This window comes from Caballeronia sp. AZ1_KS37 (genome assembly GCF_023631165.1).
GTDB classification, from domain to species: domain Bacteria; phylum Pseudomonadota; class Gammaproteobacteria; order Burkholderiales; family Burkholderiaceae; genus Caballeronia; species Caballeronia zhejiangensis.
On sequence record NZ_JALQDP010000026.1, the window covers coordinates 1 to 56,414 of the forward strand.

The 56,414-nt window shown below is 64.2% G+C and carries 54 protein-coding genes (1 of these 54 running past the window's edge); 45 read left to right on the forward strand and 9 right to left on the reverse strand.

Going from position 1 to position 56,414, the window contains the following annotated elements; genetic code table 11:
• Positions 1 to 138 precede the first annotated feature (138 nt).
• Genes cdhC through NCS00_RS14320 form a run of 3 tightly spaced genes read left to right on the forward strand, consistent with a single transcriptional unit; the run spans position 139 to position 2,539 of the window.
• Positions 139 to 1,068, forward strand: coding sequence for a 3-dehydrocarnitine:acetyl-CoA trimethylamine transferase CdhC (gene cdhC / locus NCS00_RS14310; protein WP_250440333.1), 930 nt, complete (start codon positions 139 to 141; stop codon positions 1,066 to 1,068).
• A gap of 20 nt (positions 1,069 to 1,088) precedes the next feature.
• Entirely contained in the window at positions 1,089 to 2,036 is a 948-nt protein-coding gene (locus NCS00_RS14315) for an L-carnitine dehydrogenase (protein ID WP_250440336.1), read from the forward strand.
• A gap of 20 nt (positions 2,037 to 2,056) precedes the next feature.
• On the forward strand, positions 2,057 to 2,539 hold the full coding sequence (locus tag NCS00_RS14320) for a thioesterase family protein (RefSeq protein WP_175982930.1): 483 nt from the start codon (positions 2,057 to 2,059) through the stop codon (positions 2,537 to 2,539).
• Here the strand turns inward: NCS00_RS14320 and NCS00_RS14325 are convergent.
• Positions 2,479 to 4,722, reverse strand: a complete 2,244-nt coding sequence (locus NCS00_RS14325; RefSeq protein WP_250440337.1) for a heavy metal translocating P-type ATPase — start codon at positions 4,720 to 4,722, stop codon at positions 2,479 to 2,481. The two genes, NCS00_RS14320 and NCS00_RS14325, sit on opposite strands and share 61 nt — an antisense overlap.
• A gap of 412 nt (positions 4,723 to 5,134) precedes the next feature.
• Between NCS00_RS14325 and NCS00_RS14330 the strand changes: the two genes are divergently transcribed.
• The 3 genes from NCS00_RS14330 (at position 5,135) to NCS00_RS14340 (ending at position 10,973) form a co-directional block, all read left to right on the forward strand.
• Positions 5,135 to 6,598, forward strand: coding sequence for a DUF1254 domain-containing protein (locus NCS00_RS14330; RefSeq protein ID WP_250436328.1), 1,464 nt, complete (start codon positions 5,135 to 5,137; stop codon positions 6,596 to 6,598).
• Between the two features lie 157 nt (positions 6,599 to 6,755).
• Positions 6,756 to 10,442, forward strand: a complete 3,687-nt coding sequence (locus NCS00_RS14335; RefSeq protein WP_250440338.1) for a DUF748 domain-containing protein — start codon at positions 6,756 to 6,758, stop codon at positions 10,440 to 10,442.
• Positions 10,443 to 10,535: 93 nt separating this feature from the next.
• Positions 10,536 to 10,973 carry a DUF29 domain-containing protein gene (locus NCS00_RS14340; protein ID WP_175982964.1) on the forward strand — a complete coding sequence of 146 codons (438 nt, stop codon included), beginning with the start codon at positions 10,536 to 10,538 and terminating at the stop codon, positions 10,971 to 10,973.
• A gap of 21 nt (positions 10,974 to 10,994) precedes the next feature.
• Here the strand turns inward: NCS00_RS14340 and NCS00_RS14345 are convergent, their stop codons facing one another.
• The 3 genes from NCS00_RS14345 to NCS00_RS14355 form a co-directional block, all read right to left on the reverse strand.
• Positions 10,995 to 12,584, reverse strand: a complete 1,590-nt coding sequence (locus NCS00_RS14345) for a DHA2 family efflux MFS transporter permease subunit (RefSeq protein WP_008354125.1) — start codon at positions 12,582 to 12,584, stop codon at positions 10,995 to 10,997.
• A gap of 94 nt (positions 12,585 to 12,678) precedes the next feature.
• A complete protein-coding gene (locus tag NCS00_RS14350) occupies positions 12,679 to 13,461 on the reverse strand; it encodes an ABC transporter substrate-binding protein (RefSeq protein WP_008354124.1) in 783 nt (260 codons plus the stop codon).
• Positions 13,462 to 13,483: 22 nt separating this feature from the next.
• On the reverse strand, positions 13,484 to 14,638 hold the full coding sequence (locus NCS00_RS14355; protein WP_250440339.1) for a methionine aminotransferase: 1,155 nt from the start codon (positions 14,636 to 14,638) through the stop codon (positions 13,484 to 13,486).
• A gap of 130 nt (positions 14,639 to 14,768) precedes the next feature.
• Between NCS00_RS14355 and NCS00_RS14360 the strand changes: the two genes are divergently transcribed.
• From NCS00_RS14360 to NCS00_RS14380, 5 genes are all read left to right on the forward strand, one after another.
• Entirely contained in the window at positions 14,769 to 15,680 is a 912-nt protein-coding gene (locus NCS00_RS14360) for a LysR substrate-binding domain-containing protein (RefSeq protein WP_034473137.1), read from the forward strand.
• Positions 15,681 to 16,045: 365 nt separating this feature from the next.
• On the forward strand, positions 16,046 to 17,419 hold the full coding sequence (locus NCS00_RS14365; RefSeq protein WP_250440340.1) for a sensor histidine kinase: 1,374 nt from the start codon (positions 16,046 to 16,048) through the stop codon (positions 17,417 to 17,419).
• The gene (locus tag NCS00_RS14370) at positions 17,416 to 18,087 is read left to right on the forward strand and encodes a response regulator (protein ID WP_008354119.1); all 672 of its coding nucleotides are present in this window, start codon (positions 17,416 to 17,418) and stop codon (positions 18,085 to 18,087) included. Before NCS00_RS14365 ends, NCS00_RS14370 begins: the two co-directional genes overlap by 4 nt.
• A gap of 215 nt (positions 18,088 to 18,302) precedes the next feature.
• Positions 18,303 to 18,518 (forward strand): hypothetical protein, encoded by a 216-nt coding sequence (locus NCS00_RS14375; protein ID WP_008354118.1) that lies wholly within the window; start codon positions 18,303 to 18,305, stop codon positions 18,516 to 18,518.
• A gap of 21 nt (positions 18,519 to 18,539) precedes the next feature.
• Positions 18,540 to 18,998 carry a hypothetical protein gene (locus tag NCS00_RS14380; RefSeq protein WP_051079078.1) on the forward strand — a complete coding sequence of 153 codons (459 nt, stop codon included), beginning with the start codon at positions 18,540 to 18,542 and terminating at the stop codon, positions 18,996 to 18,998.
• A gap of 36 nt (positions 18,999 to 19,034) precedes the next feature.
• On the opposite strand, the gene NCS00_RS14385 is transcribed toward NCS00_RS14380, so the two are convergent.
• Entirely contained in the window at positions 19,035 to 20,189 is a 1,155-nt protein-coding gene (locus NCS00_RS14385; RefSeq protein WP_008354116.1) for a branched-chain amino acid ABC transporter substrate-binding protein, read from the reverse strand.
• Here NCS00_RS14385 and NCS00_RS14390 point away from each other — a divergent pair.
• The 4 genes from NCS00_RS14390 (at position 20,162) to NCS00_RS14405 (ending at position 22,903) form a co-directional block, all read left to right on the forward strand.
• Positions 20,162 to 20,446: a hypothetical protein gene (locus NCS00_RS14390; protein WP_175982935.1), complete on the forward strand. Its 285-nt coding sequence runs from the start codon at positions 20,162 to 20,164 to the stop codon at positions 20,444 to 20,446. The two genes, NCS00_RS14385 and NCS00_RS14390, sit on opposite strands and share 28 nt — an antisense overlap.
• Positions 20,447 to 20,478: 32 nt before the next feature.
• On the forward strand, positions 20,479 to 20,907 hold the full coding sequence (locus NCS00_RS14395; protein WP_033536665.1) for a MarR family winged helix-turn-helix transcriptional regulator: 429 nt from the start codon (positions 20,479 to 20,481) through the stop codon (positions 20,905 to 20,907).
• Between the two features lie 81 nt (positions 20,908 to 20,988).
• Positions 20,989 to 21,696: an SDR family oxidoreductase gene (locus tag NCS00_RS14400; RefSeq protein ID WP_033536683.1), complete on the forward strand. Its 708-nt coding sequence runs from the start codon at positions 20,989 to 20,991 to the stop codon at positions 21,694 to 21,696.
• Between the two features lie 13 nt (positions 21,697 to 21,709).
• A complete protein-coding gene (locus NCS00_RS14405) occupies positions 21,710 to 22,903 on the forward strand; it encodes a thiolase family protein (RefSeq protein ID WP_250440341.1) in 1,194 nt (397 codons plus the stop codon).
• A 9-nt stretch (positions 22,904 to 22,912) separates the two neighbouring features.
• Here NCS00_RS14405 and NCS00_RS14410 read toward each other — a convergent pair whose 3' ends face one another.
• Positions 22,913 to 23,329, reverse strand: a complete 417-nt coding sequence (locus NCS00_RS14410) for a YciI family protein (protein WP_250440342.1) — start codon at positions 23,327 to 23,329, stop codon at positions 22,913 to 22,915.
• A 193-nt stretch (positions 23,330 to 23,522) separates the two neighbouring features.
• On the opposite strand from NCS00_RS14410, the gene NCS00_RS14415 reads away from it, so the two are divergent.
• From NCS00_RS14415 to NCS00_RS14440, 6 genes are read left to right on the forward strand one after another with little or no spacing between them, the layout of a single operon-like run.
• Positions 23,523 to 24,542, forward strand: coding sequence for a LacI family DNA-binding transcriptional regulator (locus NCS00_RS14415; RefSeq protein WP_175982938.1), 1,020 nt, complete (start codon positions 23,523 to 23,525; stop codon positions 24,540 to 24,542).
• 2 nt (positions 24,543 to 24,544) lie between these two features.
• Complete coding sequence (locus tag NCS00_RS14420; protein WP_250436332.1) at positions 24,545 to 26,032, forward strand: sugar ABC transporter ATP-binding protein; 1,488 nt, start codon at positions 24,545 to 24,547, stop codon at positions 26,030 to 26,032.
• Positions 26,013 to 27,029: an ABC transporter permease gene (locus NCS00_RS14425; protein WP_008354108.1), complete on the forward strand. Its 1,017-nt coding sequence runs from the start codon at positions 26,013 to 26,015 to the stop codon at positions 27,027 to 27,029. Before NCS00_RS14420 ends, NCS00_RS14425 begins: the two co-directional genes overlap by 20 nt.
• A 25-nt stretch (positions 27,030 to 27,054) precedes the next feature.
• Positions 27,055 to 28,020 (forward strand): substrate-binding domain-containing protein, encoded by a 966-nt coding sequence (locus tag NCS00_RS14430; RefSeq protein ID WP_008354107.1) that lies wholly within the window; start codon positions 27,055 to 27,057, stop codon positions 28,018 to 28,020.
• A gap of 45 nt (positions 28,021 to 28,065) precedes the next feature.
• Positions 28,066 to 29,133, forward strand: coding sequence for a sugar phosphate isomerase/epimerase family protein (locus NCS00_RS14435; protein ID WP_008354106.1), 1,068 nt, complete (start codon positions 28,066 to 28,068; stop codon positions 29,131 to 29,133).
• The gene (locus NCS00_RS14440) at positions 29,130 to 30,254 is read left to right on the forward strand and encodes a Gfo/Idh/MocA family protein (protein ID WP_250440343.1); all 1,125 of its coding nucleotides are present in this window, start codon (positions 29,130 to 29,132) and stop codon (positions 30,252 to 30,254) included. Before NCS00_RS14435 ends, NCS00_RS14440 begins: the two co-directional genes overlap by 4 nt.
• Positions 30,255 to 30,399: 145 nt before the next feature.
• On the opposite strand, the gene gnd is transcribed toward NCS00_RS14440, so the two are convergent.
• Positions 30,400 to 31,806: an NADP-dependent phosphogluconate dehydrogenase gene (gene gnd, locus NCS00_RS14445; RefSeq protein ID WP_008354103.1), complete on the reverse strand. Its 1,407-nt coding sequence runs from the start codon at positions 31,804 to 31,806 to the stop codon at positions 30,400 to 30,402.
• A 286-nt stretch (positions 31,807 to 32,092) separates the two neighbouring features.
• Between gnd and NCS00_RS14450 the strand changes: the two genes are divergently transcribed.
• The 21 genes from NCS00_RS14450 (at position 32,093) to NCS00_RS14550 (ending at position 52,504) form a co-directional block, all read left to right on the forward strand.
• On the forward strand, positions 32,093 to 32,434 hold the full coding sequence (locus NCS00_RS14450; RefSeq protein WP_033536684.1) for a hypothetical protein: 342 nt from the start codon (positions 32,093 to 32,095) through the stop codon (positions 32,432 to 32,434).
• Between the two features lie 29 nt (positions 32,435 to 32,463).
• The gene (gene panE / locus NCS00_RS14455; RefSeq protein ID WP_008354101.1) at positions 32,464 to 33,390 is read left to right on the forward strand and encodes a 2-dehydropantoate 2-reductase; all 927 of its coding nucleotides are present in this window, start codon (positions 32,464 to 32,466) and stop codon (positions 33,388 to 33,390) included.
• A gap of 5 nt (positions 33,391 to 33,395) precedes the next feature.
• On the forward strand, positions 33,396 to 33,947 hold the full coding sequence (locus tag NCS00_RS14460) for a chromate transporter (protein ID WP_250436372.1): 552 nt from the start codon (positions 33,396 to 33,398) through the stop codon (positions 33,945 to 33,947).
• On the forward strand, positions 33,944 to 34,471 hold the full coding sequence (locus NCS00_RS14465) for a chromate transporter (protein WP_175982943.1): 528 nt from the start codon (positions 33,944 to 33,946) through the stop codon (positions 34,469 to 34,471). The genes NCS00_RS14460 and NCS00_RS14465 overlap by 4 nt, the downstream gene beginning before the upstream one ends.
• Positions 34,472 to 34,526: 55 nt before the next feature.
• Positions 34,527 to 34,865, forward strand: coding sequence for a thioredoxin family protein (locus NCS00_RS14470; RefSeq protein ID WP_250440345.1), 339 nt, complete (start codon positions 34,527 to 34,529; stop codon positions 34,863 to 34,865).
• Between the two features lie 87 nt (positions 34,866 to 34,952).
• Positions 34,953 to 35,657, forward strand: coding sequence for a FadR/GntR family transcriptional regulator (locus NCS00_RS14475; RefSeq protein WP_008354096.1), 705 nt, complete (start codon positions 34,953 to 34,955; stop codon positions 35,655 to 35,657).
• A gap of 10 nt (positions 35,658 to 35,667) precedes the next feature.
• Positions 35,668 to 36,564: an L-threonate dehydrogenase gene (ltnD, locus tag NCS00_RS14480; protein ID WP_008354095.1), complete on the forward strand. Its 897-nt coding sequence runs from the start codon at positions 35,668 to 35,670 to the stop codon at positions 36,562 to 36,564.
• On the forward strand, positions 36,561 to 37,838 hold the full coding sequence (otnK, locus tag NCS00_RS14485) for a 3-oxo-tetronate kinase (protein WP_250440346.1): 1,278 nt from the start codon (positions 36,561 to 36,563) through the stop codon (positions 37,836 to 37,838). Before ltnD ends, otnK begins: the two co-directional genes overlap by 4 nt.
• On the forward strand, positions 37,838 to 38,479 hold the full coding sequence (gene otnC / locus NCS00_RS14490) for a 3-oxo-tetronate 4-phosphate decarboxylase (protein ID WP_175982946.1): 642 nt from the start codon (positions 37,838 to 37,840) through the stop codon (positions 38,477 to 38,479). The genes otnK and otnC overlap by 1 nt, the downstream gene beginning before the upstream one ends.
• A gap of 335 nt (positions 38,480 to 38,814) precedes the next feature.
• Positions 38,815 to 39,603, forward strand: coding sequence for a 2-oxo-tetronate isomerase (gene otnI / locus NCS00_RS14495; RefSeq protein WP_250440348.1), 789 nt, complete (start codon positions 38,815 to 38,817; stop codon positions 39,601 to 39,603).
• 16 nt (positions 39,604 to 39,619) lie between these two features.
• Positions 39,620 to 40,585 (forward strand): D-erythronate dehydrogenase, encoded by a 966-nt coding sequence (denD, locus tag NCS00_RS14500; protein WP_008354091.1) that lies wholly within the window; start codon positions 39,620 to 39,622, stop codon positions 40,583 to 40,585.
• A gap of 274 nt (positions 40,586 to 40,859) precedes the next feature.
• A complete protein-coding gene (locus NCS00_RS14505) occupies positions 40,860 to 41,972 on the forward strand; it encodes a DedA family protein/thiosulfate sulfurtransferase GlpE (protein WP_008354090.1) in 1,113 nt (370 codons plus the stop codon).
• Positions 41,969 to 43,771 carry an FAD-dependent oxidoreductase gene (locus tag NCS00_RS14510; RefSeq protein ID WP_008354089.1) on the forward strand — a complete coding sequence of 601 codons (1,803 nt, stop codon included), beginning with the start codon at positions 41,969 to 41,971 and terminating at the stop codon, positions 43,769 to 43,771. Before NCS00_RS14505 ends, NCS00_RS14510 begins: the two co-directional genes overlap by 4 nt.
• Positions 43,772 to 44,153: 382 nt before the next feature.
• Entirely contained in the window at positions 44,154 to 44,822 is a 669-nt protein-coding gene (locus tag NCS00_RS14515) for a cysteine hydrolase family protein (RefSeq protein ID WP_250440350.1), read from the forward strand.
• 18 nt (positions 44,823 to 44,840) lie between these two features.
• The gene (locus NCS00_RS14520) at positions 44,841 to 45,755 is read left to right on the forward strand and encodes an oxamate carbamoyltransferase subunit AllH family protein (RefSeq protein WP_250440352.1); all 915 of its coding nucleotides are present in this window, start codon (positions 44,841 to 44,843) and stop codon (positions 45,753 to 45,755) included.
• Between the two features lie 60 nt (positions 45,756 to 45,815).
• Positions 45,816 to 47,366, forward strand: a complete 1,551-nt coding sequence (gene fdrA, locus NCS00_RS14525; protein WP_250440354.1) for an acyl-CoA synthetase FdrA — start codon at positions 45,816 to 45,818, stop codon at positions 47,364 to 47,366.
• 15 nt (positions 47,367 to 47,381) lie between these two features.
• Positions 47,382 to 48,809 (forward strand): YlbE family protein, encoded by a 1,428-nt coding sequence (locus tag NCS00_RS14530; RefSeq protein WP_250440355.1) that lies wholly within the window; start codon positions 47,382 to 47,384, stop codon positions 48,807 to 48,809.
• The gene (gene arcC / locus NCS00_RS14535; protein ID WP_250440356.1) at positions 48,806 to 49,768 is read left to right on the forward strand and encodes a carbamate kinase; all 963 of its coding nucleotides are present in this window, start codon (positions 48,806 to 48,808) and stop codon (positions 49,766 to 49,768) included. The genes NCS00_RS14530 and arcC overlap by 4 nt, the downstream gene beginning before the upstream one ends.
• A 40-nt stretch (positions 49,769 to 49,808) precedes the next feature.
• The gene (locus NCS00_RS14540; protein ID WP_175982951.1) at positions 49,809 to 50,201 is read left to right on the forward strand and encodes an allophanate hydrolase-related protein; all 393 of its coding nucleotides are present in this window, start codon (positions 49,809 to 49,811) and stop codon (positions 50,199 to 50,201) included.
• Between the two features lie 29 nt (positions 50,202 to 50,230).
• Positions 50,231 to 51,493, forward strand: a complete 1,263-nt coding sequence (locus NCS00_RS14545; RefSeq protein ID WP_250440357.1) for a cytosine permease — start codon at positions 50,231 to 50,233, stop codon at positions 51,491 to 51,493.
• Between the two features lie 84 nt (positions 51,494 to 51,577).
• Positions 51,578 to 52,504, forward strand: a complete 927-nt coding sequence (locus tag NCS00_RS14550; protein WP_008354080.1) for a LysR substrate-binding domain-containing protein — start codon at positions 51,578 to 51,580, stop codon at positions 52,502 to 52,504.
• Here NCS00_RS14550 and NCS00_RS14555 read toward each other — a convergent pair.
• Complete coding sequence (locus tag NCS00_RS14555) at positions 52,455 to 53,876, reverse strand: heavy metal sensor histidine kinase (RefSeq protein WP_008354078.1); 1,422 nt, start codon at positions 53,874 to 53,876, stop codon at positions 52,455 to 52,457. The genes NCS00_RS14550 and NCS00_RS14555 overlap by 50 nt on opposite strands.
• Positions 53,873 to 54,544, reverse strand: coding sequence for a heavy metal response regulator transcription factor (locus tag NCS00_RS14560; protein ID WP_250440358.1), 672 nt, complete (start codon positions 54,542 to 54,544; stop codon positions 53,873 to 53,875). The genes NCS00_RS14555 and NCS00_RS14560 overlap by 4 nt, the downstream gene beginning before the upstream one ends.
• 115 nt (positions 54,545 to 54,659) lie before the next feature.
• Here NCS00_RS14560 and NCS00_RS14565 point away from each other — a divergent pair, with 115 nt between their 5' ends.
• The 3 genes in view from NCS00_RS14565 to NCS00_RS14575 are tightly spaced (at most 32 nt apart) and all read left to right on the forward strand, a layout consistent with a single transcriptional unit that may run on beyond the window.
• Positions 54,660 to 55,283: a cytochrome b/b6 domain-containing protein gene (locus tag NCS00_RS14565; RefSeq protein WP_250440359.1), complete on the forward strand. Its 624-nt coding sequence runs from the start codon at positions 54,660 to 54,662 to the stop codon at positions 55,281 to 55,283.
• Positions 55,284 to 55,286: 3 nt separating this feature from the next.
• A complete protein-coding gene (locus NCS00_RS14570; protein ID WP_250440360.1) occupies positions 55,287 to 56,060 on the forward strand; it encodes a molybdopterin-dependent oxidoreductase in 774 nt (257 codons plus the stop codon).
• Positions 56,061 to 56,092: 32 nt separating this feature from the next.
• Positions 56,093 to 56,414: the 5' portion of a hypothetical protein gene (locus NCS00_RS14575; RefSeq protein ID WP_008354074.1), read on the forward strand. The gene runs 290 nt beyond the window's last position; only the first 322 of its 612 coding nucleotides appear in the window; the start codon lies at positions 56,093 to 56,095; its stop codon lies off the right edge, out of view.

A 56,414-nucleotide genomic window follows, 5' to 3' on the forward strand; every position in this document is an offset into this window, starting at 1 on the left:
AATACGGGATCCGGCGAAGCGGCAGCAGCAAAGAAAGTGAGTGCCGCCCCGCACAGGGGCAGTGCTAATAGACCGACGCGAAATCAGGACTTAACGAAAGCCGAAGAAAAAATACAGGAACCCTAAAGGACATCGAAAATGAACTACGAAGTGATAGTGACCTGCGCAGTAACCGGCGCTGGCGACACGACCGGCAAGCACCCTTCCATCCCAGTCACGCCGAAGCAAATAGCCGAAGCAGCGATAGAAGCGGCCCGCGCGGGCGCCACCGTCGCCCACTGCCACGTTCGCGACCCGAAGACAGGAAGAGGCAGCCGCGACCCCTCGCTATACCGCGAAGTGGTAGACCGCATCCGCTCATCGGACACGGACGTGATCATCAACCTCACCGCAGGCATGGGCGGCGACCTGGAAATCGGCGCCGGCGAAGACCCGATGCGCTTCGGCAAAGGCACCGACCTCGTCGGCGGCCTCACGCGCCTCGCGCACGTCGAAGAACTGCTGCCCGAAATCTGCACGCTCGACTGCGGCACGCTCAATTTCGGCGACGGCGACTACATCTACGTATCGACGCCCGCGCAACTGCGCGCCGGCGCCAAACGCATCCAGGAACTCGGCGTGAAGCCCGAACTGGAAATTTTCGACACGGGCCATCTGTGGTTCGCCAATCAACTTCTGAAAGAAGGCCTGCTCGACAACCCGCCGCTCTTTCAACTGTGCATGGGTATTCCGTGGGGCGCACCGCCCAACACCGGCACGATGAAAGCCATGGTCGATAACCTCCCGCCCGGCGCGCATTGGGCCGGCTTCGGCATCGGCCGCATGCAGATGCCGATGGTCGCGCAAGCGATGCTCCTCGGCGGACACGTGCGCGTCGGTCTCGAAGACAACCTGTGGCTCGATCGCGGCGTGCACGCGACCAACGGCGCGCTCGTCCAGCGCGCGGTGGAAATCATCGAGCGGCTCGGCGCACGCGCGCTCACGCCCGCGGAAGGCCGCAAGAAGCTCGGCCTCCCGGCGCGCGGCGAACGCCTGCTGGAAAAACGCATCGCGGAACAATTCGCCTGAACCGACAAGGACACGAAGACATGCAAGTCAAGCAATTCGCCGCGCTCGGCGCGGGTGTGATCGGCAGCGGCTGGGTGGCGCGCGCCCTCGGAGCAGGACTCGACGTCGCCGCGTGGGATCCCGCGCCCGGCGCCGAAGCGCAACTGCGCGCGAACGTCGCGAACGCGTGGCCGGCGCTCGAGCGCGTCGGACTGGCGCCGGGCGCGTCGCAACAACGATTGCGCTTCGTCGATACCGTCGAGGAATGCGTCGCCCATGCCGACTTCATCCAGGAAAGCGCGCCCGAACGCGAGGAACTCAAGCGCGCGCTGCACGAACGCGCGAGCCGCGCGGCGAAGCCCGATGCGATCATCGCGTCGTCGACGTCCGGCCTTCTGCCGACCGACTTCTACGCGCGCGCCGTGAATCCGCAGCGCTGCGTCGTCGGGCATCCGTTCAATCCGGTGTATCTGCTGCCGCTCGTCGAAGTGCTCGGCGGCGAAGCGACATCCGGCGAAGCGATCGATGCCGCGATGCGCTTCTACGCGTCCATCGGCATGCGGCCCTTGCGCGTGAGGAAGGAAGTGCCCGGCTTCATCGCGGACCGGCTGCTCGAAGCGCTCTGGCGCGAGGCGCTGCATCTCGTCAACGACGGCGTCGCGACAACCGGCGAAATCGACGACGCCATCCGCTACGGCGCGGGCATCCGCTGGTCGTTCATGGGCACGTTCCTGACCTACACGCTGGCGGGCGGCGAAGCGGGCATGCGACACTTCATGCAGCAGTTCGGCCCCGCGCTCGAATTGCCGTGGACGAAACTCGTCGCGCCGACACTGACCGACGAACTCATCGACCGCGTCGTCGACGGTACGTCGAATCAGACGAACGGACGCGGCATCAAGGAACTGGAGCGTTATCGCGACGACTGCATCGCGAGCGTGATCGAGGCGATCGCGCAGGCGAAAGCGCGTCACGGGATCGAAGACTAACGGAACCGCAAGGCACCACGATGACCTATCGCGACACCGTCAAACCCGAATGGGTCGACTACAACGGCCATCTGCGCGACGCGTTCTACATGCTGATCTACAGCCTCGCGACCGATGCCTTCATGGACCGCATCGGTCTCGACGACGCGGGCCGCCGCGCACGCCAGCGCACGCTCTACACGCTCGAAGCGCATGTCACGTATCTGCGCGAGATCAAGGAGGGCGCGCCGGTGCGCGTCGAGTGGCGCGTGATCGCGCATGACAAAAAGCGCGTGCATCTCTATATGGAGATGTTCGAAGGCGACGCGACGGAGGCCGTTTGCGCGTGCGAGCAGATGCTGATGCACATCGATTCGAGCGGCGCGCCGAAATCCGCATCGTTCGATGATGACATCGCCGCGCGCATCGCCGCCGAACCTGCGGTCGCGCCGAAGGACGCGCGTTACGCGGGCCGCGTGATCGGCTTGCCGGCGCGCGCTTCGTCAGCGGCCGCGCCGGCCTGAGCGCGCCACGTCCGCAGCAAGAGCGCGTTCGTGACGACGCTCACGCTCGAAAACGCCATCGCCGCGCCCGCCAACATCGGATCGAGCAGGCCGAACGCCGCGAGCGGAATGCCGATCAGGTTGTAGACGAACGCCCAGAACAGATTCTGCTGAATCTTGCGATACGTGCGCCGCGAAATATCGATCGCGTCCGCGACGAGCGCCGGATCGCCGCGCATCAGCGTGATGGCGGCCGCCTCGATCGCGACGTCGGTGCCGCTCGCCATCGCGATGCCGATATCGGCGGCGGCGAGCGCGGGCGCATCGTTGATGCCGTCGCCGGCCATCGCCACGATGCCTTCGTTCGACGCCTTGAGTTGCGCGACGACGCGCGCCTTGTCGTCGGGCAAGGTCTGCGCGAACACGCGTTCCGGCGCGATACCCAACGCGCGCGCGACGGCTTGCGCGCTGCCTTCGTTGTCGCCGGTGACGAGCGCGCTCTTCACGCCCATGCGCGCAAGACGTTCGATTGCATCGCGCGCGGTCGGCTTGACGGTATCGCCGAACGCGAGCAGCGCGAGGACTTCTCCGTCGAGATCGATCAGCCACGAGATCGTGTTCCCTTGCGCTTCGAGTTCGCGAGCGCGCGCGGCGAGCGTCGGCGGCACGTCAAAACCCAGTTCCGCGACCCAGCGCGCACTGCCGATCGCGATCCGCCGCGCGCCGACGTTCGCCTCCACGCCCCGTCCGGCGACCGCGCGCGCCGCGCTCGCCTCGAAGCGCGGTGCGTGGCTCGCGGCGGCGGCGACGGCCTTCGCCAGCGGATGCTCGCTCATGCGCTGCACGGCGGCGGCGAGTCCGAGCGCTGCGCTCCGATCCTGCCCCGGCGCGGCATCGAACGCGACGAGGCCCGGCTTGCCGACCGTCAGCGTGCCGGTCTTGTCGAATGCGACGATCTTGATCGCGTGCGCCTGTTCGAGCGCCTGCGCGTCCTTGATGAGAATGCCCTGACGCGCCGCGACGCCGGTCCCGGCCATGATCGCGGTCGGCGTCGCGAGGCCGAGCGCGCACGGGCACGCGATCACGAGCACCGCGACCGCGTTCAGCAGCGCCGTTTCGGCATCGGCGCCGTGCAGCAGCCAGCCGATGAGCGTGACGAGCGCGATCGCGAGAATCGCCGGCACGAACACCGCCGATACGCGATCGACGAGCCGCTGGATCGGCGCCTTCTCCGCCTGCGCCGATTCGACCAGACGGATGATGCGCGCGAGCGTCGTTTCCGCGCCGATCGCCGTGGTTTCGATCGCGATCGCGCCTTCGCCGTTGATCGAGCCGCCGGTCGTGCGCGCGCCGGGGTCCTTCGCGACCGGCAGGCTTTCGCCAGTAATCAGCGATTCGTCGATGTGCGTGCGGCCCTCGCGCACGATGCCGTCCACCGGCACGCGCTCGCCCGGCCGCACGATGGCGATATCGCCGATACGCACGTGAGCGAGCGGCACTTCGCGTTCGCGCGCCGGATCGTCGCGGTCGCGCACGCGGGCCTTGTCGGGACGCAGCGCGTTGAGCGCGCGGATCGCGTCGGCGGTCTGGCGCTTGGCGCGCGCTTCCAGCCATTTGCCGAAGCGCACCAGCGTGATGACGACCGCCGACGCCTCGAAGAACAGATGCTCCGTCATGCCGCCGTGCCCGAACATTTGCCAGACGGACAAGCCCCACGCCGCCGACGTGCCGAGCGCGACGAGCAGATCCATGTTGCCCGCGAACGCCCGCACCGGGCGATAGCCGCCCGCATAGAAACGCGCGCCGAAGCCGAACTGCACGACGCTCGCGAGCGCGAGTTGCAGCCACGGGTCGAGCGTGAGGCCGAACATCGGCGCGAGCAGCGGCACGGTGAGCACGGCGGACGCGAGCACGGCCGCGAGCTCGCGATCGAATCCGGAGGAAACGGCGAGCTCCGGCGCGGCGTCGGGCAGGATCGGCGCGGCCTCGTAGCCGGCTTTGGCGACGGCGGCGACGAGCTGATCGTCGGTGACGGCGGCGCTCGCGTGCACGGTCGCCTTCTCGGTCGCGAGATTGACCGCGACGCTTTCGACGCCGGGCACGCGTTTAAGCACTTTCTCGACGCGCGCGACGCACGACGCGCACGTCATCCCGCTGACGGACAATTCCGCGGTCCGCGGATGGTCGGATGCTGCTGTGGACATATCGAAACGCTCCGTTCTGGCCGGGATCGCGAAGATCCCACATAAGGAACAGTATCGACCTTCCAATGACTGGAAGGTCAAGGCCTGAATGAAGCGCGTCGTGCAATATCGAGTCCCGCCGCGCGGGAGCGCGAAATGCTACGAGAAGACCGTATTCGAAGGACGAAAAGCGCGCCATTCAGTGCTTTTGACCGGCATCTGGTGCATTCTTCGGCATGCCGCAGCGCTTTTGCTGACTTAATCTTGCCTATCGTCAGCGGATAAGTTAAAACCCGAATTTCGAGATAACGCTCGTGGCGCGCCGCGCGGGGAGTGGCAGCGGCGCCGATACGCTTCCGAGCGTGCCGCGCATCGCTCCTACGAAGATGCGTGCGAGAACCCAAATCGAAAGAAGAACTGGATTTCCATTCGAATGAAGAACAAGCGACGCTGGACGTTTCCGCTCAACACCGCAATCTGGATGAGCGTGAGTCTCGCCGGCATGGCGGTCCTTTCGGGCTGTGCGACCAAGCAGCCCGAAGCCAAGGCGACCAGCACGGGCTGGGTGAAGAATCAGGTCGCCGATGCCTATACCTTCGGCTTTCCGCTCGTCGCGTCGGATATCGCGCGCGAACGCGCCAGCGGCCGCGCCGGGCAGCCCGGCCAGACGCCGCTCAACACCTTCCGTCACGCGAGCGCGCTGCCGCCCGCCGGCGCGCCGGGCTGGGCGAGCGTCGACACGCTCGAATCGTCGGCATGGCTCGATGTGTCCGCCGATCCGGTGATCGTCACGCTGCCCGCCGCGCCGCGCGGCCGCTATCTCGACGCCCGCGCGTTCGATGCGTGGACCAACGCGCTCTATTCCAGCGCCGACACGACGCCCTATCCGAAGATGCAGCTCATCGCGTTCGTGCCCGCTGGCTGGACCGGCACGCTGCCCGCGAACGCGACGCGCGTCGAAACGCGCACACGTTACGTGTGGCTTTCGGTGCGCGTGCGCGTGAACGGCGCGCGCGACGTGCGCGAAGCGCGCAAGCTGCAGACCGCGATGCGAATCGACACGCTGACGCCCGCGAAAGGCTCCGCCGCCGATCCGACGCCGGTCGTCTCCGGCGCGTGGCCCGCGAACGGCGCGAAGCAACCCGCGGTGCCGCCGCTGCCATCCGCGCTGGCGACGATCGCGCCGGGCGCGCAGGCCGAAGCGCTCGATGCGAACGCGTTCTTCGCGCGCCTCGCCCGCTCGCTCGACGACAATCCCGCCGCCACCGACGACAGTCACGCGATCAGCCAGCTCGCCGATCTCGGCGTGAAGCCGGGCGAGCCGGTGCAGTTCAAGAAGACCGACGCACCGCTGCTCGATTCCGGTCTCGCCGATGCACGCGAGCGGCTCGAGACGACGCCGCCCAACGCGATCACGAAGAACGGTTGGACCTGGTTCGGCGATGGCGTCGGCGTCTACGGTACGGATTACACGTTGCGCGCCTATCTTGCGCGCCGGCAGACCGCGACGAGCACGAAGGAAGGCGAAGTGAAGCCGGTGACGCACGTGGACAGCGAAGGCCACGCACTCGACGGCGCGAACGCGTACACGCTGCACTTCGAGCCCGAGCAACTGCCGCCGGTGCGCGGCTTCTGGACCCTGACCGCCTACACGAAGGACGGGGCGCTCTCGGATGCGAAACTGCCGCGGCTCTCGCTTTCCGATCGCGACCGGCTGAAGAAGAATCGCGATGGCTCCATCGACGTGATCGTGTCGGCGAAGTCGCCGGGCCGCGCGCAGACAGCGAATTGGCTGCCCGCGCCCGAAGGCCAGTTCCAGCTCACGATGCGTCTTTATGCGCCCAAGCCGCAGGCGAGCGACGGCTCGTGGGCGCCGCCGTCAGTCGAACGGCAGTGATTCCGCTGCGCGCAAACAGTTGAATCGAACATGAAGGCCGCGATTTTTTCGCGGCCTTCATGCGTTTGACGCACGCTTTGGCGAACGTTTGCGGGTCGCATCGTCGTATACTCGAACATCATCTTTCCGGGGACGGCGGCTCGTCGTCGCGCATCGAATGTCGAGCATCACGAAGTCTTCTCTCGCCTCCGCCGGGCAGACGCTGCGCGGCGTCGTTCACGCGCGGCGCACGCGGCGCTTTTTCATCGGCTTGCTGATCGCGATACTCGTTATCGGCGTGCTCGGGTTCTTCGTCGCGCCGCCGGTTATCCGACATATCGCCGAGCAACAGCTCGCAAAGCAGCTCGACCGGCCCGTCAGCATCAGGCGTATTTGGCTCAATCCGTACACGCTCGATTTGGAAGCCGATGACGTCCATATCGGCGAATCGCCCGCGAATCTCGCGAAGGCGCCGGGCGCGGCGGCCGGTTTTGTCGATGTGTCGAGGCTCGTCGTGCGTACGTCGTGGGCGTCGGTGTTCAAACTCGCGCCGGTCGTCAACGAACTGAAGATCGATTCGCCGCGTATCAGCGTCGTGCGTTTCGACGGCGAGCATTTCAATTTCTCCGATCTGATCGCGAAGTTCGCGAAGCCATCGTCGCCGCCTTCGGACAAGCCTGCGCGCTTCTCGGTATCGAACATTCAGCTCGAAAACGGCCAGATCACGTTCGATGACAGGCTTCTGAGAACGAAGCACGTCGTCGACCGTTTCGCGCTCGGCATTCCGTTCATCGCGACGCTGCCGTCCGCCACCGATATCTTCGTGACGCCGCTGTTGCAGGCCCGCATCGACGGCTCGCCGCTCGTCGTGAAGGGTCGCACGAAGCCGTTTGCGCAGTCGCGCGAATCGGAAATCGCGCTCACGCTCGACGGCCTCGACGTGCCGCAGATGGCGTCTTACGCGCCGGCGTCGGTGCCGGTCGCGGTGACGAGCGGCAAGCTCTCGACCGATCTCAACGTGCGCTTCGCGATCTCGGGCGATACCCCGACGATCCGCATCGACGGCACCGCCGAGCTCGCCGATCTCGCGGTGACGGACAAGGCGAGCGCGCCGCTCATCGCGGCCCGCGCGCTGCACGTGAAGATCGCGAATGCCGAGCCGCTGCGCGATGTCTATCACCTCGACGAAGTGACGCTGTCCAATCCGGATGTCCATCTCGCGCGCGATTCGACGGGTCAACTGAACGTGCAGAAGCTGGCCGGTCCCGCGCCGAAGCCTTCAGCGGAGGAAGTCAAGAAGGAAGCGCCGCCGCTCGATCTGGCGATTCGCCACCTCGCGATTCAAGACGGCCGGATCGCGCTCGACGACCAGTTGCTCAAACAGCGTGTTGAGGCCGCGTTGACCGGCTTCGCCGTGACGCTCGACGATTTCTCGACGCTTGCCAAAACGCCCGCGAAATACACGCTCAAGACGGCATTCGACAAGGGCGGCGCGCTCGATGCATCGGGCAACGTGACGCTCGCCACGAAAACGGCGGACGCAAAGCTCGCGCTGAGCGCGTTGGCGCTGCCGCCGTTGCAGCCGTATCTCGCGAACATGGTGGCCGCGCGCGTGACGAGCGGCACGCTCGGCGCGAATCTGCCGGTGTCGGTCGACTGGAGCAAGGCGGATGGCGGCGTGCAAATCGGCGCGGGCGATGTGAAGCTCGATGCGCTCACGCTCGCGCCCGACGCGGGCGGCGGCGCGCCGATCAAGCTGGCGTCGGCGACGGCGAAGATCGCCAAGGTCGATGTGTCCGCGCGCAACGCGACGCTCGACAGCGTGCAATTGAACGGCCTCGCGCTCGATGCGACGCGCCGCAAGGACGGCAGCATCGATCTGGCCGCGCTCGCCGCGCCGCACGAAGCCGCGCCCGAGCAGTCGGCGACGCGCAGGATCCAGAAGGCGCAGGCGGCGGGGCCGGCGTGGCGGTATCGGATCGGCGAGATCGCGCTCGCCGATGCATCGGCGAATATCACCGATGAAACCACGACGAAGCCGGTCAAGCTGCGCGTCGCGCCGCTCGCGCTCAACGTCAGGCAGTTCGGCGACGATTTGACGAAACCGCTCGCCGTCGACGGCAAGCTGACGCTGAACGGCAAGGGGGCGCTCGCGATTGGCGGCAACGTCACGGTGTCGCCGCTCAAGCTCGCGTTGCACGTCAAGGGCGATCAGGTCGACGCCTCCGCGTTCGAGCCGTATTTCGGCGACATGCTCAACATCGACGTGACGAGCGCGTTTCTGAACGCGAACGGCGACGTCGCGATGTCGGGCAGCGGCAAGACGCTCGCGGCGTCCTATAAGGGCGACGTGTCGCTGACGGACGTACGCATGCTCGACAAGGCGACCTCCGACCGCTTCGCCGGCTGGAAGCTGCTCTCGCTCTCGAACGTGAAGGCGGACTACAGCGAGCGCGGCACCGATGTCGAAGCGGCGCGCGTGACCTTCGCCAAGTTCTACGGTCGGGTGCTGCTCGACGCGCAGGGCAGGTTGAACCTCAAGAGCGTCGTGGCCGGCGACAACGGCCCGCAATCGGTGACGCGCGACCGTGCGAAGGAAGAGGGCGCGTCCGCGCCGGCCGCTGCGAGCGCGACGGTGCCGGTGAAGACGGCGGCGAAGCCGTCGGGGCCGCCGGTCAACATGCGCTTCGGCCAGCTCGTGCTGCAGGACGGCCGCGTCACTTACACCGATAACTTCATCAAGCCGAACTACACCGCGAATCTCGTTGCGATCAACGGGACGATCGGCGCGTTCGGCACGCATTCGACCACGTCCGCGCCCGTCGACGTGTCGGCGAAACTCGCGGCGAACGGGCCGGTGTCGATCAAGGGGCAGGTGAATCCGCTCATCGAGAAACCCGCGCTCGATCTGACCGCGAGCGCGCATGGCGTCGAGCTGACGAATCTGACGCCGTATTCGTCGAAGTACGCGGGTTATCCGATCACGAAGGGCAAGCTCAACGTCGATCTGCATTACATGCTCGCCGACAACAAGCTCACGGCGAACAATCACTTGTTCATCGATCAGTTGACGTTCGGCGATCACGTCGACAATCCGACGGCGACGAAGCTGCCGGTGCGGCTCGCGGTGTCGCTGCTGAAGAATTCGCGCGGCGAGATCGATGTCAATATTCCGATTTCCGGCTCGCTGGACAATCCCGAGTTTTCGATCGGTGGGCTCGTGTGGCAGGCTATCGTGAATCTGGTGCAGAAGGCGGTGACCGCGCCGTTCACGCTGCTCGCGCATGCGTTCGGCGGCGGCGGCGGCGAGGATCTCAACTACATCGAATTCGATGCGGGCTCGGCCACGCTGAACGATGCCGCGCAGAAGAAGCTCGATACGATCGCGAAGGCGCTGGCGGACAAGCCGTCGGTGCGCTTGGACGTGACGGGCCGCGTCGATCCGAAGACGGACGAGCCGGCGTTGCGTTCCGCGTGGCTCGATCAACAGGTGAAGCGCGCGAAGGTGCGCGACATGTCGAGCAATGGCGAGAACGTCGACTGGAACGCGATCAAGGTGACGGACGCGGACTACGACAAGTATCTGACGAAGGCGTACAAGTCGGCCGATTTCAAGAAGCCGACGAACTTCATCGGCATGACGAAGTCGGTGCCCGATGAGGACATGAAAGCCGCGCTCACGAAGAACGCACCGGTCGACGAAGGATCGTTGCGCGATCTGGCGCAGCGTCGCGCGCAGGCGGTGCAGGAATATTTCGACGGGAAAATCGACAGCAAACGGATTTTCGTCGTCGCGCCGAAGATGAGTGCGGACGACATCAAGGACAAGGGCGCGGGTTCGCGCGTCGAACTGGGGCTGAAGTGACGAGCGTTGGCCAAACGGACGATCTGGATGAACAAAGGAATGCAAACTAATATCGGCGACACCGGGAACGATGAAGAGAACGGGAGTCAGCCGATGGGAACGCCTTATGAGAAGGACGTGGTGGCGTGGGCCTGGGAACAGGCGGCGCTGCTGCGTGCGGGGAAATTTGCGTCCATCGATATCGAGCATATCGCTGAGGAAATCGAGGACGTGGGGAAGAGTGAACAGCGGGAATTTGCAAGCAGGATGGCGATCTTGCTGGCGCATTTGCTGAAGTGGCAGTTTCAGCCGGAGCGGCGTGGCGCAAGCTGGCAAACCACGATTCGGGTGCAGCGGGAGGCAATCGGACGTCGATTGAAGAGAACGCCGAGTCTCAAGCCCATGCTTACCGAGGAGGACTGGATCGCCGATATGTGGGGCGATGCGCGGGAACAGGCGGCGAATGAAACCCGTATCGAAGTCGATACGTTTCCCGCAAGCTGTCCATGGCCGATGTCGTCAGTGCTGGAGGAGGGCTTTCTGCCCGAATAGCACCCGGGGCGCGAGCATCATTCAATGCGCCCCCGACGCCGCCCCGCCACCCCCGCCCTTCGCCACCTTCGTAATCCAGATCAGCGGAATGATCAGAATGAAGATCACCGCCGAGATCAGAAAGATATCGTTGAGTCCCATCATCGCGGCTTGCGAGTTGACGGTGAAATTGAACATGCCGCGCGCCTGCGCTTCACTCACGTCGAGCGTCGATTGCGATAGCCCGAGCGACTGCAAAAACGCCGGATTGTAGACATTCGCCTGCTCGGTGAGCCGCTCGTGATGCAGCGCGATGCGGTTGTCCCACGCATTGCCCGCGAGCGACGTTCCTACCGCGCCGCAAAACACCCGCGCGAAATTCGACAGCCCCGCCGCCGCGGGAATCTTCGACGGCGGCAAGCCCGATAGCACGATCGCCGTGAGCGGCACGAAGAACATCGCCATCGGAATGCCTTGCAGCAGCGTCGGCAAGACGAGATGCCACGTATCGATCTCGATCACGTACTTCGAGCGCAGCCAGAACACGAACGCGAAGCCGACGAACGCCGCCGTCGCGATGATGCGCGCGTCGCTGCGCGGCAGCACCTTGCCCATGATCGGCGCGAGGATCACGGCGAAAATGCCGAGCGGCGCGGTGACGAGCCCGGCGTCGATCGACCGGTAATTCAGATACTGCTGCATCCATTGCGGCAGCAACACGAGATTGCCGAAGAACACGCCGTACGCGACCGAAATCGCCACCGTGCCGCCGAAGAAATTGCGCCCGGCAAAAAGCCGCAAATCGACGACGGGATTCTTGTCCGTCAGCTCCCACACGACGAAGAACGCGAACGCGATCACCGCGACGATCGCCAGCACGACGATCAGCGGCGACGAGAACCAGTCGAGATCGCGGCCCTTGTCGAGCATGATCTGCAGCGAAGCGACCCACGAGACGAGCAGCAGAAGACCGATCACGTCGATCGGCGCCTTGCGCGTCGGCGATTCGCGGTCGCGGTAGATGATCCACGTCACGCCCGCCGCGAAGATGCCCACCGGAATGTTGATATAGAAGATCCACGACCACGAATAGCTGTCCGTGATCCAGCCGCCGAGCGCGGGACCGGCGATCGGGCCGACGGTCGCGGTCATCGCCCACAGCGAGAGCGCCATCGACGCCTTCTCTTTCGGATACGAGCCGAGCAGGATCGCCTGCGACAGCGGAATCAGCGGCCCGGCGACCGCGCCCTGCAACACGCGCGCGAAGAGCAGCACCGGCAGATTCGGCGCGAGCCCGCACAGCCACGACGACAGCACGAACATCAGGATCGCGCCGACGAAAAGACGCACCTGCCCGAGCCGCTGCGTGAGCCAGCCGGTCAGCGGAATGGAGACGGCGTTCGACGCCGCGAACACGGTGATGACCCACGTGCCCTCGTTGACGGACACGCCGAGATTGCCGGAGATCGTCGGGATCGCGACATTGGCGATCGACGAATCCAGCACGTTCATGAACGTCGCGAGCGCCACCGCGAAGGTGGCGAGAACGAGCTTGCCGCCTTCGAGCGGCGGCGGCGCGGACGGTGAGGGTGACGGTGCGGCGGCGGGTTTGGGCGTCGTCGGCGTGCTCATGCGGCTTCCATGCTTGAGGCCGCCAGCTTGCAAGACGCGGCTGGCGGCCGGAAAAGATCAAGCCGCCAGTGTGCCTGCGCTCAAAAAAAGCTGCTTACTTCGCCGAAATATCGATATCGCCCAGATACTTCTTTGCGTACTTGTCGATGGTGCCGTCCGCCTTGACCTTCTCGATCGCCGCGTTGAGCTTGGTCTTGAGCGCATCGTCGCCCTTGCGGATGCCATAGGCGATGCCGCTGCCGAGAATTTTGTCGTCGCGCACGGGCGCACCGGCGAACGCGAAGCCTTCGCCGTCCGGCTTCGACAGGAAGCCGCTCTGTCCCGCGGGCGCGAGCACGAGCGTCGCGTCGAGACGGCCGGACTTCAGATCGGCGTAGACCTGGTTCTGATCCTGATACGGCACGACCTTCACGCCGTCGTTTTCCCAGTGCGCCTTCGCGAACGTCTCCTGAATCGAGCCTTGCAGCACGCCGACGCTCTTGCCCTTCAGCGATGCCGACGTCGGCTCGATGCCGCTGCCCTTCTTCGCGATGAGCTGCGTCGGCACGCGATACACGACCGTCGTGAAATCGATCGCCTGGCGGCGCTGCTCGGTCGCGTTCATCGCCGAGTTGATCGCGTCGAACTTGCGGCCCTGCAGCGCGGGGATCAGGCCGTCGAACGAGGTCTCGACCCATTTGCACTGCATTTTCGCGGCGGCGCACACGGCATTGCCGACGTCGATGTCGAGCCCTTGCAGCTCGCCCGTCGACGATTTCGATTCGAACGGCGGATATTGCGCTTCGAGGCCGAAGCGCAGCGTATCGGCGGCAAGCGCGGCGCCGCTCGTGAACGTGCATGCGAGGAACAGCGCGCTGGCGATGTGGTTCAGTTTCATCGTGTTGGTCTCCAGGAAATCGTCAGATCGAGCAAAGGCGGCGCGCGCCTTCGATGAGCGTGTCGTCGTCCTTCGCGAACGAAAGACGGATCACGCGGTTGTCGGTGCCGTCGGTATAGAACGCCGACAGCGGAATCGTCGCGACGCGCGCCTCGCGAATCAGGCGCAGCACGAAATCGCTGTCGCCTTGATCGGAAATCGCGTCGTAACGCGCCAGCATGAAGAAACTGCCCGCACTCGGCAACAACTCGAAGCGCGATGCTTTCAGCGATTCCGCGAGCAGATCGCGCTTGTGCTGATAGAACGGCCCGAGATTCAGATAGCTCGATTCATCCGCGAGCGCTTCGGCGAAGGCCATTTGCATCGGCGTATCGGCGGAGAAGGTCATGAACTGATGAATCTTGCGGATTTCCGCCGTCAGCGCGGCGGGCGCGAGACAGTAGCCGACCCGCCAGCCCGTTACGTGATACGACTTGCCGAACGACGACACGATGACGCTGCGCTCGGCCAGCGCCGGATAACGCGCCATGCCGTGATGCAGCGCGCCGTCGAATACGACGTGCTCGTAGACTTCGTCCGACAGCACGATGATCTTCGTGTCGCGCGTGAGCGCCGCGAGCCGCTCGACGTCGGCGGATGTGAACGCGCTGCCCGTCGGGTTGTGCGGCGTGTTGACGAGGATCATGCGCGTCTTCGGCGTGATCGCGGCGGCGACCTCGTCCCAGTCGATGCGGAAATCCTGCGGCGAGAGCTTGATCGCGACGGGCTTCGCGCCCTGCAACTGCACGATCGGCGCGTAACTGTCGAACGATGGTTCGAAGTAAATCACTTCGTCGCCGGGATGCACGAGCGCGCTGATCGTCGCGTACAGGCCTTCGCTCGCGCTCGCGACGACGGTGACTTCCGTGCCCGGATCGTAGGTTGCGCCGTAGAGCTTCTGCGTTTTCACGGCGATGGCTTCGCGAAGCGCGAACACGCCGGACATCGGCGAGTACTGGTTATGTCCTGCCCGCATGGCTCGCTCGACGCCTTCGATGAGCTTCGAATCGCACGCGAAGTTCGGCGCGCCTTGCGACAGGTTGAGCGCGTGATGCTCGTCGGCCAACTGGCCGATGACGGTAAAAATGGTCGTGCCGACGTTCGGCAGCTTCGACTCGGGAATGCAGGCGCTTTGCACGGCGGATGTCTCCGGAATTGCGGTTCGACGAAAATCTGCCGTCGATTCAACCGCAGCAATAAAGCGCGGACAATCGAAACTTTGTCATACTAGCCATGCTTGCAGATCATGGCTACATGTCAAAAACCCGATGAAACCCCTGCCTTCCCTCGACGTGCTCAAAACCTTTCTGGTGGTGGCGCAGAAACTGAATTTCACGCGCGCGGCCGAGGTGCTGAACGTGACGCAGGGCGCGGTCAGCCGTCAGATCGCCGGGCTGGAGGCGCATCTCGGTTATGCGCTTTTCACGCGGCAGGCGCGCGGGCTCGCGCTCACGCATCATGGCGCGTTGCTGGTCGCGCCGTTGCAGCAGGCGTTCGGACAGATCGACGATGCCCTCGCGAAAGGCGGCGCGCAATCCGGCATTCTGCGCGTGAAGTGCCCGACCTGCGCGATGCGCTGGGTGCTGCCGCGCGTGATCCGCCTGCAGAACGAGCGGCCCGAACTGGTCGTGGAAGTGACGGCGTCGGTGGCGCATGGCGTCGAATTCAGCGCGGAGCAGTTCGACGCAGCGATCGTCTTCGGCGCGGCGCCGTCGGGGAAGGGCGCGAGCGTGCATCATCTTTTCGATGAAGTGCTGACGCCGGTTTGCGCGCCTGAATTGTGGAAGCCTAAGAAGAACGCGTCGCCAACACCCGACGATCTCGCCGGGAAAACGCTGCTGCATCCAACGCGCGACCGCCGCGACTGGCTACTGTGGCTCGGCGCTTACGGTTACGCCGGCCTGCCGTCGACGAAAGCGCAGCATTTCGACACGCTCGATCTGGCGATTTCGTCGGCGATGCAGGGTTTGGGCGTGACGATCGGCGACCTCTCGCTGATCGAAGAAGACCTGCGCGCCAGGCGCGTCATCGCGCCGTTTTCACTGTGCGTGCCGAGCGGCGCGGCGTACTACCTCGTGTATCCGGAGCGGCCCGCGCCGTCGCCCGCGTTGCAGCAGTTCGCGCAATGGCTTGCCGATGAGGCGGCGCACACGCGTGAAAATCTTCGTCGCAATCTTTGATCCGCTGCGGGTTATGGGTTAAGCACATCCTGCAGAACGTAGAACTATTCCTAAACGGCCGATGTTTGAGTTTCTTCGACTCATGGAAACTCCGTATTAAGAATAGGAATCTGCGAAAGAACTGCGAAGGATTCGACCCACTACAATCCGCACACAAAAGATGACAGGCTGCGACAGCCGCCGCCTGCGAACAGACGGAGATGCCTGGGTGCGACTCAGATCCTTCGCTTCATACGGCCCGAGCGCGAGTGCCTATGCCCGGGCGTGACATCAACGGACACCGGCAATCCGGCGAAGCCACGTCTGCCGAAAATCTGAAACGTCCGCTGCGGCCGGCGTGCGCGCGGTTCGCGAGATGCGGACGGATGAGCCTGCGCATACGCCTGCTTCTTTGGCTGCTCGCGCCGCTCGCCCTTTTCGTGCTGATTACATCGATCGCTTCGTACGATTCCGCGTGCCGCACGGCGGACATGATGGAGGACGCGGCGCTCCTTGCCTCCGCACGGACCATCGGCGATGGCATCGAGTGGTCCGATCGCGAACTCACCGTCAAGATCGTGCCAGCGGCCCTCGAAATGTTCGAGTCGCCATATCGGGATCGCGTGTATTACAAGATCGTCGCCGAACGCGGCCGATTGCTCGGCGGCAGGCCGGAGCTTCCGATGCCCGAGCGCGAAAGCTCACATCCCGTTTATTTCGACGCCGAGTTCGAGGGTACGAAGGTTCGCGCCATCTCTTATCCGCGTTTTCTGTTCGATGACGGCAAGGTGGTGGCGGCGCGGGTCATCGTCGCCAAGACGCGGGCTTCGCGGCATGCCATGCGCGATCAGCTATGGCGCCCGCAGTTGCTGCGCGCATGCGTGATGCTCGCGCTGGTCGCCGCGCTCGTTCCGCTCGGTCTCGCGGCCGCGCTCCGTCCGCTGATGCGCCTCAAGGACGACCTCGCCGGGCGCTCGCCGCTGGAAATCGATCCGATGCGCGCGCAAGCTTTGCCACGCGAACTCCGGCCGATCGTCGACGCCCTCAATCAATGCATCGCGCAAGTCAGGCATCACGCGCGGACACAGCGCGATTTCGTGTCCGATGCGGCGCATCAGCTCAGCACGCCGCTCACGCTTCTCGACACTCAGATCCAATACGCTTGCCTGAACTGCGGCGGCGAGCGCGCATGCGAGATCGCGCTCAAGAGCGCGGGCCGGAGCATGAAAAAGATGAAAGCCGTAACGAAGCAACTGCTGATGCTCGCGCAGGCAGAGTCCACGCCCGAACCCATACGAACGATGACGGACATGACGGATGTCGTCGAGTCCGTGCTCGAAGAACTGATCGTGCTGGCGCAGCGGCGTGATATCGACCTTGGCGCAGAAACCGAACCGGGCACGATGGTGGCGGGCAACGCGGCGCTGCTGTCCGCGCTCGTGTCGAACCTCGTCGACAACGCCATTCGCTACACGCAGCCGGGCGGGCGCGTCACCGTGATCGTCAGGCGTTCGCACGAGCAGGTTCTGTTGCAGGTGGTCGACAACGGTCCGGGGCTTTCCGCCGAGGCACGCGCGCATGTGTTCGAGCGCTTCTATCGCGCGTCTGCTTTTACCGATGGCACCGGGCTCGGGCTGCCGATCGTGCGGGAGATCGCGCTGCGCCACGGCGGCACCGTCACGCTCGGGGCGGGCTACGCGCGTGCAGGATTGTCCGTGTCGGTCAGGCTGCCCGCATGGTCCGGCGGGGACATCCGATGAAGCTGCTGCTCGTCGAAGACAACGCCGAGCTGGCGCACTGGATCGTGAGTCTGTTGAAGGCGGATTCTTTCATCGTCGATCATGTGCCGAACGCGGAATGCGCCACGTCGATCCTCAATCAATGCACCTACGATGTCGTGTTGCTGGACATGCGCCTGCCCGCGATGAGCGGCAAGGAACTGCTCGGACGGCTGCGGCGCCGCGGCGACACCGTGCCCGTACTGATGCTGACCGCGCACGGATCGATCGAGGACAAGGTGGAATGCTTCGCAGCGGGCGCGGACGATTTCGTCGTCAAGCCTTTCGATGCGCGTGAACTGGTGGCCCGCATCAAGGCTCTGGTGCGTCGTCAGAGCGCGCAGAAAGCCGTCGCGCTGATGTGCGGCGATCTCCGGTATGCATTCGCCACGCGCGAGTTCAGCTATCGGGGCGCGCCCATTTCGCTGCGACGTCGCGAGCACGCGATTCTCGAAGCGCTGATCCTGCGGCAGGACAAGACCGTGTCGAAGTCGATGCTGATGGAATGCATCTTCAGTCTAGACGATGTCGCCAGCGCCGATGCCATCGACATCTATATTCATCGCTTGCGCAAGCGGCTGGCCGAAACGAACGCGCAGATCATGACGTTGCGCGGTCTCGGCTATATCCTGCGCGCACGCGAAGAATGATCGATGTGTGCGCTCGGTGACAATACTTAGATATGCGTAGCACGCGCGATAGCGCCGTGAAAGATTCGAGCGGCTAGGATGCGTTTCATGTTCCGCGACAAGCGCGAATGATGCGCTGACCGGAACAGTCGGACGTCATGTGCGCGTGAATCGCGTTTCACTTCTTGACATGGCGCGCCGGACCATTGCGACCACTATCTGGGGTGCATGAAGTTATGTCGATCAACATTCTGGTTGTTGCTTTCCTGCTCGCAGCGGCGGTCATGCTGTGCTGTTCGATCGTGGAGTACGTCGCGGTCTTGAGAATCATCCGGGACGACGCGCCCTTGCCGCAGACGCCGCGTGGACCGCTGGCGAAATCCGACCGGTTCTTCTGTCTCAGCGCGCTTCTGTGTTTCGTTTCGCTGGCTTGTCTTCTGCTTGTCGATTGAACGCCACGAGGAGTCGAGACGATGTCGAACACGAAAATACGAAGGCTCCCGAAACCGTCGCGAGACCGGAACGCCAGAATCTACTGGCTGCCGATGCCGCGCGTCGAGGCGGACAAAGTCATCCTTCAATGCCGGATCGCACTCGAATCGGTCAAGCGTGGCCGGGCGAGTCTGATCGAGGCGCAGTGCATCGCGCAGGCCGTGCTGCTGTCGGGACTCTTGACCGAGGCGGGCTTCGGCATTCTGGACCGCGCGACGCTCGATGAAGTGCAGGGCGACGTGCTCGCGTTGCTCGACCGCGGCCTGACGGTCGGCGACTGGCGCCTTCCCGCGACTGCGGTGCCGCGGCTCACTGCGGTGATCAACGAGCACGACCGGCAGATGAGAGAAGTGCGTCTTTCAGCGGTCATCGAATGCAACGAGCATCTCGAACGTTTCATCGCGACGTTGCCGCGCCCGAGCGATTCGCCCACGCATTGAAACGCTTCGCGCGGGCGGCCGCGCGAAGCGTTTCGATCACATGCCGTGCTTCGTCACGACCGATTCCCACTGCCCGTTCTTCACCTGATACAGCGTCGACGATGCGTTCTTCAACGCGCCGTTGTCGTCGAACGCGATCGGCCCCGTGATGCCGTCGAACTTGTTGGTCTTCAGCACCGGCCGGTACACGTTCGGATCGATGGAATTGGCTTTCTGCATCGCGTTGATCGCGGCCCACGCGGCGTCGTAGCCGAACGGCGCATACGACAGGATCGCGACGCCGAAGCGCTTCTGGAACTTCTCGCTGAATGCCTTGCCTTCGGGCAGCTTGTCGAGCGGGCTGCCGTATTCCCACGCCTGCGCGCCCTCGGCGGCGTCGCCGGCGAGCTTGAGGAAATCCGCGTCCATCACGCCGCCGCCGCCCACGAACTGCGCGTTCATGCCGAGCTGCTTCATCCGCTTGACGACCGCCGCCGCCTGCCGGTCGAGGCCGCCGAAGAAGATCAGATCCGCGTTGGTCGACTTGATGCGCGTCAGTTGCGCGCTGAAATCGACGGTCTGATTGTCGCTGTATTCGCGCGTGACGATCGTGCCGCCTTTCGCCTTCACCGCCTTCTCGAACTCGTCGGCCTCGCCCTGACCGAAGGCCGTGCGATCGTCGATGATCGCGATGCGCTTCGCCTTCGTCGTCGTCACCGCGTAGACGCCGGCGTTGCCCGCGTTCTGCGCGTCGCTGGAAATCACCGTGAACATGTTCGCGAGGCCGCGCGTCGTGATGGTCGGATTGGTCGCGGCGGGATCGATCGTCGGGATGCCGGCGTTGTTGTAGATCGGCGATGCGGGCAGCGTCGTGCCCGAATTGAAGTGTCCGACGACGACGACCACGCCATCGTCGACGAGCTTCTGCGCCGCCTGCACGCCGACGCGCGGATCGGCCTGATCGTCTTCCGCGCGGATCTCGAACTTGGCCGTCTTGCCACCGATCGTGATCTTTTTCGCGTTGGCTTCATCGAGCGCGAGCTGCACGCCGTTCTGGAGATCCTTCCCGTAACCCGCGTTCGCGCCGGTCAGCGGCGCGGCGAAACCCACTTTCACCGGAAGTTCGTCAGCGCTCGCGGCAAAAGGCACGGCGCCGAGCGTGGCCGCGGCGCACGCCACGAGCCATGCCAAAGGTCTGGTACGGAAGCGCATGGTTTTCCCTCTCCTTTTTGATCTGGCAAATCGAAATCGAATGGAACGCCCTGGCATCGGACAAGCGAAATGTAGGGAGCCAATTTCGGCGCGTCTTGGTGTTTAGTCGCGCGTCCGATGCGGATTTCGGCATAGGCCCGATACGCCGCGATCTCAACCCCATGGCGGCTTCGGGCGTTTCGCCGACGCGCCGCGCGCGACGATTCCCGACCATCCGCGAGACGCTGCTATCGGGCCGATTGAATCCCGCCGCTTGACAAAGTGCATATGCACAAATATTCTGCGTGGCATGACTTCCAACTCTTCTCCTCTCGACTGCAACTGTTTTGCGATCCGTCAGGCGGCGCGTTATGTGTCGCAAATGTACGAGCGGCATTTGAGCGTAGCGGGCATCACGGCGGCGCAGTTCACGATTCTCGCGGCGATCGGGCGCAAGCCCGGCGTGCAGATGCTCGAACTCGCCGATTCGATGGTGATGGACCGCACGACGCTCGTGCGTGCGCTCAAGCCCTTGCAGCGCGACGGTCTCGTCGAAGCGGCGCAGGAATCGGCGAGTTCGCGCGCCGTCGGCTTGCGTCTCACGGCAACCGGCAAGGAAACGCTCGTGAAGGCAGCGGCGCAATGGCGCGCGGCGCAGGCGGAATTCGAAACGAAGTTCGGCGAGAAACGCGCGAAGGCATTGCGCCAGTCGCTGTTCGAATTGACGACGATGGAGTGAGTTGATCAAGCGCTGGCTCGCCGCGTGCGAGCCTTTTATTCATCGGCATTAGTGCATATGCACAATCAAGCGGAGCAGATCATGCAGGTCAAAGGAAAAGTGGTACTCGTCACCGGCGCCAATCGCGGGCTCGGCAAGCAATTTGCGAAGTCGTTGATCGAAGCGGGCGCGGCGAAGGTTTATGCGGCCGCGCGCGATCCGAAGAGCGTCGACATTCCGGGCGTCGAAGCGATCCGCCTCGACGTGACGAACGCCGCGGACATCGCGGAAGCAGCGGCGACCTACACCGACGTCCAAGTGATCGTCAACAACGCGGGCGTGACGACGCGCGGCTTGCTCGTCGATCCGGCATCGACGCAAGGCATTCGCGATCTGCTCGAAATCAACACGTTCGGCCCCATTGCGCTCACGCAGGCATTCGCGCCCGTGCTGAAGAAGAACGGCGGCGGTGCGGTCATCAACGTTCTTTCGGTGCTGAGCTGGGTCTCGTTGCCGGCGGGCGGCGCGTATCACATCTCGAAGGCGGCGGCGTGGGCGGCCACGAACGCCCTGCGCGAGGAATTGCGCGAGCAGGGCACGCTCGTCGTGGCGGCGCATCCCGGTTACATCGATACCGACATGACCGCGCAAGTCACCGCGCCGAAATCGACGCCGGAACATGTCGTGCGCGAAGTGCTCGCGGCGGTGGAGAAGAATCAGGAAGAAGTGCTCGTCGATGACACCGGGCGCGCGGTCAAGCAATCGCTGTCGACCGACGCCCCCATCTACCTCACCGGAATTCCGCGCTGATCGGAGGCTCGCCATGTTTGCGCAGGACATCGTGTTGTGTCATCCGGTGCGTACGGCGATCGGCGGGTTCGGCGGCTCGCTGAAGGACACGCCCGCCGTCGATCTGGGCGCGGCCGTCATCGCGGAAACGTTGCGGCGCGCGGGTTCGGCGCTCGATCCGTCATCGGTGGATTCGGTCGTGTTCGGCAACGTCATTCAGGCGGGCAACCGCATGAATCCGGCGCGACAGGCGTCGGTCGGCGGCGGCGTGCCGGTTTCCGTGCCCGCGCTGACGGTCAATCGCGTGTGCGGCTCCGGCGCGCAGGCCGTGGTGACGGCGGCGACGGAAATCGCGGCGGGCGTCTCGCGGCTTGCCATCGCGGGCGGCATGGAGAACATGGACCGCGCGCCGTATCTGCTCGATGGCGGTCGTCGCGGTTATCGCATGGGCAACGCGCAGATCTACGACAGCCTGCTGCGCGACGGTCTCGTCGATGCGTTCTCGGGCGAGCATTCGGGCTGGCATACGGAAGATCTCGTGTCGAAGTTCGATATCACGCGCGAGGCGCAGGATCGCTGGGCCGAGCGCTCGCAGCAGTCGTTTGCGGCGGCGCAGAAGGACGGCGCGTTCGATGCGGAAATCGTCGGCGTCGATGTGAAGGCGGGCAAGGAAACCGTTGCGTTTGCGCGCGATGAGCAGCCGCGTCCCGACACGAATTTCGCGGCGCTGGCGAAATTGCGTCCGGCATTCCGTCCCAACGGCACGATTACGGCCGGCAATGCGCCGGGGCTGAACAGCGGCGCATCGGCGATGATCGTGACGAGCCGCAACGAAGCGGACGCGCGCGGCATCGAACCGTTCGTGCGCCTGGCGGCGTTCGGCGTTGCGGCGGTCGAGCCGGGGATGTTCGGGCTCAGTCCGGTGCCCGCCGTGCAGCAGGCGTTGCAGCGCGCGGGATGGACGCTCGGCGATGTCGAGCGCTTCGAGATCAACGAAGCGTTCGCGGCGGTGCCGATCGCGGTGGCGCAAACGCTCGGCGTGCCCGACGACATCGTCAACGTCGAAGGCGGCGCGATCGCGCACGGTCATCCGATCGGCGCGACGGGCGCCGTGCTGACGACGCGCCTCGCCCACGCGATGCGCCGCGACGGCGTGAAGCGCGCGATCGTGACGCTGTGCATCGGCGGCGGGCAGGGCATCGCGCTCGCGCTGGAAGCGATCGCGTAGGCGTTCGCGTCAGCGCTTCGCGTTCTTCTGCATGTCATCGAAACCCGCCGCGGCTTGCTGCACGTCCGGCGGGAAATCGTCCATCTCCATGACCTGCCGCACTTCGATCATCTCCGTATCCGATCCGGGGCAACGCTTCGCCCATTCGATCGCTTCCTCGCGCGACTTCACCTGGACCATCCAGTAGCCGCCGAGCACTTCCTTCGCTTCGGCGAACGGTCCGTCGGTGACGCGCGGCTTGCCGCCTTCGAACGTGACGCGCGCGCCCATCGACGGCGGATGCAGTCCGTCGAGCGCGAGCAGCACGCCGGCCCTCTGCAATTCCTCGTTGTATTTCATCATCGCGGCGACGGCTTCGGCGCTCGGCATCGTGCCCGGTTCGGCGCTTTCGTAGCCGCGCGGAATCATCAGCATCATGAATCGCATGTGGATCGCTCCTTGAAGTTGGTGTATTTATCGAGCGTCTTCGGTACGCTCACACCTAACGACGAGCAACATGACACGAGATCGACATGCCCGCCCTTAAGCGTTTTTCCCTAGTCGATTGCTGTTGCCTTCGCGACCCGTAAGATCAAATAATGTAATCCATTACATCTCGATCGCGACGCGCGGCAAAGCGATGTCAGATACGGTTCGACCACGCGAAGAAGTATCGATTGCCGACGTCGCTGAACGCGCGGGCGTGTCGGTCGCGACCGTATCGCGCGTGCTCAACGGACACACGAACGTTCGCGAGACGACGCGCGAAAAAGTGCTCGAAGCGGTCGCGACGAGCGGCTATCGCATCAACGAGCTGGCGCGCAATCTGCGCACGGCCGAAAGCCGCCTGCTCCTCACGATGGTCCCCGACTTCGGCAATCCGTTCTATGCGGCGATCGTGCGCGGCATCGACAGCGTCGCGCGTCAGAACGGCTACTTCATGCTGCTGTGCGATACCGGCGCGGACCCGTTGCGCGAGCGAAGCTATTTCGATCTGCTGCGCGGCCGCCGCGCCGATGGCGCCATCTGTCTCGATCCCGCCGCCGTGCAAAAAGCGCTCGCCGAAGAAGCGTCGACGCTGCCGTGGGTCGCGTGCTGCGAGTTCGATCCGGCGGCGGGCGTGCCGTACGTCGGCATCGACAATCATCTCGCCGCGGGCGATGTCGTGCGTTATCTGACGGCGAAGGGGCATCGGCGCATTGCGCTCATCAACTCGGGTCAGGGTTATCTGTATGGACGACAGCGGCTCGCGGGCTATCGCGATGCGTTGATCGAAGCCGGCATCGAGCCGCGCGCGGAGTGGCTGATCGAACTCGACAGCCTCGATTACGACGCGGGCGAGCGCGCGGCCGCGCAACTCGCATCGTTGGGCGATGCGCGTCCGACGGCCGCCTTCGCCGTGTCGGACACGCTCGCCATCGGCGTGATGAACGGCTTTCGCGGCGCGGGCTTTTCAGTGCCCGACGATGTCGCTGTCGTCGGCTTCGACGATATCGCCGTTGCCGCGCATGTCGATCCGCCGCTCACGACCGTTTCGCAGCCGATGCAACTGCTCGGCGAAACCGCAGCCGACCTGCTGCTCAAGCGCCTGCGCGACCCGCGCGCGGATGTGCCGGGCGTGCTGCTGCCGCATCGGCTGATTCGAAGAAGGAGCGCGTGACGATGAGCCTCGCCGTGCGCTTTCAGGGCATCGAAAAGCAGTTCGGGCCGGTGCGCGTGCTGCACGGCGTCAGCTTCGATCTCGCGCCGGGCCGCATCTACGGATTGCTCGGCGAGAACGGCGCGGGCAAGTCCACGCTGATGAAGATTCTCGCGGGCTACGAGCGTGCGAACGCGGGCGAGCTTTTCGTCGATGAACGCGCGCGCGACTTCACGAGTTCGCGCGATGCCGAACATGCCGGCATCGTGCTGATCCATCAGGAATTGAATCTCGCGGATCATTTGAGCATCACGCAGAACATGTTCCTCGGGCACGAGCTGAAGAAAGGCTTCTTCCTCGATGAAGCCGCGATGCGCGACGATGCCCGCGCCGCGTTGAACGACGTCGGCCTGCACAAGAATCCCGATACGAAGGTGCGCGATCTGATCGTCGCGGAGAAGCAGCTCGTCGAGATCGCGAAGGCGATGTTGCGCAGCGCGCGCCTGCTCATCATGGACGAACCGACCGCGACGTTGACGCCATCGGAGACGCAGCGTCTCTTCGGCCTGATGGCGCGTCTGAAGGAAGCGGGCACGACCATCGTCTATATCTCGCACAAGCTCGACGAAGTGGAACGCGTGACCGACGAAGTGATCGTGATGCGCGATGGCCGCTTCGTCGCGCGCGCGCCGACCGACGAGCTGACGCGTCAGCAGATGGCCAATCTGATGGTCGGCCGCGAAGTCTCCGACATGTTCCCCGACAAGCCGCCGTTGTCCGACGACGCGCCGGTCGCGTTCGAAGTCGAAGGCGCCTCGGTGCCGGGCTGGGCCGACGGCATCGGCTTTTCGGTGCGCAAGGGCGAAGTGTTCGGCTTCGCGGGACTCGTCGGCGCGGGGCGCACGGAGCTGTTCGAAGCGCTCGTCGGCCTGCGTCCGCTCTGTGCGGGGCGCGTCGTCATCGACGGAAAAACGGTCAAGCTCAAAGGCCCGCGCGAAGCGATGCAGCAAGGCCTCACTTATCTGAGCGAAGACAGAAAGGGGCGCGGCCTTCACGTCGACATGGCGCTGAAAGACAATCTCACGATGATGACGCTGGAGCGCTACGCGCATCCGCTCATCGATACGCGCGCGGAACGCGAAGCCCTGAACGCGGCGGTGAAGGACTTCGGCATACGCACCGGCAACGCGTCGATACGCGCGCGCATGCTGTCGGGCGGCAATCAGCAGAAGCTCGCGCTCGCGAAGTTCCTGAATCCCGATCCGCGCGTGATCGTGCTCGACGAACCCACGCGCGGCGTCGATGTCGGCGCGAAACGCGATATCTATTTCCTGATTCATCGGCTGGCCGCGGAAGGCCGCGCGGTGATCGTGATCTCGTCCGAACTGATCGAGCTGATCGGCTTGTGTCATCGCGTCGCGGTGATGCGCGCGGGCGAACTCGTCGCGACACTCGGCATGGATCTTTTGACCGAAGAGAGGTTGATCGCGCATGCGACCGGCACACACTGAAGACACCGAAAGCGAGAGCCGTCTCTCCACCGTCGCGCGCTTCATGTTCGGCGTCGGGCCGCTCATCGGGCTGATCGCGCTGTGTATCGGCGGCACCTTGCTCAACGGCGATTTCGCCACCGTCGACAACGCGATGAACGTGCTCACGCGCACGTCGTTCATTGGCATCATCGCGGTGGGGATGACCTTCGTCATCATCTCGGGCGGCATCGATCTGTCGGTCGGTTCGATGGCCGCGCTCATCGCGGGCAGCATGATCTACATGATGAACGCGCTGATGCAGGGCTTTCACGGCCACGCGGTGCCGCCGCTTCTGATCATCGCGCTCGGCATCGTGCTCGCGCTCGTGCTCGGCGCGCTGTTCGGCTTCGCGCATGGCGTGCTCGTGACGAAAGGTCGCATCGAGCCGTTCATCGTCACGCTCGGCACGCTCGGCATATTTCGCGCGCTGCTCACATGGCTCGCGGATGGCGGCGCGCTCACGCTCGACAACTCGCTCGTCGATCTTTACGGGCCGGTTTATTACGCGAGTCTGCTGCATGTTCCGGTGCCGATCTGGGTGTTCGCGATCGTGGCGGCGGGCGGTGCGCTCGTGCTCAATCGCACGGTGTACGGGCGTCATGTGCAGGCGATCGGATCGAACGAACAGGTCGCGCGTTATGCGGCGATTCGCGTGGATCGTGTGAAGATCGTCACGTATGTGCTGCTCGGTTTATGCGTGGCCGTCGCGACGATTCTGTATGTGCCGCGCTTAGGCTCCGCCACGCCGACGACGGGCCTCCTGTGGGAACTCGAAGCGATCGCGTCCGTCGTGGTCGGCGGCACGGCGCTGAAGGGCGGCGAAGGGCGCGTGATCGGCACGGTCATCGGCGCGATTCTGCTTTCGGTCATCAACAACATTTTGAATCTCACGAGCATCATCAGCGTGTATCTGAATGCGGCGGTGCAGGGCGCCGTCATCATCCTCGTAGCATTCTTGCAGCGCGGTCGTCGTTGATAGTCATAAAACAGGAGACATCGTCATGAAGAAAATGCTTCGCGCGCTCGGCGCGCTCACGTTGACGGCGAGCGCGTTCGCCGCTGCATCGTCGTCCGCATTCGCCGCCGACAAGGTCGTGCTGGGCGTCGCCATTCCGACCGCCGATCACGGCTTCACGGGCGGCATCGTGTGGTGGGCCAACGAAGCGAAGAAGGAACTGGAAAAGGCGCATCCCGACCTGAAGGTGATCGTGAAGACGGCGAGCACCGCGCCCGAGCAGGCGAACCAGTTGCAGGATTTGGTCACGGTCAACAAGATCAATGCGCTCGTGATCTTCCCGCAGGAATCGGCGTCGCTCACGCAACCGGTCGCGCAGGTCAAGAAGAAAGGCGTGTATGTGACGGTGGTCGATCGCGGCCTGACCGACACGAGCGCGCAGGACGCGTACGTCGCCGGCGACAACACCGCTTTCGGCAAGATTCCCGCCGAGTTTCTCGCGAAGCAGTTGAACGGCAAGGGCGATATCGTCGCGCTGCGCGGCATTCCGACGACACTCGACAACGAGCGCTGGAACGCCTTCGAAGGCGTGCTGAAGCAATATCCCGACATCAAGATTCTCGATGCGAAATACGCCAACTGGAATCGCGACGATGCGTTCAAGGTAATGCAGGACTATCTCACGCGCTTCAAGCATATCGACGCCGTGTGGGCCGCGGATGACGACATGATGGTCGGCGTGCTGAAGGCGATCGATCAGGCGAAGCGCACGGACATCAAGATCGTGTTCGGCGGCGCGGGATCGAAGGAAGCGGTCAAGCGCATCATGGACGGCGACGCGCGCGTGCCGGCCGATGTCTCGTATTCGCCGAAGTTCATCTACGACGCGATCAAGCTGACCGCCGAAGCGCGCCTGAAGGGCGACAAGCTGCCGCCGACGACGATCATCCCGTCGGTGCTCATCACGAAGGACAACGCCAAGCAGTTCTATTTCCCGAACTCGCCGTTCTGATGCGCGAAGGCCGTTCATCCGGCCTTCTTTTTGTGGAGGCGAAAGATGAAAACCATCAAAGGCCCGGCGATATTTCTCGCACAGTTCATGGGCGATCAGGCGCCGTTCGATACGCTCGCGAATCTCGCGTCGTGGGCGGCGTCGCTCGGTTACAAGGGCATACAGGTGCCTGCCGATCCGCGTCTGATCGATCTGGAGAAGGCCGCATCGAGCGATGCGTATTGCGATGAGATTCGCCGCACCGTCGACGATGCGGGCGTCGCGATCACCGAGTTGTCGACGCATCTGCAAGGACAACTGGTCGCCGTGCATCCCGCATACGACACGCTGTTCGATGGCTTCGCCGCGCCGCATGTGCGGGGCGATCCGGCCGCGCGGACCGAATGGGCGATCGCGCAAATGAAGCTCGCGGCGGCGGCGTCGAAGCGTCTCGGCTTGAACGCGCACGTGACGTTTTCGGGCGCGCTCGCGTGGCCGTATGTGTATCCGTGGCCGCAGCGTCCGGCGGGTCTCGTCGAAGCCGCGTTCGAAGAGCTTGCGAACCGCTGGCGTCCGATTCTCGACGAGTTCGATCGCGCGGGCATCGACGTGTGTTACGAGCTTCATCCTGGCGAAGACCTGCATGACGGCGTGACGTTCGAGCGTTTTCTCGCGGCGGTGGACGATCATCCGCGCGCGAACATCCTGTTCGATCCGAGCCACTTCATGTTGCAGCAGCTCGACTACCTTGCGTTCATCGACATCTATCACGCGCGCATCAAGGCGTTTCACGTAAAGGACGCCGAGTTCCGGCCGAGCGGGAAACAGGGCGTGTACGGCGGCTATTCCGGATGGGTCGATCGCGCCGGCCGCTTCCGTTCGCTGGGCGATGGCCAGATCGACTTCAAGGCGATCTTCTCGAAGATGGCGCAATACGATTTCGGCGGCTGGGCCGTGCTCGAATGGGAATGCGCGCTGAAGCATCCGGAAGACGGCGCGCGCGAAGGCGCGGTGTTCATCCGCGATCACATCATCCGCGTGGCCGAGCGCGCCTTCGATGACTTCGCGGGCAGCGGCGCGAGCCGCGAGCAGATGCGCGGCGTGCTCGGCATCGATTCCGGAGACAAGCGATGAATCGCGTGCGGTTGGGGATGGTCGGCGGCGGCGAGGGCGCGTTCATCGGCGCGGTGCATCGCATTGCGGCACGGCTCGACGATCGCTATGAACTCGTCGCGGGCGCGTTGTCGTCGGATGCGCGGCGCGCGGCATCGAGCGCCGCGGCGATCGGGCTCGCGCGCAGCTACGACGATTTTCGCGAGATGGCGCGCATCGAGGCTGGACGCTCGGACGGCATCGAGGCGGTCGCGATCGTCACGCCGAATCATCTGCATGCGCCGATCGCGACCGCTTTTCTCGAAGCGGGCATTCACGTGATTTGCGACAAGCCGCTCGCCGTTTCGCTCGATGAAGGCGAGGCGCTGGCGAAGCTCGCGCGCGAGAAGGATCGCGTGTTTGCGGTGACTTATACCTACACGGGTTATCCGCTCGTGCGGCATGCGCGCGGAATGGTGCAGCGCGGCTTGCTCGGCGACATTCGCGTGGTGCAGGTCGAGTATGCGCAGGACTGGCTGTCTCTTCCTGTCGAGACGCAGGCGAACCGGCAGGCCGTATGGCGCACCGATCCCGCGCTCGCTGGACCGGCGGGATGTCTCGGCGATATCGGCACGCACGCGTATCAGCTTGCGGAATACGTGACGGGGATGCGGCCATCCGAGCTTGCCGCCGATGTGACGACGTTCGTGCCGAATCGTCGTGTGGACGATCATGTTCAGGCGATGTTGCGCTACGAGAACGGCGCGCGTGGCATGTTGTGGGCGAGTCAGGTCGCGGCCGGCGAGGAGAACGCGTTGCGATTGCGCGTGTATGGGACGAAGGCGGGCATTGCGTTCGATCAGCAGAAGCCGAACGAATTGTGGTTCACGCCGATAGGCGGCGCGTCGGAGCGCATCACGCGCGGGCGCGTGCAAAGTCCTGAAGCGCTGCACGCGACGCGCGTGCCGGCGGGACATCCGGAAGGGTATCTGGAAGCGTTCGCGCAGGTTTATACGGATGCGGCGGCGTGTATCGCGAGCGGGACGACGCAGGGGGATGACTGGCTGACGACCGTCGAGGATGGGGTCGCGGGGTTGCGGTTCGTGGAGGCGGTGTTGAGGAGTGGGGGGCGGAATGGGGAGTGGGTGGGGCTGAAGAGTTAGTCGAATACCCACTTTCTTCGCCTTCAGCCGAAATGCGCGCCAAACGCTCGATTGCGAATCGAAGGTTTCGCAGCTTGGCTGCAAGAAAAAACGCGGCTTCCAAAGGAAGCCGCGTCTCATGCTCTCGATCTGTTCAGTCAGATCCTCACGCCCAATTCGCGTGAAAACTCCCTTCCTTATCCGTGCGTTCGAACGTATGCGCGCCGAAGAAATCGCGCTGCGCCTGCACCAGGTTCGCGGGCAACCTCTCCGACCGATACGCATCGAAATAAGCAATCGCCGACGAGAACGCAGGCACCGGAATCCCCGCCTTCACGGCCGCCACGACGACATCGCGCAGCGCTTCCTGATACTTCGCCGCGATATCGCTGAAATACGGATCGAGCAACAGATTCGCGAGGTCGGGCTTCGCAGCATAAGCATCGGTGATCTTCTGCAAAAAGCGCGCGCGGATGATGCAGCCCGCCCGGAAAATCTTCGCGATCTCGCCGTAATGCAGATCCCACTTGTACTCTTCCGACGCCGCGCGCAACTGCGCAAAACCTTGCGCATACGAGACGATCTTCGACAGATACAACGCACGCCGCACCGACTCGACGAACGCCGCGCGATCGCCGTCGAACTTCGGCGTCGGGCCAGCCAGCACCTTGCTCGCCGCCACACGCTGCGTCTTCAGCGACGACAGCACGCGGGCAAACACCGCTTCCGTAATCAAAGGCAGCGGCGCGCCGAGGTCCAGCGCGTTCTGGCTCGTCCACTTGCCCGTGCCCTTTTGCGCGGCGCGGTCGAGAATCACATCGACGAGATCCTTGCCGGTTTCCTCGTCCTTCTTCGAGAAAATCTTCGACGTGATTTCGATCAGGTAACTGTCCAGTTCGCCCTGATTCCACTCAACATACACCTTGCCCAGCTCTTCGTTCGACAGACCGGCGACGCGCTTGAGCACGTCATAGCTCTCGGCGATCAACTGCATGTCGCCGTATTCGATGCCGTTGTGCACCATCTTCACGAAATGGCCCGCGCCGTCCGGGCCCATGTACGCGACGCACGGCTCGCCGTCCGGCGCCTTCGCGGCGATTTCCGTGAGGATCGGCGCGACGAGTTCGTACGCTTCCTTCTGTCCGCCCGGCATGATCGACGGGCCTTTGAGCGCGCCTTCCTCGCCGCCCGACACGCCCGTGCCGATGAAATGCAGCCCCGACTTCGCGAGATCCTGATTGCGGCGGATCGTGTCGGTGAAATGCGTGTTGCCGCCGTCGATGAGAATGTCGCCCTTTTCCAGCAGCGGACGCAGCGAAGCGATGGTCTCGTCGGTGCCGGCGCCGGCCTTCACCATCATCAGAATGCGGCGCGGCTTTTCGAGCGACTCGACGAACTCTTCGAGCGTGTAGGTCGGCACGAGCTTCTTGTCGGGATGTTCGGCAATCAGTTCGTCGGTTTTGGCGCGGCTGCGGTTGAATACCGAAACGGCGTGGCCGCGGCTCTCGATGTTCAAGGCCAGGTTGCGGCCCATGACGGCGAGGCCTACCACGCCGATAGCTTGCTTGCTCATTGCTTGATCTCCGAATGACCGAAGCGTCGCGCGGCTCGTGGCGCGCGGCTTCGGGATGAAAACGTGTCGATGGGGCGGCGCCCGCGCGAGAGAGATCGTCTCCGGTTCCGACCGGCGGCGCGATGGGCCGCGCCGATGTCCGATCGTTTTGCGCGAGCGCAGACCGCCCGAATTTACCACTTTGAGACGCATCCGGCAGGGGCCGCGCCGTCCGATCGAGCGCCAAAAGCATCGCCGTCATAGAATGGACGCCCGCAACGAGCACGCCGCGAAGGCCATCCGAAACATGCCGCCCGCCCGGCGCGCGCGCAGCCATCATTACTCCGTCTACGTCGTCGAACTGTCCGGAACGGTCTGGAACGAAGCGCGTTTCCGTCGCGCGAATCCGGATTACGTGATCGGCATGCCGTTCGTCTACGTGGGCATGACGGGCATCGATCCCGACGTGCGCTTCGACAAGCACAAGGCCGGCATCCAGTCGAATCGCTACGTCCGCGAATACGGGCTGCGGCTCCTGCCGCAACTGTATGAGATGTACAACCCGATGCCCTACGACGGCGCGCGCGACATGGAAGTGGAACTGGCGATCGGCTTGCGCGAAGCGGGCTATGGCGTCTGGCAGGCGTGAACGATTCATACAGCGAAAAGGAGCGAGACATGCGGATTCTGGTAGTGGGCGCGGGGGCCATCGGCGGATATTTCGGTGCACGGCTGCTCGAAGCGGGCCGCGACGTGACCTTTCTCGTGCGCGAGCGCCGCGCCGAGCGGCTGCGTCAATGCGGCCTGAAAGTGAAGAGCCCGGAAGGCGATCTCGCGTTCGCCTGTCCGCCGATGGTGCTCGCGAAAGACATCGACGGCCCTTACGATCTCGTGCTCCTGAGCTGCAAGGCCTACGACCTGCAAGGCGCGATCGATTCCTTCGCGCCCGCCGTCGGACCCGATACCGCGATCCTGCCGCTCCTGAACGGCATGGGCCATCTCGACGCGCTCGACGCGCGCTTCGATCCCGCGAACGTGCTCGGCGGCCAATGCGTGATCGCCGCGACGCTCGACGCCGAAGGCGAGATCGTGCATCTGAACAACATGCATTCGATGACTATCGGCGAGCGCACGGGCGGCCGCTCGGCGCGCATCGACGCAATCGCCGCGCAACTCGACGGCGCAGGCTTCGATTTAAACGTGAGCGAAGACATCCTTCAGTCGATGTGGGACAAGTGGGTGTTCCTCGCCACGCTCGCGACCGGCACCTGCCTGATGCGCGCGCCCATCGGCGATATTCTCGCGGCGCCGGGCGGCGAGGCGCTGCTGTTCCAGCTCTTCGACGAATGCTGCGGCATCGCCGGCGACAACGCGCACGCACCGGGCGAGGCGGTCGTCACGCGCGCGCGGGCGTTTTTCTCGGAGCGCGGCTCGCCGATGACCGCATCGATGCTGCGCGATCTCGAGAACGGCGCGCCGATCGAGGCGGATCACATCGTCGGCGATCTGCTGTCGCGGCGGCGCACGCAAATCGCCGGGCTGTCGGCGCTGGCGGTCGCGTACGCGCATCTGAAAGCCTACGAAGCGCGCCGGGCACGCGCGTGAGCGTCATGTCCCGCGACGGCCACGCGCCACGGCCGACGGTCGCCGAAATCTTCATCGGCTTTCTGACGCTCGGGCTGACGGCGTTCGGCGGCGCGCTGCCGCTCGCGCGGCGCGAGATCGTCGAGCGCCGCAAATGGCTCGACGCCGACGCGTTCACCGATCTCCTCGGCCTCTGTCAGTTCCTGCCGGGCGGCAACGTGATCAATCTGTCGGTGGCAATCGGCATGCGCTTTCGCGGCGTGCCGGGCGCGCTCGCGGGCTTGCTGGGGCTGCTTGTCGGACCGTCGCTCATCGTGATCGGGCTCGGCGTGATCTATCAGCGCACGCATCAGGACCCGCGCATCGCGCATCTGTTCGCGGGACTCGCGGCGGCCGCGGCGGGCCTGCTCATCGCGATGGCGGCGAAGATCATGTGGCCGCTGCGCCGGAAGCCGGAAGCGGCGATCGTCGCGCTTCTGATGTTCGCGTCGATAGCGATCCTGCGCACGCCGCTCCTGCCGACGATGCTCGTCTTCACGCCGATTTCGGTGCTGATCGCGTGGAAAGTCCGCCGATGAAAAACGATCTGCTTTCGCTCGCGGCGATCTTCAGTCAGCTCTCGCTGCTCGCGTTCGGCGGCGGCAATTCGATCCTGCCGGAAATGCAGCGTCAGGTCGTGCAGGTTCACGAATGGATGTCGAAGGCCGATTTCTCCGCGCTCTTCGCGCTCGCGCAGGCCGCGCCCGGCCCGAATATGATGGTCGTCACGCTGATCGGCTGGCATGTCGCCGGCTGGCCCGGCGTGCTGGTGACGTCGATCGCGAAGTTCGGGCCGTCGTCGCTCGTGACGATCGCCGCGATGCACGCGTGGGAGCGCTTCAAGGATCGCCCGTGGCGGCGCTTCATCCAGCTCGGGCTCGTGCCGATCACGGCCGGGCTCGTCGCGGCGAGCGCGCTGCTGATCGCCGAGGCATCCGATGGAACCTGGACGCTCGCGGCCATCACGGCGCTCGTCGCGCTCGTCTCGTACCGGACGAAGCTGCATCCGCTGTGGCTGCTCGCGGGCGGCGCGCTCATCGGGCTGACGGGTTTCGGCCAGTAAGATCGGGCAAGTTTTCTGCTGGCTTCATCGACAACAAAAGACAAGGAAGCACGCCATGAGCATGAACCTCGAATACGCGAAGACCGCACCGGATCGCACGGAAATCGACGCGCTCACCGGCCCGACGGTCGTCGAGTTCGGCACCGACTGGTGCGGTTTCTGCCGTGCCGCGCAACCGTTGATCGCGCAGGCATTTCAGGATCATCGCGCGGTGCAGCACATCAAGATCGAGGATGGCAGCGGCCGCCCGCTCGGACGTTCGTTTCGCGTAAAGCTCTGGCCGACGCTCGTCTTCATGCTCGGCGGCAAGGAAGTCGCGCGCCTCGTGCGCCCCGGCGACGTCTCCGAAATTCGTGACGCGCTCGCGCTCATCGACGAGCCGCTCGCGCAGTAAGCCACGACCGAGGGTTATTCCTCGGTCCACTTCCATCGTAAAAATTTGTATGATGACCCGATGACCTGACGAGGCGCATCGAGTCGCATGTTCGAGAAAATTCCGCCGCGCGCGTTGAGCGACACCGTCGCGCAACAATTGCAAAAGCTGATCGAGAAGGGCAGTTTCGCCGCGACCGGCAAGCTGCCGACCGAAGCGGTGCTCGCGCAGGAATTCGGCGTGAGCCGCACGGTCATTCGCGAAGCCATCTCGCGGCTGAAGAACGAAGGCATGGTCGAGCCGCGTCAGGGCAGCGGCGTATTCATCGTCGAGCGCGCGGGGATTCGGCCGTTGCGCATCGATTATGCGCAGGCGGTCGAGCCCGGCGCGGTCGTGCAGATTCTCGCGCTGCGCCGGGCGATCGAGGCCGAAGTGGCATCCGAAGCCGCGCAGCGGCGTACCGACGAACAACTCGCCGCCATCGATGACGCGCTCGCATCCATCGATGAAGCCGTGCGCGATGGCCGCGACGGCGTCGCCGAGGACGTCGCGTTCCATCGGGAAATCGCCAACGCGACCGGCAATCCGTACTTCCTGAAAACCCTCACCTTTCTGAACCAGTACCTGGAAGCGGGCACGCTCGTTACGCGCGGCAACGAGGCGCTGCGCGAGGACTTCATGCGTCAGGTGCGCGAGGAGCACGCGGCGATCGTCGAGGCGATCCGCGCGCGCGAGCCCGACGCCGCGCGCCACGCCGCGCAGACGCATCTCATCAACGCCGCGCGCCGACTGGCGGAAGCGGGCATCTGTTAAGGAATCTGCGATGACACGAAACGTCGGAGTGATCGGTTTGGGCGCAATGGGCATGGGCGTCGCGCGCTCGTTGCTGCGGGCGGGCTTCGCCGTGCATGCGTGCGACGTGCGCCAGCCGGTGCTCGATGCGTTCGCGGCCGAAGGCGGCATCGCGTGCGCGTCGCCGGCCGAGTTGGGCGGCAAGTGCGCGGTCGTGCTGACGGTCGTCGTCAATGCGGCGCAGACCGAAGCCGTGCTGTTCGGCGAAACCGGCGCGGTCGAAGCGATGAAACCCGGCGGCGTCGTGCTCGCGTGCGCGACGGTATCGCCGCAATTCGCCGCCGATCTCGGCAAGCGCATCGGCGAGAAGGGCGTGCACATGCTCGACGCGCCCTTGTCCGGCGGCGCGGCGAAAGCCAGCTCCGGCGAAATGACGATGATGACCTCCGGCCCCGCCGACGCCTACGCCGCCTGCGAGGACGTACTCGACGCGATCGCGGGCAAGGTCTATCGGCTCGGCGACGCCCACGGCGCGGGCTCGAAGGTGAAGATCATCAATCAGTTGCTGGCGGGCGTGCATATCGCGGCGGCGGCCGAAGCGATGGCGCTCGGTCTGCGCGAAGGCGTCGATCCGGATGCGCTTTACGACGTCATCACCCACAGCGCGGGCAATTCGTGGATGTTCGAGAATCGCGTGCCGCACATTCTTTCGGGCGATTACACACCGCTTTCCGCCGTCGATATTTTCGTTAAGGACTTGGGCCTCGTGCTCGACACGGCGCGCACGTCGAAATTTCCGTTGCCGCTGTCGGCGGCGGCGCATCAGATGTTCATGATGGCGTCCACGGCCGGACACGGCGGCGAGGACGATTCCGCGGTCATCAAGATTTTTCCGGGCATCGACATTCCGAAGGGAGCGAAGCAATGACGCAAGCGGCGCAGGCACTGCTCGGCTGTATCGCCGACGATTTCACCGGCGCGACCGATCTCGCCAACATGCTCGTGCGCGGCGGCATGCGCACGGTGCAGACCATCGGCGTGCCGGAAGCGAGCGCGCGGATCGAGGCGGACGCGATCGTCGTCGCGCTGAAGTCGCGCACGATTCCCGCCGACGACGCCATGCGCCAGTCTCTCGATGCGCTCGAATGGCTGCGTGCGCAGGGCTGCCGCCAGTTCTTCTTCAAGTATTGCTCGACGTTCGATTCGACCGACAAGGGCAACATCGGCCCGGTCGCGGACGCGTTGCTCGACGCGCTGAAGGACAATTTCACGATTGCGTGCCCGGCGTTTCCCGAGAATGGGCGCACGATTTTTCGCGGCAACCTGTTCGTCGGCGATGTGTTGCTGAACGAATCGGGCATGGAGAATCATCCGCTCACGCCGATGACCGATCCGAACCTCGTGCGCGTCTTGCAGCGTCAGACGAAATCGAAGGTCGGGCTCATTCGTTACGACACGATTGCGAAGGGGGCGGACGCGATCCGCGCGCGCATCGATGAATTGAAGAAGGACGGCGTGCGCCTCGCGATCGCGGATGCCGTTTCGGACGCGGACTTGTACGTGCTCGGCGACGCATGCCGCGATCTGAAGCTGATTACGGGCGGCTCGGGCATCGCGCTTGGATTGCCGCAGAATTTCCGCGCGGCGAATCTGCTGGCGCACGCGGAGCACGCCGCCGATTTGCCGACGATCGAGGGCAAAGCGGTGGTGCTGGCGGGGAGTGCATCGAAGGCGACGAACGCGCAGGTTGCGCACTGGCGTGAATCGAAGCCGGCGTTTCGCGTCGATCCGATGGCGTTGTCGCGCGGCGAGCCGGTCGTGCAGAGCGCGGTCGAATTCGCGCGCCAGCATGACGAGCCGGTGCTGATTTACGCGACGTCATCGCCGGAAGAAGTGAAGGCGGTGCAGAAGGAACTGGGCGTCGAGAAGGCGGGGCATCTGGTGGAAGACGCGCTTGCGTCGATAGCGCGGACATTGCGCGATGACGGCTGCGCCAAATTCGTCGTGGCGGGCGGCGAAACGTCGGGCGCGGTGGTGCAGGCGCTGGACGTGCGTTCGTTGCGCATCGGGCCGCAGATCGATCCGGGCGTGCCGGCGACGCAATCGATCGGCGCGGATGGAAGCGGGGCGCTGGGCCTGGCGCTCAAGTCCGGCAATTTCGGCACGACCGATCTCTTTGAAAAGGCGTTGAAGGCACTGTGATGGCATCGAACGAGAACGCTATTCGCGAAGAGATCTGCGTGACGGGCAGAAGCCTGTACGAGCGCCGATATACGGTGGGCAGCGCGGGCAACATCAGCGCGCGGCTCGACGATGGCTGGCTGATCACGCCGACGGATGCGTGCCTGGGCCGCCTCGATCCGAACGATATTGCGAAGGTGGATGCGCGAGGCAATCACGTATCGGGCGGACGTCCGTCGAAGACGTTGGCGCTGCATCGCCGGATCTACGAAAACGATGCGAACGCGCGCGGCGTGGTGCATACGCATTCGACGCATCTGGTGGCGCTGACGTTGGCGGGCGTGTGGAAGAACGACGATGTATTGCCGCCGATCACGCCGTACTACGTGATGAAGGTGGGCCATGTTCCGCTGATAGCGTACCGCCGACCGGGCGACGAGTCGGTGGCGGAGGAAGTGGCGGCGTTGGCGTCGCGGGTGAGGGCGGTGTTGCTGGAGCGGTTGGGGCCGGTGGTGTGGGAGAAGTCCGTGTCGCACGCGAGCTATGCGTTGGAGGAGTTGGAGGAGACGGCGCGGCTGTATCTATCGACGATGCCGCGCCCGGAGCCGTTGGCGGAAGAAGCGATAGAGGAATTGAAGAAGACGTTCGGCGCGCGCTGGTAACACACAGCCGACTGACCGATCGGCCGCGAAGCGGGCTGGAGCCATTTCGTGCTGAACCAGCGCGCGAAACGGACTAGCTGGTCGGACCGTGCGCGAGCCAGGCCCGATGGGGCCTATGAGGGGCACTCTTTAGGCGAGTGCCACGGTGGACGAGAGTACTACCCAAATTGCGTGTGACCGCGGGCCTGAAAAGCTGCTTTCTTTGCTTACTTTCTTTGCAGCAGCAAAGAAAGTAAGTGCCGCCCCGCACAGGGGCAACGCCAATAGACCGACTCGAACACAGGATTCCATGGAAGCAAGCGCATTCGAAACCGGAACAGACGGAGCACAAGCAAATGCCAAGATTCGCAGCAAACCTGACGATGATGTACCCCGAGCACGCTTTCCTGGACCGCTTCGCCGCAGCGGCGAAGGATGGTTTCAAGGCGGTGGAATTCCTGTTCCCTTACGACTTTGAAGCGAACGAAATCAAGCAGCGCTTAACGGACAATGGCTTGACGCAGGCGTTGTTCAACGCCCCGCCGGGCGACTGGGCGAAGGGCGAACGCGGCATCGCCTCGTTACCGGGCCGCGAGGAAGAGTTCAAGCAGAGCGTCGCAAAGGGACTCGAATACACCGCCGTGCTGGGCAACGAGAAACTGCACGTCATGGCCGGCCTGATCGCGAAAGATCAGAACAGAGAGCAACATCGCGCGCTGTATCTGAAGAACCTCGAATACGCGGCAAAAGAAGCGCAGAAAGCGGGCATAACGATCGTGATCGAGCCGATCAACACCCGCGACATACCCGGTTTCTTCCTGAACCGCCAAGACGAAGCACAGCAAATCTGCGATGAGATCAATGCGCCGAATTTAAAGGTGCAATTCGACATCTATCACTGCCAGATCGTGGAAGGCGACATCGCGATGAAGCTTAAGCGCGACATGAAGCGCCCGAATGCGGGCATCGGCCATATCCAGATTGCGGGCGTGCCGGAGCGCCACGAACCGGGCATCGGCGAATTGAACTATCCGTATCTCTTCGAACTGATCGATTCGCTTGGCTACGAGGGCTTCATCGGCTGCGAATACAAACCGAAGGCCGGCACGTCGGAAGGTCTCGGCTGGCTCAAACCTTATCTGTAAAAACGGAAGCGACCACATGAAGATACTCATCACGGGCGGCGCGGGCTTCATCGGTCAGCGACTCGCAAAGCGGCTGCTCGCGCGCAACGAGCTCAATGGCAAGCCGATCACGGAACTGGTGCTGCTCGACGTAGCGCGTCCGCAAGACGACAGCCTGCTGAACGACAAACGCGTGCGCGCCGAAACTGGCGACATCTCCGACCCGGCGGTGCTGCAACGCCACGTCGACACGGGGACGGAAGCCATCTTCCATCTCGCTGCGATCGTGAGCGGCCAGGCCGAAGCGGATTTCGATCTCGGCATGAAGATCAACCTCGACGCGTCGCGCGCGCTGCTCGAAGTGTGCCGCGCGGCGGGCCACAAGCCGCGCGTCGTGTTCACGAGTTCGGTCGCGGTGTACGGCGGCGCGCTGCCCGACGTCGTGCAGGACGATACCGCGCTGAATCCGCAATCGTCGTACGGAACGCAAAAGGCGATCGCCGAGCTGCTGCTCTCCGATTACGCGCGGCGCGGTTTCGTCGATGGCCGCGTGCTGCGCCTGCCGACGATCAGCGTGCGCCCCGGCAAGCCCAACGCGGCGGCGTCGTCGTTCGCGAGCGGCATCATCCGCGAGCCGCTGAACGGCGAGCGTTCGACGTGTCCCGTCGATGGCGAAACGCGTCTGTGGCTGCTGTCGCCGAAAAGCGCGGTCGAGGCGCTGATCGCCGGCTGCGAAATCGAGCGCGAAAAGCTCGGCTTGCGGCCAGTCATCAATCTGCCGGGGCTGTCGGTCAGCGTGAACGAGATGGTCGCGGCGCTGCGCGAAGTGGCGGGCGACGAAGTCGTGCAGCGCATCGACTGGCAGCGCGACGAACGCATCGAGAAGATCGTGTGCAGCTGGCCGGGCGCGTGGAATACGGCGCGCGCGGAGCAACTCGGCCTGTCGGGCGATAAAAATTTCGCCGACGTGATCCGCGCCTATATCGCCGACGACCTCGCCTGAATCCCACTCTCCGGGCATCGCGCGCGCGATGCCCGCGTCCCGCGCGCCTGTCATGCTTACGATCGCGTTTCCGGGCTACACTTATCTCTTAAATGTGACGAACGTCGGCCCGGCGCCGCGCGTATCGCGTTGAACCACGAGCGGCCGCAAGCGCTCGTATCTCTCTCGCTTTCGTGCCTTGCGTGCCTAACGTGCTCCGTGCGCCTTCGCAGCGCCGTTCGCGGCGCGCGTCCCGTCGTCCCGTGAACAGACCATTCCCGCGCGGGAGATTCCCATGTTGTTGCATCAGCTAGTCGATCGATTCGGCCCGGCGATCGTGTTCGTCAACGTGATGGGCTCGGCGCTCGGGCTGCCCGTGCCCGCCATGCCGACGATGATCGTCGTCGGCGCATCCATCGCGCTGATGGCGGTCGACGGCGGCGCATTCTGGCCGCCGCTCGTGGGCGTGCTGTGCGTCGCGGTGGCGGGCGGCGTGCTCGGCGATCTCGTCTGGTTCCAGGGCGGGCGCAAGTATGGCGACAAAACGCTCAAGACCATCTGCAAGCTCTCGCTTTCGCGCGATACCTGCGTGAAGAAGACCGAACGCTTCTTCGGGCGCTGGGGCGTACGCATCCTGCTCGTCGCGAAGTTCATCCCCGGTCTTTCGCTCGTCTCCGTGCCGCTCGCGGGCGCGATGGGCGTGAAGCTGCGCAGCTTCATCGCGCACGACGGCGCGGGCATCGCGCTGTGGGGCGCGGTCGGGCTGACGGTCGGCGTCATCTTCGCGGCGCAGTTGGAGATGGTCTTCGCGATGATCTCGCAGCTCGGGCGGCAGGCGGTGGCGGTCGTCGCGGTGCTGCTCGCGATCTACGTCACGTACCGCTGGTGGCGCCGCCGCGCGCTCATGGCGACGCTGGAAAAAGCGCGCATCAGCGTGGACGAGCTGTATGCGCTCATGAACGACGAGCCGCTGCCCGTAATCTTCGACATCCGTTCGCCCGAAAAACGCATGCTCGATCCCGAAGCGATTCCCGGCTCGATGTTCGCCGACGAACGCGATCTCGCGAAGATCATCGAGAGCTACGACAAGTCGCGCAAGGTCGTCATCTATTGCTCGTGTCCGAACGAAGTGTCGGCTGCGTGGATGGCGAAGACCATGCGTAACGCGGGTTTTCGCGACGTCGTGCCGCTCACGGGCGGGCTCGACGCGTGGCGGCTCGCCGGTTTTCACGTCGCGACGCTGACCGAGTTCGGCGAGCTCGCGGCGTCGTCGCCCGAGGAAGTAGCGGAAATGGCGGCGATGTGCCCGTGGCCCGTCAAGTCGTCGGTATCGGGATCGGCGTCGGCATCGCCCGCGGGCACCGCATCCCTGCATGAAGCTGGTTTTCCACACGGAGATCGCGCATGAGTACCACGCCGTTCAACGAGTCCTCTCAGGACATGCCGAATGTCGTCGCATGGAGCGCGCGCGAGCCGATGGAGAGTCCGAATCCGAACGTGGTGCCGACGCCCGCCGCCGCATCCTCGACGAGCGACGACAACGCGCCCTTCTCGCCGCTCGAAAGCCGCGTGCACCAGATGTTCCCGCGCCTGACCGATAACGAGATCGAGCGCATGAGCCGCTTCGGCACGCCGGCGCACTATCGCGCGGGCGAGTGGATTTTCCGCGTCGGCGAAACCGGGCGCGGCATGGTGATCGTCCTGAAGGGCGCGGTGCGCGTGACGCGGCGCGATGCGCTCGGCATCGAGCACATCGTGCGCGAGCACGGCGAGGGGCATTTTCTCGCGGAAGTGGCGCAACTCTCGGGCAAGCCGTGTCTCGTCGACGGCATGGCGGTCGGCGAAGTGGATGGCATCGTGATTCCGCCGGAGCGTCTGCGGGCGCTGCTCGTCGCCGAAGCGGAACTGGGCGAGCGCATCATGCGCGCGCTGATCCTGCGGCGCGTCGGCCTCATCGAAAAGGGCAGCGGACCGGTGCTGCTCGGCCCGTCCGACGACGGCCGTCTCGTGTCGCTGCAAGGCTTCCTGCGCCGGAATGGTTATCCGCACACGGTGATCGACGCCTGCACCGACCCCGATGCGATCTCGCTGCTCGAACGCATTTCGGCATCGACGGCCGATTTCCCGCTCGTCATCTGCCCGGACGGCACCGTGTTGCGCGCGCCCGATGAAAATCAGGTCGCGACGCAGCTCGGCTGGCTGCCGGAGTTCGATCCCGCGCATGTCTACGATGTCGCCGTCGTCGGCGCGGGTCCGGCCGGTCTCGCGACGGCGGTGTACGCGGCGTCGGAAGGTCTGTCGGTCGCGGTGTTCGATTGCCGCGCGCCGGGCGGGCAGGCGGGCGCGAGCTCGCGCATCGAGAACTATCTCGGCTTTCCGACCGGCATCTCGGGTCAGGCGCTCGCCGGGCGCGCGTTCGTGCAGGCGCAGAAGTTCGGCGCGCATATCGCGATTCCGACGAAGATCAAGGCGCTGCATTGCGACTGCAATCCGATCCAGATCGAACTACAGAACGGCACGCGCGTGACGACGCAGACGGTCGTGATCGCTTCGGGTGCGGCGTATCGGCGGCCGGACATCGCGGGGCTGGATCGGTATGAAGGGCACGGCACGTATTACTGGGCGTCGCCGGTCGAGGCGAAGCTCTGCAAGAACGCGGAAGTCGTGCTCGTCGGCGGCGGCAATTCGGCGGGACAGGCCGTCGTCTATCTCGCGACGCATGCGAAGCACGTCCATGTGCTGATTCGCGGCGCGGGGCTGTCGTCGAGCATGTCGCACTATCTGGTCGAGCGCATCGGCTCGCTGCCGAACGTCACGGTGCGAACGCATACGCAGATCACCTCGCTCGACGGCGACGGCCGCGCGCTCACGGCGGTCAATTGCAAGTCGCCGGATGGGCCGCTCACGATCGAGTCGCGGCATCTGTTCCTCTTCACCGGCGCGGACCCGAATACCGACTGGTTGCGCAACTGCAACGTGAACGTCGACGGGAAAGGCTTCGTGCTGACTGGACCGGAGGCCCACGAAGGGCGCACGGAAGGCGTCATGGCGCTGGAAACCAGCGTGCCGGGCGTGTTCGCTATCGGCGACGTGCGCTCGAGTTCGACGAAACGCGTCGCGGCGGCGGTCGGCGAAGGCGCTGCGGTCGTCGCGCAGATTCACGGCTTGCTCGCGAAGCGCGAAGCTTTGAGCGTGCCCGTGGCGTAAAACGCGCATCACGCTCCGGACGATAAAAACGGCCACTCGACAGTGGCCGTTTTTATTTTCGAATATCACGCGACTCACGCGACATTCCGACTCAGTTGCAAAAGACTGTCTAAAGCCGCGCCAGTATTGACGCTCTGGGCGCTCATTATTGAGCTTCGAGAAATTTGATCCTCGGCGTTCAATCATTTCATCGTGTTCCAATTCGCGCTGCCTATAATCAGTTCGAAGTTCTGTCGAATTTGAACCGCACTGATTTTCAGTGGCATTAAGAATCGAATAATCGCGCGAACGGAGAATTCAATTATTTCGAATTCCTTATGAGTTCGTGTGCTTAAACCAATCGAACCGATCCATTTAATTCAACGAAGAAGAGGAGTATGCCGTGACGCAAAAACATTTCCGCGCCGAACCTTTCGATCTGGCTTTCGAGCCGAAACACACGGCGCTCGTCATGATCGACATGCAACGCGATTTCGTCGAACCTGGCGGATTCGGCGAAGCGCTGGGCAACGACGTGTCGTTCGTGCGCACCGCGATCGAACCGTGCAAGCGCGTGCTGGCCGCGGCGCGCGACGCCGGCATGCTCGTCATTCATACGCGGGAAGGCCATCGCGCCGACCTGACCGATTGCCCGCCGGCCAAACTCACGCGCGGCGGCAAGACTTTCATCGGCTCCGACGGTCCGATGGGCCGCATCCTCGTGCGTGGGGAGAAGGGCCACGACCTGATTCCGGAACTGTATCCGGTCGCGGGCGAGCCGGTCATCGACAAGCCGGGAAAGGGCGCGTTCTATGAAACCGACCTGCATCTCATCCTGAAGAATCACGATATCCGCACGCTGATCGTGTGCGGCGTGACGACCGAAGTGTGCGTGACGACGACCGTGCGCGAGGCCAACGATCGCGGCTTCGAATGCATCGTGCCGCAGGATTGCGTCGGTTCGTACTTCCCCGAGTTCCAGAAGTACGCGCTCGAGATGATCAAGGCGCAAGGCGCGATCTTCGGCTGGGTCAGCGACGCCGACGCGGTCATCGAAGCGCTGCGCGGCTAAGGCGCGCTGAGCCTGCGCATGAGCCCGATCACGCTACGCGGCCTGAGCATCGGCTATCTGGCGCGGCCGGGCTTGTCGCGCACCGGGGATTTCGCGGTGCACAGCAGTTTCAGGCACGCGCTCAATCTCGTCGCGCAGACGGGCGACTGGTTCACGCTCGTCGATGCCGCGTGCGAGAACCTGTCGTGCGGCGCGCGCGTGAGCGCGCCGCCCGATTGGGACTGGCGCGACCATGCGCGGCCTGGCGAGCGCGTCCCGTTTTCCAATGGCCGTCTGACCGGCGCGACGTGGCAGGTCGATCTGACCGGCGCGGCGTGCTGGCAGCCCGCGCTGCAAAGCGGAACCGGCGTGCGGATGTCGCCGGATGCGTTGTCGGCGCGGCATGAGCGCGTCGCGGCGCGGCTTGCGGCGCACTGCGCGCGGCACGCCGTGGCAGGCGCGCTGCAGTGGCTGCCGGGCTGGCCAGCGCACGCGCGCGCCGTCAGGCTGAGTCCACACGATGACCCCGCCACGCTCGCTGCCACGGTTCACGCGCTCGTCGGCCTCGGCGGCGGTCTCACGCCCGACGGCGACGATTATCTGCTCGGCTATCTCGCGGCGATTTGGGCCCCGCGCGGCGATCCGCAAATCGACGCGCACCGGCATGTCTTGTCGACCGAGCTGCGCGCGAATCTGCATCGCACGAACGATATCAGCCGCCATTACCTGCAACTCGCGCTCGACGGACATTTCAACGAACCGGTCGATCGATTTATCGCGATTGCATCGGCGGCGGACGAAAGCGCGGATATCGAACATGCCGCCGATGCCGTGATGCGCTGGGGCGCGTCGTCCGGCGTGGATTGTCTCGGCGGCATTTTGCACGGCATGCGCGCATGGCGAGAAACGATTCGAATGCGCGAAGCGAAATCATTATTCCCGGAATCGGCTTGAAGCATTTGCGATTCTGTTTTCAAGAAACCGCGAATCGCATTTAAAGAACGGAGAGGTGCAATGGCCATCAAAATCGAAATATTCAAAAATCTGTATCAGGATTCGGTTTCCCTGATGCAGATTTCGGCGCATATCGGCAAGCTGCCGGGCGTCGAGCAGGCGTCCGTCGTCATGGGTACGCCGGCCAATCTCGTGCAGCTCGCCGACGCCGGACTCGGCGACGACGTGAAAGCAAGCCCGAACGATCTCGTCATCGCGGTGCGCGGCGACGAAGCCGCTTGCGAAGAAGCGCTCGGTCTCGCTCGCGAACGCCTGAGCGCGCGCGTGTCGACATCCGACACGCAGACGAGCGAAGCGCTCAAGGCCACCAGTCTCGCGATGGTCTGCGACGACGAACCCGCGTCGAACCTCGCGCTCATCTCGGTGCCGGGCGATTACGCGGCCGCCGAAGCCATCAAGGCGCTGCAGCTCGGCATGAACGTCATGCTCTTCAGCGACAACGTCAGCATGGCGCACGAAAAGGCCATCAAGACGCTCGCGCGCGAAAAGCGCCTCATCGTCATGGGCCCCGACTGCGGCACGGCCATCGTCAACGGCATGCCGCTCGGCTTCGCCAACGTGGTGCGGCTCGGCGGCATCGGCGTCGTGGGCGCATCGGGCACGGGGCTGCAGGAAGTCACCTGCCGTATCGACCAGCTCGGCGCGGGCATTTCGCAGGCGCTCGGCACGGGCGGACACGATCTGCATGAGGACATCGGCGGCATTTCGATGCAATTCGGCCTCGACGCGCTCGCCGAAGATCCCGACACGCGCGTGATCGTGCTGATCTCCAAGCCGCCCGCACGCGCGGTTGCGGAGCGCATTCTGGAGAGCGCGCGCAAGGCGGGCAAGCCCGTCGTCGTGAATTTTCTCGGCGCTTCCGAAGACGAGATGCGCGCGCCGGGCTTCACGCCCGCGCACACGCTCGCCGATGCCGCGCAGTTCGCCGTCGCGTTGCTGAACGGCGCGCCGCTGCCGGCGAGCGTCGCGCGCGTGGAAGCCAACGACGAAGCGACGCTCGTCAAGCGGAGCGAAACGCTCGGCGCGGGCCGCAAGTTCATTCGCGGCGTGTTCGCGGGCGGCACGTTCTGCTACGAGAGCCAACTGCTCTGCAAGGCGGAAGGTTTCATGGCGAGCTCGAACACGCCGGTGAAAGGCAACGCGAAGCTCGCGGATATCTGGAAGAGCGAGGGCCACACGATCGTCGACATGGGCGACGACGATTTCACGCGCGGCCGTCCGCATCCGATGATCGACCCGACCCTGCGCGACGAACGCGTGCGCGCCGAGATGCTCGATCCCGCAACTGCCGTCGTGCTGTTCGATCTCGTGCTCGGTTACGGCGCGGCGGACGAACCGGCGCAAGGGCTCATCGCATTGCTGGCGCAATTGCCGCGCGAAAACGCGCCGCTGTTGATCGCGCATGTGTGCGGCACGGAATCCGATCCGCAAGTCAGAAGCCGTCAGATCGACGCATTGCGCGAGGCAGGCGTTCTCGTCGCCGGATGCAACGCCGAGGCCGCGTTGTGGGCGAGCCGCGTCGCGCGTCTGCAGGCGCGACGCCACGCGTAAAAAGGAGCAAAAAGAATGAACCGATTGTTTGGTCAGCCACTGAAAGTGGTGAACTGCGGGCTCACGAGCTTCGCCGACAACCTGCGTCTCGCGGGCGGCGAAGTCAGTCACGTCAACTGGCAGCCGCCCGCTCTCGGCGATGTCGCCGCGGGCCTCGATCTCGCGTGGCTGATGCGTCATCCGCTCGTCGAGCAGGCGAACGACATTGCATTCGCGCGTTATCTCGAAGCGCAGCCGGTGTTGAAAGACATCGCTACGGCATCCGAAGCAATCAGCGCGATGAGCGCGCGCAAGCTGATTCTCCACTCCGGTCCGCCGATCGCGTGGGAGAACATGTGCGGGCCGGTGAAGGGCGCGATCATCGGCGCGGTGATGCTCGAAGGCTGGGCCGCCGATCACGCCGCCGCCGAACGCCTGATTCTCGACGGCAAGGTCGATCTCGAGCCGTGTCACCACCATCAGGCCGTCGGTCCGATGGCGGGCATCATCAGTCCGTCGATGCCGCTTTTCGTCGTCGAGAACAAGGCGAACGGGCATCGCACGTACAGCAATCTGAACGAAGGTCTCGGCAAGGTGCTGCGCTTCGGCGCGAACAGCACGAAAGTGCTCGACCGTCTGCGCTGGATGAAAGCGACGCTCGCGCCCGCGCTGAAGGCCGCGCTCGCGGTGTCCGGCGAGATCGAGCTGAAGCCGCTGATGGCGCAGGCGCTGCATATGGGCGATGAAGTCCACAATCGCAACAGCGCGGCGACGGGCCTCTTCATCAAGCGCATCGTGCCCGCGCTGCTCGGCACGCAACTGCCGCTCGCGCAGATTCGCGAAGCGAGCGCGGCGATCATCGCCAACGATCACTTCTTCCTCAACATCTCGATGGCCGCGTGCAAGGCCATGATGGACGCGTGCGCCAACGTGCCTTTCAGCTCGATGGTCTCGGTGATGGCGCGCAACGGCGTGAACTTCGGCATCCGTCTGTCGGGCACCGGCGACCGCTGGTTCCAGGCGAAGGCGAATCCGGTCGAGGGCCTGTTCTTTCCGGGCTATGGCGTCGATGACGCAGCCGCCGATCTCGGCGACAGCGCGATCACCGAAACGGCCGGCGTGGGCGGTTTCGCGATGGCGTCGTCGCCCGCGATCGTGAAGTTCGTCGGCGGCACGCCCGCCGATGCGACCGCGAACAGCCGCCGCATGCAGGCCATCACGCTCGGCGGCAATCCGGCGTTCACGCTGCCCGCGCTCAACTTCGCGCCGACCGCCGCGGGCATCGATGCGCGCAAGGTGGCCGACCGCGGCATCCTGCCCGTCATCAATACGGGCATCGCTCACAAGCAAGCAGGCGTCGGGCAGATCGGCGCAGGCATCACGACCGCGCCGATGGAGTGCTTCGTCGAAGCCATTCGCGCGCTCGCCCAGATCGTCAAACAACACAGCGGACAAGCATCATGACAGTTCGAAAACCTCTGGCAGTCGTCGCCGTGGGCGGCAACGCGCTGATTCGCGACGATCGTCATCTGAGCATTCCCGATCAATACGAAGCGGTGACGGAGAGCGCGACACATATCGCCGACATGATCGCGGCGGGATGGAACGTCGTGCTCACGCACGGCAACGGGCCGCAAGTCGGCTTCATCTTGCGGCGTTCCGAGCTCGCGTCTCAGGAAGTCGCGCCCGTGCCGCTCGACTACGCGGTGGGCGATACGCAAGGCGCGATCGGCTACATGTTCCAGAAGGCGCTGACCAACGAGCTGCACCGTCGCGGCATCGAACGGCGCGTCGTTGCGCTCGTGACGCAGACGCGCGTCAGCGCCGACGATCCCGCGTTCGAGAAGCCGGCCAAGCCGGTCGGCGCATTCTTCGACGAAGCGACCGCGAAGAAGCGCCAGGAAGAGCTCGGCTGGACCTTGATGGAAGACGCGGGACGCGGCTGGCGGCGCACGGTGCCGTCGCCGGAGCCGCTTGAAATCATCGAGCGCGATGTCATCGCGAGCCTGCTCGCGCAAGGCTGCGTGGTGATCGCGTGCGGCGGCGGCGGCATTCCGGTGGTGCGCAAGAACGGCAAGCTGTCCGGCGTCGAGGCGGTCATCGACAAGGACCTCGCATCGGCGCTGCTCGCCCAGCAACTGAAAGCGGATCTGCTGCTGATTCCGACCGGCGTCGAACAGGTCGCGGTGAACTTCGGCACGCCCGAGCAGCGCTGGCTCGACACGATGAGCGTGAGCGAAGCGCGCGAGCTGATCGCGCAGGGTCAGTTCGGCGCGGGCAGCATGCTGCCGAAAGTGGAGGCGATTCTGCGCTTCGTGTCGCACACCGGACCGGACGGCCACGCGGGCGAAGGGCTCATCACGAGTCCGGCGGCGATCAGGCCCGCGCTCGAACGGCGCACGGGTACGTGGATCACGCCGTAACGCGCATACGCCCCCGACATCAACAAGGAGAAGGACACACATGAACGACAAGACACTGCTCGCGGTGAACGGCACGCTGATGCGCGGCCTCGGGCTGAACCACAACATGCTGGCGGCGAAGGGCGAATTCGTGCGCGAGGATCGCACGGACGCGTGCTATCGCATCTGGACCATCAACGATCGTCATCCCGGCATGTTGCGCGTGAAGAGCGGCGGCGTGGCCGTATCGCTGGAAGTCTGGGAATTGCCGATGGCCAATCTCGGCGCGCTCTTGCTCAGCGAACCGGCGGGTCTTTCGATCGGCAAGGTCGTGCTCGCGGACGGCAGCGAAGTGCTCGGCGTCCTCGCCGAACCGTGGCTCGTCGAAGGACAGAAGGAGATCACGGCATCCGGCGGATGGCGCGAATACACCGGCCACCACTACACGCCCTGAATGAAATCGGCATCAGCAAAGGAACTGTCATGAGTCAATCGAAAGAGAGCCGGGTCAGCGCTTCGCCCGGCACTGCGCCGGGCTATCGCATCGCGATGATCCTGCTCGGCATCGCCGTCACGCCGGTGTTGCTGTCGTCGTCGAGTCTCGGCAATCAGATGTCGAACGGCGATCTGATCAAGGTCGTCGGGATCGGCAGCCTGATCCTCGCGATTCTCGCGTCGATCACGATCTCGGTCGGCGAGAAAGCACGGCTGCCGACCTACGGCATCGTGAAGTATCCGTTCGGCGAGAAAGGCGCGATCGCCATCAACGTGCTGCTCGCGGTCAGCCTGTTCGGATGGATCGCGGTGACGGCCAACATGTTCGGCCACTCGGTCGCCGACCTGCTCGCGCAACATGGCGTGAACGTGCCCGCGCCGCTGCTCGTCGCGATCGGCTGCGTGATCTTCGTCGCGTCCACCGCGTTCGGCTTCGAAGTGCTCGGCAAGGTGGCGCAGTTCGCCGTGCCGGTCATCGCGTTGATGATGTGCTATATCGTGCGCGTCGCGCTAAATGGCCAGCCGCCTGCCGTCGATGCGATCGCCGGCATGCCGATGGGCGTCGCGGTATCGACGGTCGTCGGCACGATCATCGTGCTGGTCGCGACCTTGCCCGACTTCGGCAGCTTCACGCATAACCGCAAACACGCGGTCGGCGGCGCGCTGCTCACGTTCCTGATCGCCTATCCGCTGCTGTACTGGGCGGGCGCGACGCCGAGCGTGCTCACGGGCAAGAGCTCGCTGCTCACCGCGATGGCCGTGTTCGGCGCGACCTTGCCGGCCGCCTTGCTGCTGATCTTCGCGACGGTCACGGGCAACGCGGGCAACATGTTCCAGGGCACGCTCGTCACATCGACGCTCATCACGCGCTTTCCGAAGTGGCAGATCACCGTTGCGCTCGGCGTGCTGGCGGCGATCGTCGGCAGCATGAACATCATGTCGTGGTTCATTCCGTTCCTGCTGTTCCTCGGCATCGCGACGCCGCCCGTCGCGGGCATCTATATCGCAGACTTCGTGATGTATCGGCGCAACGGGTATGATGCTGCCGCGCCAGCGCGCGAACCGCAGATCAAGATCATGACCTTCGTCGCGTGGATTCTCGGATCGCTCACGGGTTTCGCGACGGTGAACGGCATGTTCACGGTCACGTCGATTCCCTCACTCGATTCGATTCTCGTTGCGTGCATCGGCTACATGATCCTGAGCCGGTTCGCGCAGGCGAGCGGCACTGTCAAGCCCAGCGGGCACTGACGCAACGATGTGAGCGAAGCGCACGGTGTTCATCGCGCGCTTCGCTCATGTGGCAGGACAAATACTCATGTGGAAGCAGGCTCGATGTTCACTTCGGACGAAAGCATTCGGATAGTCCGGTTGGTTGCGCAGTATCAAAGCATCACGGCGGCCGCGGAACGGCTGAACAAGGTTCCGTCGGCGATCAGTTACACCGTCAGGAAGCTCGAGGAATCGTTCGGCGCGAAGCTGTTCGAGCGCCGCGGTTGCTATATCCGGCTCACCGAGGCGGGCGAATACTTCATCGCGCACAGCAAGGCGATTCTCGACGATCTGCAGGCGCTCAAATGCAATCTCGCCATCGTTCAGGGGGGCATCGAGCCCGAGCTCACCGTGGCCGTCAACAACATCGTGCCGCGCGACGCGATCATCCAGTTCTTGTGCGATCTGGAAGATGCGTATCCGACGACGCGCGTCACGATCCAGCAGGAGGTGTACAACGGCTGCTGGGACGCGCTCTATGCAAGCAAGGCGGATATCGTCGTCGGCGCGCCGCATTTCGTGCCGAAGACCGACGGCATCACGAGCGTCGCGCTCGGCCATCTCGCGTGGGACTTTCTCGTGGGCGCCGATCATCCGCTCGCGGATGCGCCGCATATCCTGCAAAGCGCGGAGTTGCGGAAGTATCCGGCGGTCTGCATCAAGGACACGTCGATCGATTTCGATCCGATGCATGCGTGGCTTCTGGAAGGGCAGAAGCCGATCTTCGTTCCCGACTTTTCGATGGCCGTGAGAATCATCGCGCGCAATGTCGCGATCGGCTATGTGCCCACGCATATCCGCGCGGCATTCGGCGACGCCGGGCTCGTCAGTAAGTCGATTCAGGAGCAGAAGCACGCGACGCGGCTCTTCCTCGCGCATCGTTCGGATGGCGTCGGCAAGGTGCGGGCATGGTGCGTCGACTATCTGATGCGACCGGAATTCAGGGCGTGGTTGTGCGGCGATGCTCCGCAGCAGGGAAGCGCAAGGTGAATTCGATCCACCCGTCCGGCGTGGATTCGGCGGATGCGACGCCGCCATGCAGCCGCATGATCGCCTGAACGATCGACAAGCCGAGTCCGCTCGATTCCGTGAACTCGCTGCGCGCCGCGTCGCCGCGATAAAAGCGGTCGAACAGCTTCGCGAGCTCTTCCTTCTCGATGTGCGCGCCGCGATTGCCCACGACGATGCTCGCGCCTTGTTCATCCGCGTAACCGCGCAGCCGGACCACGGTGCCCGCCGTCGCATAACGCACCGCATTCACGACGACATTGCCGATCGCCCTGCGGCACATGATTGCATTCGCAAGCATTTCGCCTTCGGCCTGGATATCGAACGTGATGCGGCGTTCATCGGCGATGCCTTCGAAGTAAGCGCCGATCGTCTCGAGCGCTTCGCGGATATCGAGCCGCTCCCGTTCGATCTGTTGCTGCTCATGATCCGCCTGCGCGAGAAAGAGAATGTTCTGCGCGATGCGCGCGAGGCGCTCCAGTTCTTCCAGATTCGATTCGAGCACGCTGCGATACTCCGCGACGCTGCGCTCGTGCGCGAGCGTGACCTGCGTTTGACCGACCAACACGCCGATCGGCGTGCGCAGTTCATGCGCGAGATCGGCGGAGAACTGCACCAGACGCTCGTAGCCGTGTTCGAGCCGGTCGAGCATCGCATTGAACGACGCCGCGAGGCTTTGCAATTCGGCGGGCGCATGGGCGACGTCGAGCCGCGCGGACAATCGGTTCGGCGTGATTTCGGCGGCTTTATCGGCCATCAGTTTGAGCGGCATGAGTCCGCGGCTCGTGACCCAGTAAGCGAGCAGCAACGTCACGAGCACCGCGCCGATCACGTTGATCCATACGCGCTTCAGATACGCCGACAACACGATCGCTTCCTGCGTCATCACATGCGCGGCGATGATCTCGACGACCTCGCCGTTCTCGCCGATGCGCGCCTGCGCGCCGACCCAGCGCATCCGCACGCCGTCCGCGCGCGAGCCTTCGTACAGGTCATCGAGTCCGATGGCGCGCGTCACAGGAACGACATCGAGCGGCGGCAACGGCATCTTCTCCGGATTGACGTAGATGAAAGGCCCCGAGCCCGCGCGTCGGAAGAGGATGACGTCCTGACGATCGCCTAGCATCGTTTCGAAGAGCCGAGGTCGCGCTTCGATTTCCTTGATCGTGTAGAGATCGTGCAGAAGCGAGCGGAAATGCTCGACGCGCGCGATCAGCTGGTAATCCGCGCGCGTGGACAGCGCGCGATTCGTCGCGTGATAGAGCGATGCGCCGATCATGCCGACGACGATGCACACGATCACCGCAAACGACAACGCGATACGTACCGCAAGCGAGCGCGATGGCCGGTTCAAGGATTCTCCCCGAACGAATAGCCGATGCTGCGCACCGTATGAATGAGCTTCAGATCGAATGGATTGTCGATCTTCGCGCGCAGCCGCTTCACCGCGACGTCGACGACATTGGTGTCGCTGTCGAAGTTCATGTCCCACACTTCCGATGCGATCAGGGTGCGCGACAGCGCCTCGCCCTGATGCTTGCAAAAGAGATGCAGCAGCGCGAATTCCTTGTTCGTGAGCACGATGTCGATGCCCTTGCGCGTCACCTTGCGACGCAGCACATCCACATGAAGATCCGCGATCTGGAACGTATCGGATCCGCGCATCACGCCGCGTCTGAGCAGCGTGCGAATGCGCAAGACGAGTTCGGTGAAAGAGAAGGGCTTGACGAGATAATCGTCCGCGCCGAGTTCGAGTCCGTGAATGCGGTCCGTCACGTGATCGCGTGCGGTGAGAAAAATGACAGGCAAGTCACGTTTCGCGCGCAAGGCCGACATCACCTGCCAGCCGTCGATGCCCGGCAGCATCACGTCGAGCACGATCAGTTCGTAGGAATTCGCGAGCGCCTGGTGCAGACCGTCCGTGCCGTTGCGAACGAGCTCGACCTGATAGCCGGACTCGATGAGCCCTTTCTTCAGGTAGTCGCCTGTCTTGCGGTCGTCTTCGATAACGAGGATGGTCATGCTCGCACTGCATTCGATGGATTGCCGACATTCTAGCCAGAGCGCGCGCGACGCTCGCAAAGATGACAAAAAAGTCATCGAGAGGTCATCGATCGATCAGCGGCGCGTCGCTACCATGCCCTCGAAATCTCAACGACTCGCGAGGCTCGACGACGTGCAAATCCAACCGTTATGGCTGCGCATCACGCACTGGCTCAACGCGTTCGCCGTGTTGATCATGGTGACGAGCGGCTGGCAGATCTACAACGCATCGCCGATTTTCAAATCGCTGACCTTCTCGTCCGCGATCACGCTCGGCGGCTGGCTCGGCGGCGCGCTGCAATGGCATTTCGCGGCGATGTGGCTGCTGGTCGCGAATTTTATCGTGTACATCGCGATGAATCTCTTCACCGGACGCCTGCGCCGCCGCATGTTTCCGCTCTCCGTCAAGAGCATTTTCACCGACGCCTTCGCCGCGCTACGCGGCAAGCTCGGTCACGACGATCTCACGCATTACAACGCGGTGCAGAAGTTCGCGTATCTCGCGGTGATCGTGGACATCGCGATCGTGATCCTGTCGGGACTCGCGGTGTGGAAGTCGGTGCAGTTTCCCTTGCTTCGCACGTTGATGGGCGGTTACGACAACGCTCGCATCGTGCACTTCTTCGGCATGAGTTTTCTCGTGGCGTTCTTCGTCGTGCACGTCGCGATGGTCGCGCTCGTGCCGCGCTCGCTCGTGCTGATGATCCGAGGTCGCTAACACATGTCGCTCAAGCTATTCAAATCGAGACCCGACGCTGAACTCATCATCAAGGATGCCGCGAAGGAACTGAAGGCGCCGGCGCGCCGTTTGTTCGGCAAGCGCATTCTTTCGCTGGGCGGCCTCGCGATGCTGTCGGGCTGCAACATCACCGACGACAAATCGGTCAACGCGATGCTGCGCCGCATTTCATCCTTCAACGACGACATGCAGGCGTTGCTATTCGACCCGAACCAGCTCGCGCCGACTTATCCCGACTCGATGATCACGCGGCCGTTTCCGTTCAACGCGTTCTATGACATCGATGAAGTGCCCGAAGTCGATCCATCGACATACAAGCTGGAGATTGGCGGCCTAGTCAAAGGCAAGCGTGTGTGGACGCTCGACGAACTGCACGCGATGCCGCAGGAAAGCCAGGTGACACGGCATATCTGTATCGAAGGCTGGAGTGCGATCGGCAAGTGGGGCGGCGTGCGATTCGCGCAAATCCTCGCGCGTGCAGGCGCCGATACGAGCGCGAAATACGTGGCCTTTCATTGCGCCGACAACTACTCGACGAGCATCGACATGCCGACCGCGCTGCACGCGCAGACGCTGCTCACGCTCACCTACGACGGCCAGATTTTGCCGGCGAAGTACGGCTTCCCGATGAAGCTGCGCATGCCGACCAAGCTCGGTTACAAGAATCCGAAGCACATCGTCGCGATCACTGTGACGAACGATTATCCCGGCGGCTATTGGGAGAACCAGGGCTACAACTGGTTCGGCGGTTCCTGAAGCCTTTGCTTTCATCACCAGAAGGAGATTGCATGTCGATTCGACTCAAACTTGGCGTCAGCATCGTGACGCTCGCACTCGCATCCGCGGCTCTTGCTCAGACGCCCGCCGCGAAACCCGCGCGCATTCGCGGCGATATCGTGTCGCTGTCGGGCGATACGCTGACCGTTCATCGACGCAGCGGCGACACCGTGAAGATCGCCGTCAAGGCAGATACGCCCGTCACCGCGCTGAAGAACATCAAGCTGCAGGACATCAAGCCGGGCTCGTTCGTCGGCACGGCTGCGACCACCGGCACCGACGGCAAGCTCACCGCGACCGAGGTACTCGTGTTCCCGGAAGCCGCGCGCGGCA

Excerpts from the sequence above, each read along its gene's own strand:
- cdhC (WP_250440333.1), top strand. The coding sequence starts at position 139 with ATGAACTACGAAGTGATAGTGACCTGCGCAGTAACCGGCGCTGGCGAC.
- NCS00_RS14315 (WP_250440336.1), top strand. The coding sequence starts at position 1,089 with ATGCAAGTCAAGCAATTCGCCGCGCTCGGCGCGGGTGTGATCGGCAGC.
- NCS00_RS14320 (WP_175982930.1), top strand. The coding sequence starts at position 2,057 with ATGACCTATCGCGACACCGTCAAACCCGAATGGGTCGACTACAACGGC.
- NCS00_RS14325 (WP_250440337.1), bottom strand. The coding sequence starts at position 4,722 with ATGTCCACAGCAGCATCCGACCATCCGCGGACCGCGGAATTGTCCGTC.
- NCS00_RS14330 (WP_250436328.1), top strand. The coding sequence starts at position 5,135 with ATGAAGAACAAGCGACGCTGGACGTTTCCGCTCAACACCGCAATCTGG.
- NCS00_RS14335 (WP_250440338.1), top strand. The coding sequence starts at position 6,756 with ATGTCGAGCATCACGAAGTCTTCTCTCGCCTCCGCCGGGCAGACGCTG.
- NCS00_RS14340 (WP_175982964.1), top strand. The coding sequence starts at position 10,536 with ATGGGAACGCCTTATGAGAAGGACGTGGTGGCGTGGGCCTGGGAACAG.
- NCS00_RS14345 (WP_008354125.1), bottom strand. The coding sequence starts at position 12,584 with ATGAGCACGCCGACGACGCCCAAACCCGCCGCCGCACCGTCACCCTCA.
- NCS00_RS14350 (WP_008354124.1), bottom strand. The coding sequence starts at position 13,461 with ATGAAACTGAACCACATCGCCAGCGCGCTGTTCCTCGCATGCACGTTC.
- NCS00_RS14360 (WP_034473137.1), top strand. The coding sequence starts at position 14,769 with ATGAAACCCCTGCCTTCCCTCGACGTGCTCAAAACCTTTCTGGTGGTG.
- NCS00_RS14365 (WP_250440340.1), top strand. The coding sequence starts at position 16,046 with ATGAGCCTGCGCATACGCCTGCTTCTTTGGCTGCTCGCGCCGCTCGCC.
- NCS00_RS14370 (WP_008354119.1), top strand. The coding sequence starts at position 17,416 with ATGAAGCTGCTGCTCGTCGAAGACAACGCCGAGCTGGCGCACTGGATC.
- NCS00_RS14375 (WP_008354118.1), top strand. The coding sequence starts at position 18,303 with ATGTCGATCAACATTCTGGTTGTTGCTTTCCTGCTCGCAGCGGCGGTC.
- NCS00_RS14380 (WP_051079078.1), top strand. The coding sequence starts at position 18,540 with ATGTCGAACACGAAAATACGAAGGCTCCCGAAACCGTCGCGAGACCGG.
- NCS00_RS14390 (WP_175982935.1), top strand. The coding sequence starts at position 20,162 with ATGCCAAAGGTCTGGTACGGAAGCGCATGGTTTTCCCTCTCCTTTTTG.
- NCS00_RS14385 (WP_008354116.1), bottom strand. The coding sequence starts at position 20,189 with ATGCGCTTCCGTACCAGACCTTTGGCATGGCTCGTGGCGTGCGCCGCG.
- NCS00_RS14395 (WP_033536665.1), top strand. The coding sequence starts at position 20,479 with ATGACTTCCAACTCTTCTCCTCTCGACTGCAACTGTTTTGCGATCCGT.
- NCS00_RS14400 (WP_033536683.1), top strand. The coding sequence starts at position 20,989 with ATGCAGGTCAAAGGAAAAGTGGTACTCGTCACCGGCGCCAATCGCGGG.
- NCS00_RS14405 (WP_250440341.1), top strand. The coding sequence starts at position 21,710 with ATGTTTGCGCAGGACATCGTGTTGTGTCATCCGGTGCGTACGGCGATC.
- NCS00_RS14410 (WP_250440342.1), bottom strand. The coding sequence starts at position 23,329 with ATGCGATTCATGATGCTGATGATTCCGCGCGGCTACGAAAGCGCCGAA.
- NCS00_RS14415 (WP_175982938.1), top strand. The coding sequence starts at position 23,523 with ATGTCAGATACGGTTCGACCACGCGAAGAAGTATCGATTGCCGACGTC.
- NCS00_RS14420 (WP_250436332.1), top strand. The coding sequence starts at position 24,545 with ATGAGCCTCGCCGTGCGCTTTCAGGGCATCGAAAAGCAGTTCGGGCCG.
- NCS00_RS14425 (WP_008354108.1), top strand. The coding sequence starts at position 26,013 with ATGCGACCGGCACACACTGAAGACACCGAAAGCGAGAGCCGTCTCTCC.
- NCS00_RS14430 (WP_008354107.1), top strand. The coding sequence starts at position 27,055 with ATGAAGAAAATGCTTCGCGCGCTCGGCGCGCTCACGTTGACGGCGAGC.
- NCS00_RS14435 (WP_008354106.1), top strand. The coding sequence starts at position 28,066 with ATGAAAACCATCAAAGGCCCGGCGATATTTCTCGCACAGTTCATGGGC.
- NCS00_RS14440 (WP_250440343.1), top strand. The coding sequence starts at position 29,130 with ATGAATCGCGTGCGGTTGGGGATGGTCGGCGGCGGCGAGGGCGCGTTC.
- gnd (WP_008354103.1), bottom strand. The coding sequence starts at position 31,806 with ATGAGCAAGCAAGCTATCGGCGTGGTAGGCCTCGCCGTCATGGGCCGC.
- NCS00_RS14450 (WP_033536684.1), top strand. The coding sequence starts at position 32,093 with ATGCCGCCCGCCCGGCGCGCGCGCAGCCATCATTACTCCGTCTACGTC.
- panE (WP_008354101.1), top strand. The coding sequence starts at position 32,464 with ATGCGGATTCTGGTAGTGGGCGCGGGGGCCATCGGCGGATATTTCGGT.
- NCS00_RS14460 (WP_250436372.1), top strand. The coding sequence starts at position 33,396 with ATGTCCCGCGACGGCCACGCGCCACGGCCGACGGTCGCCGAAATCTTC.
- NCS00_RS14465 (WP_175982943.1), top strand. The coding sequence starts at position 33,944 with ATGAAAAACGATCTGCTTTCGCTCGCGGCGATCTTCAGTCAGCTCTCG.
- NCS00_RS14470 (WP_250440345.1), top strand. The coding sequence starts at position 34,527 with ATGAGCATGAACCTCGAATACGCGAAGACCGCACCGGATCGCACGGAA.
- NCS00_RS14475 (WP_008354096.1), top strand. The coding sequence starts at position 34,953 with ATGTTCGAGAAAATTCCGCCGCGCGCGTTGAGCGACACCGTCGCGCAA.
- ltnD (WP_008354095.1), top strand. The coding sequence starts at position 35,668 with ATGACACGAAACGTCGGAGTGATCGGTTTGGGCGCAATGGGCATGGGC.
- otnK (WP_250440346.1), top strand. The coding sequence starts at position 36,561 with ATGACGCAAGCGGCGCAGGCACTGCTCGGCTGTATCGCCGACGATTTC.
- otnC (WP_175982946.1), top strand. The coding sequence starts at position 37,838 with ATGGCATCGAACGAGAACGCTATTCGCGAAGAGATCTGCGTGACGGGC.
- otnI (WP_250440348.1), top strand. The coding sequence starts at position 38,815 with ATGCCAAGATTCGCAGCAAACCTGACGATGATGTACCCCGAGCACGCT.
- denD (WP_008354091.1), top strand. The coding sequence starts at position 39,620 with ATGAAGATACTCATCACGGGCGGCGCGGGCTTCATCGGTCAGCGACTC.
- NCS00_RS14505 (WP_008354090.1), top strand. The coding sequence starts at position 40,860 with ATGTTGTTGCATCAGCTAGTCGATCGATTCGGCCCGGCGATCGTGTTC.
- NCS00_RS14510 (WP_008354089.1), top strand. The coding sequence starts at position 41,969 with ATGAGTACCACGCCGTTCAACGAGTCCTCTCAGGACATGCCGAATGTC.
- NCS00_RS14520 (WP_250440352.1), top strand. The coding sequence starts at position 44,841 with ATGAGCCCGATCACGCTACGCGGCCTGAGCATCGGCTATCTGGCGCGG.
- fdrA (WP_250440354.1), top strand. The coding sequence starts at position 45,816 with ATGGCCATCAAAATCGAAATATTCAAAAATCTGTATCAGGATTCGGTT.
- NCS00_RS14530 (WP_250440355.1), top strand. The coding sequence starts at position 47,382 with ATGAACCGATTGTTTGGTCAGCCACTGAAAGTGGTGAACTGCGGGCTC.
- arcC (WP_250440356.1), top strand. The coding sequence starts at position 48,806 with ATGACAGTTCGAAAACCTCTGGCAGTCGTCGCCGTGGGCGGCAACGCG.
- NCS00_RS14540 (WP_175982951.1), top strand. The coding sequence starts at position 49,809 with ATGAACGACAAGACACTGCTCGCGGTGAACGGCACGCTGATGCGCGGC.
- NCS00_RS14545 (WP_250440357.1), top strand. The coding sequence starts at position 50,231 with ATGAGTCAATCGAAAGAGAGCCGGGTCAGCGCTTCGCCCGGCACTGCG.
- NCS00_RS14550 (WP_008354080.1), top strand. The coding sequence starts at position 51,578 with ATGTTCACTTCGGACGAAAGCATTCGGATAGTCCGGTTGGTTGCGCAG.
- NCS00_RS14560 (WP_250440358.1), bottom strand. The coding sequence starts at position 54,544 with ATGACCATCCTCGTTATCGAAGACGACCGCAAGACAGGCGACTACCTG.
- NCS00_RS14565 (WP_250440359.1), top strand. The coding sequence starts at position 54,660 with ATGCCCTCGAAATCTCAACGACTCGCGAGGCTCGACGACGTGCAAATC.
- NCS00_RS14570 (WP_250440360.1), top strand. The coding sequence starts at position 55,287 with ATGTCGCTCAAGCTATTCAAATCGAGACCCGACGCTGAACTCATCATC.